This is a genomic window from Mycobacterium sp. 1245499.0, assembly GCF_001673615.1.
In the GTDB taxonomy this organism is placed as follows: domain Bacteria; phylum Actinomycetota; class Actinomycetes; order Mycobacteriales; family Mycobacteriaceae; genus Mycobacterium; species Mycobacterium europaeum_A.
In genome coordinates, this window is sequence record NZ_LZMG01000149.1 from 1 (window position 1) to 54,130 (window position 54,130).

The 54,130-nt window shown below is 68.2% G+C and carries 47 protein-coding genes, 1 tRNA gene and 1 pseudogene; 26 read left to right on the forward strand and 23 right to left on the reverse strand.

All coding sequences use genetic code 11. The features are described 5' to 3' along the window. Positions 1-94 (reverse strand): annotated as a pseudogene (locus A5646_RS28825) (TetR/AcrR family transcriptional regulator); the annotation flags it as partial. Between the two features lie 148 nt (positions 95-242). Between A5646_RS28825 and A5646_RS07465 the strand changes: the two are divergent. After that, positions 243-959: an aldo/keto reductase gene (locus A5646_RS07465; protein ID WP_082984665.1), complete on the forward strand. Its 717-nt coding sequence runs from the start codon at positions 243-245 to the stop codon at positions 957-959. Positions 960-1,042: 83 nt separating this feature from the next. Here the strand turns inward: A5646_RS07465 and fadD8 are convergent, their stop codons facing one another. After that, the gene (fadD8, locus tag A5646_RS07470; RefSeq protein ID WP_369806917.1) at positions 1,043-2,662 is read right to left on the reverse strand and encodes a fatty-acid--CoA ligase FadD8; all 1,620 of its coding nucleotides are present in this window, start codon (positions 2,660-2,662) and stop codon (positions 1,043-1,045) included. A gap of 111 nt (positions 2,663-2,773) precedes the next feature. On the opposite strand from fadD8, the gene A5646_RS07475 reads away from it, so the two are divergent. The 6 genes from A5646_RS07475 to A5646_RS07500 all read left to right on the forward strand — a co-directional run bounded on the left by A5646_RS07475 (position 2,774) and on the right by A5646_RS07500 (position 9,663). Continuing rightward, on the forward strand, positions 2,774-4,378 hold the full coding sequence (locus A5646_RS07475; protein ID WP_066877744.1) for an amidohydrolase: 1,605 nt from the start codon (positions 2,774-2,776) through the stop codon (positions 4,376-4,378). A gap of 50 nt (positions 4,379-4,428) precedes the next feature. After that, positions 4,429-5,346 carry an o-succinylbenzoate synthase gene (locus A5646_RS07480; RefSeq protein ID WP_231998263.1) on the forward strand — a complete coding sequence of 306 codons (918 nt, stop codon included), beginning with the start codon at positions 4,429-4,431 and terminating at the stop codon, positions 5,344-5,346. Further along, positions 5,343-6,128, forward strand: a complete 786-nt coding sequence (locus A5646_RS07485; protein WP_067020931.1) for an alpha/beta fold hydrolase — start codon at positions 5,343-5,345, stop codon at positions 6,126-6,128. The genes A5646_RS07480 and A5646_RS07485 overlap by 4 nt, the downstream gene beginning before the upstream one ends. Before the next feature lie 104 nt (positions 6,129-6,232). Further along, a complete protein-coding gene (gene menD / locus A5646_RS07490) occupies positions 6,233-7,888 on the forward strand; it encodes a 2-succinyl-5-enolpyruvyl-6-hydroxy-3-cyclohexene-1-carboxylic-acid synthase (protein ID WP_067020934.1) in 1,656 nt (551 codons plus the stop codon). 11 nt (positions 7,889-7,899) lie between these two features. Then, the gene (locus A5646_RS07495; RefSeq protein ID WP_231998261.1) at positions 7,900-8,457 is read left to right on the forward strand and encodes a DUF3592 domain-containing protein; all 558 of its coding nucleotides are present in this window, start codon (positions 7,900-7,902) and stop codon (positions 8,455-8,457) included. Positions 8,458-8,508: 51 nt separating this feature from the next. After that, positions 8,509-9,663, forward strand: coding sequence for a glycosyltransferase family 1 protein (locus tag A5646_RS07500; RefSeq protein ID WP_067020943.1), 1,155 nt, complete (start codon positions 8,509-8,511; stop codon positions 9,661-9,663). 13 nt (positions 9,664-9,676) lie between these two features. On the opposite strand, the gene A5646_RS07505 is transcribed toward A5646_RS07500, so the two are convergent. Then, the gene (locus A5646_RS07505) at positions 9,677-10,915 is read right to left on the reverse strand and encodes a cytochrome P450 (protein WP_067020946.1); all 1,239 of its coding nucleotides are present in this window, start codon (positions 10,913-10,915) and stop codon (positions 9,677-9,679) included. 194 nt (positions 10,916-11,109) lie between these two features. Here A5646_RS07505 and A5646_RS07510 point away from each other — a divergent pair, with 194 nt between their 5' ends. Beyond that, positions 11,110-14,283 carry an adenylate/guanylate cyclase domain-containing protein gene (locus A5646_RS07510; RefSeq protein WP_067020949.1) on the forward strand — a complete coding sequence of 1,058 codons (3,174 nt, stop codon included), beginning with the start codon at positions 11,110-11,112 and terminating at the stop codon, positions 14,281-14,283. 7 nt (positions 14,284-14,290) lie between these two features. Here the strand turns inward: A5646_RS07510 and A5646_RS07515 are convergent, their stop codons facing one another. From A5646_RS07515 to A5646_RS07525, 3 genes are all read right to left on the reverse strand, one after another. Beyond that, positions 14,291-15,778 carry an FAD-dependent oxidoreductase gene (locus A5646_RS07515; RefSeq protein WP_067020952.1) on the reverse strand — a complete coding sequence of 496 codons (1,488 nt, stop codon included), beginning with the start codon at positions 15,776-15,778 and terminating at the stop codon, positions 14,291-14,293. A gap of 83 nt (positions 15,779-15,861) precedes the next feature. Then, positions 15,862-16,053: a CsbD family protein gene (locus tag A5646_RS07520; protein ID WP_066866423.1), complete on the reverse strand. Its 192-nt coding sequence runs from the start codon at positions 16,051-16,053 to the stop codon at positions 15,862-15,864. Positions 16,054-16,212: 159 nt separating this feature from the next. Next, positions 16,213-17,037 (reverse strand): SDR family oxidoreductase, encoded by an 825-nt coding sequence (locus tag A5646_RS07525; RefSeq protein WP_066877580.1) that lies wholly within the window; start codon positions 17,035-17,037, stop codon positions 16,213-16,215. Between the two features lie 57 nt (positions 17,038-17,094). Here A5646_RS07525 and A5646_RS07530 point away from each other — a divergent pair, with 57 nt between their 5' ends. Continuing rightward, positions 17,095-17,787, forward strand: a complete 693-nt coding sequence (locus A5646_RS07530; RefSeq protein ID WP_066877582.1) for a demethylmenaquinone methyltransferase — start codon at positions 17,095-17,097, stop codon at positions 17,785-17,787. A gap of 7 nt (positions 17,788-17,794) precedes the next feature. On the opposite strand, the gene A5646_RS07535 is transcribed toward A5646_RS07530, so the two are convergent. Then, complete coding sequence (locus tag A5646_RS07535; protein ID WP_066866417.1) at positions 17,795-18,211, reverse strand: DUF732 domain-containing protein; 417 nt, start codon at positions 18,209-18,211, stop codon at positions 17,795-17,797. A 112-nt stretch (positions 18,212-18,323) separates the two neighbouring features. Beyond that, positions 18,324-19,562 (reverse strand): menaquinone reductase, encoded by a 1,239-nt coding sequence (gene menJ / locus A5646_RS07540; RefSeq protein ID WP_066877584.1) that lies wholly within the window; start codon positions 19,560-19,562, stop codon positions 18,324-18,326. A gap of 22 nt (positions 19,563-19,584) precedes the next feature. Here menJ and grcC1 point away from each other — a divergent pair, with 22 nt between their 5' ends. The 3 genes from grcC1 to A5646_RS07555 all read left to right on the forward strand — a co-directional run bounded on the left by grcC1 (position 19,585) and on the right by A5646_RS07555 (position 21,895). Then, a complete protein-coding gene (gene grcC1 / locus A5646_RS07545; RefSeq protein ID WP_066877586.1) occupies positions 19,585-20,592 on the forward strand; it encodes a nonaprenyl/(2E,6E)-farnesyl/geranylgeranyl diphosphat synthase in 1,008 nt (335 codons plus the stop codon). Positions 20,593-20,749: 157 nt separating this feature from the next. Beyond that, positions 20,750-21,613, forward strand: a complete 864-nt coding sequence (htpX, locus tag A5646_RS07550) for a zinc metalloprotease HtpX (protein WP_066866411.1) — start codon at positions 20,750-20,752, stop codon at positions 21,611-21,613. Positions 21,614-21,670: 57 nt separating this feature from the next. Next, entirely contained in the window at positions 21,671-21,895 is a 225-nt protein-coding gene (locus A5646_RS07555) for a helix-turn-helix transcriptional regulator (protein ID WP_067020956.1), read from the forward strand. 54 nt (positions 21,896-21,949) lie between these two features. Here A5646_RS07555 and A5646_RS07560 read toward each other — a convergent pair whose 3' ends face one another. From A5646_RS07560 to A5646_RS07575, 4 genes are all read right to left on the reverse strand, one after another. Further along, entirely contained in the window at positions 21,950-23,503 is a 1,554-nt protein-coding gene (locus tag A5646_RS07560) for a SulP family inorganic anion transporter (protein WP_067020959.1), read from the reverse strand. A gap of 242 nt (positions 23,504-23,745) precedes the next feature. Then, positions 23,746-24,771 (reverse strand): NAD(P)H-dependent glycerol-3-phosphate dehydrogenase, encoded by a 1,026-nt coding sequence (locus tag A5646_RS07565; protein WP_066866407.1) that lies wholly within the window; start codon positions 24,769-24,771, stop codon positions 23,746-23,748. A gap of 61 nt (positions 24,772-24,832) precedes the next feature. Further along, positions 24,833-26,344 carry an NAD(P)/FAD-dependent oxidoreductase gene (locus tag A5646_RS07570; protein WP_067020962.1) on the reverse strand — a complete coding sequence of 504 codons (1,512 nt, stop codon included), beginning with the start codon at positions 26,342-26,344 and terminating at the stop codon, positions 24,833-24,835. Between the two features lie 90 nt (positions 26,345-26,434). Continuing rightward, positions 26,435-26,926 carry a YajQ family cyclic di-GMP-binding protein gene (locus tag A5646_RS07575; protein WP_066866403.1) on the reverse strand — a complete coding sequence of 164 codons (492 nt, stop codon included), beginning with the start codon at positions 26,924-26,926 and terminating at the stop codon, positions 26,435-26,437. A 69-nt stretch (positions 26,927-26,995) separates the two neighbouring features. Here A5646_RS07575 and A5646_RS07580 point away from each other — a divergent pair. From A5646_RS07580 to A5646_RS07595, 4 genes are all read left to right on the forward strand, one after another. Next, positions 26,996-27,079, forward strand: a tRNA-Tyr gene (locus A5646_RS07580). Between the two features lie 165 nt (positions 27,080-27,244). Continuing rightward, positions 27,245-27,451 carry a hypothetical protein gene (locus A5646_RS28830; protein ID WP_066866401.1) on the forward strand — a complete coding sequence of 69 codons (207 nt, stop codon included), beginning with the start codon at positions 27,245-27,247 and terminating at the stop codon, positions 27,449-27,451. Positions 27,452-27,706: 255 nt separating this feature from the next. Further along, entirely contained in the window at positions 27,707-29,548 is a 1,842-nt protein-coding gene (locus A5646_RS07590) for an alpha/beta hydrolase (protein WP_067020965.1), read from the forward strand. 8 nt (positions 29,549-29,556) lie between these two features. After that, positions 29,557-30,102 carry a hypothetical protein gene (locus tag A5646_RS07595; protein WP_231997768.1) on the forward strand — a complete coding sequence of 182 codons (546 nt, stop codon included), beginning with the start codon at positions 29,557-29,559 and terminating at the stop codon, positions 30,100-30,102. Here the strand turns inward: A5646_RS07595 and A5646_RS07600 are convergent. Beyond that, positions 30,090-31,055 carry a DMT family transporter gene (locus A5646_RS07600; RefSeq protein ID WP_067020968.1) on the reverse strand — a complete coding sequence of 322 codons (966 nt, stop codon included), beginning with the start codon at positions 31,053-31,055 and terminating at the stop codon, positions 30,090-30,092. The two genes, A5646_RS07595 and A5646_RS07600, sit on opposite strands and share 13 nt — an antisense overlap. 120 nt (positions 31,056-31,175) lie before the next feature. On the opposite strand from A5646_RS07600, the gene A5646_RS07605 reads away from it, so the two are divergent. Continuing rightward, positions 31,176-31,676 carry a hypothetical protein gene (locus tag A5646_RS07605; protein ID WP_231997767.1) on the forward strand — a complete coding sequence of 167 codons (501 nt, stop codon included), beginning with the start codon at positions 31,176-31,178 and terminating at the stop codon, positions 31,674-31,676. 45 nt (positions 31,677-31,721) lie between these two features. On the opposite strand, the gene A5646_RS07610 is transcribed toward A5646_RS07605, so the two are convergent. Next, positions 31,722-32,729, reverse strand: a complete 1,008-nt coding sequence (locus tag A5646_RS07610) for an Lrp/AsnC family transcriptional regulator (RefSeq protein WP_066877598.1) — start codon at positions 32,727-32,729, stop codon at positions 31,722-31,724. A 99-nt stretch (positions 32,730-32,828) separates the two neighbouring features. On the opposite strand from A5646_RS07610, the gene A5646_RS07615 reads away from it, so the two are divergent. Together A5646_RS07615 and A5646_RS07620 are read left to right on the forward strand one after the other, a co-directional pair. After that, positions 32,829-33,569 (forward strand): SDR family oxidoreductase, encoded by a 741-nt coding sequence (locus tag A5646_RS07615; protein ID WP_066877600.1) that lies wholly within the window; start codon positions 32,829-32,831, stop codon positions 33,567-33,569. A 14-nt stretch (positions 33,570-33,583) separates the two neighbouring features. Further along, entirely contained in the window at positions 33,584-34,441 is an 858-nt protein-coding gene (locus A5646_RS07620; protein WP_066866392.1) for an LLM class flavin-dependent oxidoreductase, read from the forward strand. Positions 34,442-34,645: 204 nt separating this feature from the next. On the opposite strand, the gene A5646_RS07625 is transcribed toward A5646_RS07620, so the two are convergent. Together A5646_RS07625 and A5646_RS07630 are read right to left on the reverse strand one after the other, a co-directional pair. Beyond that, the gene (locus tag A5646_RS07625) at positions 34,646-34,999 is read right to left on the reverse strand and encodes a hypothetical protein (protein WP_156765546.1); all 354 of its coding nucleotides are present in this window, start codon (positions 34,997-34,999) and stop codon (positions 34,646-34,648) included. A 144-nt stretch (positions 35,000-35,143) separates the two neighbouring features. Then, a complete protein-coding gene (locus A5646_RS07630; protein ID WP_067020975.1) occupies positions 35,144-37,129 on the reverse strand; it encodes a molybdopterin-dependent oxidoreductase in 1,986 nt (661 codons plus the stop codon). 128 nt (positions 37,130-37,257) lie between these two features. Here A5646_RS07630 and A5646_RS07635 point away from each other — a divergent pair, with 128 nt between their 5' ends. After that, positions 37,258-38,565 carry an NRAMP family divalent metal transporter gene (locus tag A5646_RS07635; protein WP_066866386.1) on the forward strand — a complete coding sequence of 436 codons (1,308 nt, stop codon included), beginning with the start codon at positions 37,258-37,260 and terminating at the stop codon, positions 38,563-38,565. A gap of 14 nt (positions 38,566-38,579) precedes the next feature. Here the strand turns inward: A5646_RS07635 and A5646_RS07640 are convergent, their stop codons facing one another. The 3 genes from A5646_RS07640 to A5646_RS07650 all read right to left on the reverse strand — a co-directional run bounded on the left by A5646_RS07640 (position 38,580) and on the right by A5646_RS07650 (position 42,325). Then, a complete protein-coding gene (locus tag A5646_RS07640; protein ID WP_066866384.1) occupies positions 38,580-39,941 on the reverse strand; it encodes a hypothetical protein in 1,362 nt (453 codons plus the stop codon). Between the two features lie 116 nt (positions 39,942-40,057). Beyond that, positions 40,058-41,287 carry a cytochrome P450 gene (locus tag A5646_RS07645; protein ID WP_066866440.1) on the reverse strand — a complete coding sequence of 410 codons (1,230 nt, stop codon included), beginning with the start codon at positions 41,285-41,287 and terminating at the stop codon, positions 40,058-40,060. Between the two features lie 150 nt (positions 41,288-41,437). Then, entirely contained in the window at positions 41,438-42,325 is an 888-nt protein-coding gene (locus tag A5646_RS07650; protein ID WP_066866382.1) for an NYN domain-containing protein, read from the reverse strand. A 47-nt stretch (positions 42,326-42,372) separates the two neighbouring features. On the opposite strand from A5646_RS07650, the gene A5646_RS07655 reads away from it, so the two are divergent. Then, positions 42,373-43,251 (forward strand): alpha/beta fold hydrolase, encoded by an 879-nt coding sequence (locus A5646_RS07655; RefSeq protein WP_066877610.1) that lies wholly within the window; start codon positions 42,373-42,375, stop codon positions 43,249-43,251. Here A5646_RS07655 and A5646_RS07660 read toward each other — a convergent pair. Both A5646_RS07660 and A5646_RS07665 read right to left on the reverse strand, forming a co-directional pair. Next, the gene (locus A5646_RS07660; RefSeq protein ID WP_066877612.1) at positions 43,248-44,507 is read right to left on the reverse strand and encodes a cytochrome P450; all 1,260 of its coding nucleotides are present in this window, start codon (positions 44,505-44,507) and stop codon (positions 43,248-43,250) included. The two genes, A5646_RS07655 and A5646_RS07660, sit on opposite strands and share 4 nt — an antisense overlap. Positions 44,508-44,601: 94 nt before the next feature. Next, on the reverse strand, positions 44,602-46,824 hold the full coding sequence (locus A5646_RS07665) for an FUSC family protein (RefSeq protein ID WP_066877614.1): 2,223 nt from the start codon (positions 46,822-46,824) through the stop codon (positions 44,602-44,604). A 111-nt stretch (positions 46,825-46,935) separates the two neighbouring features. Between A5646_RS07665 and galT the strand changes: the two genes are divergently transcribed. The 4 genes from galT to A5646_RS07685 all read left to right on the forward strand — a co-directional run bounded on the left by galT (position 46,936) and on the right by A5646_RS07685 (position 50,756). After that, positions 46,936-48,042, forward strand: coding sequence for a galactose-1-phosphate uridylyltransferase (gene galT / locus A5646_RS07670; protein WP_066866373.1), 1,107 nt, complete (start codon positions 46,936-46,938; stop codon positions 48,040-48,042). Beyond that, positions 48,039-49,133, forward strand: coding sequence for a galactokinase (locus A5646_RS07675; protein WP_066866371.1), 1,095 nt, complete (start codon positions 48,039-48,041; stop codon positions 49,131-49,133). Before galT ends, A5646_RS07675 begins: the two co-directional genes overlap by 4 nt. Then, positions 49,130-49,885 (forward strand): Mut7-C RNAse domain-containing protein, encoded by a 756-nt coding sequence (locus A5646_RS07680; protein ID WP_066877616.1) that lies wholly within the window; start codon positions 49,130-49,132, stop codon positions 49,883-49,885. The genes A5646_RS07675 and A5646_RS07680 overlap by 4 nt, the downstream gene beginning before the upstream one ends. 184 nt (positions 49,886-50,069) lie before the next feature. Further along, on the forward strand, positions 50,070-50,756 hold the full coding sequence (locus tag A5646_RS07685) for a PAS and ANTAR domain-containing protein (RefSeq protein WP_066866367.1): 687 nt from the start codon (positions 50,070-50,072) through the stop codon (positions 50,754-50,756). Positions 50,757-50,768: 12 nt separating this feature from the next. Here the strand turns inward: A5646_RS07685 and A5646_RS07690 are convergent, their stop codons facing one another. Both A5646_RS07690 and A5646_RS07695 read right to left on the reverse strand, forming a co-directional pair. Next, a complete protein-coding gene (locus A5646_RS07690; RefSeq protein WP_067020979.1) occupies positions 50,769-51,254 on the reverse strand; it encodes a hypothetical protein in 486 nt (161 codons plus the stop codon). A gap of 40 nt (positions 51,255-51,294) precedes the next feature. Continuing rightward, complete coding sequence (locus tag A5646_RS07695) at positions 51,295-51,972, reverse strand: LpqN/LpqT family lipoprotein (protein ID WP_066866365.1); 678 nt, start codon at positions 51,970-51,972, stop codon at positions 51,295-51,297. 202 nt (positions 51,973-52,174) lie between these two features. Between A5646_RS07695 and A5646_RS07700 the strand changes: the two genes are divergently transcribed. Continuing rightward, on the forward strand, positions 52,175-54,130 hold a 1,956-nt coding region (locus A5646_RS07700; RefSeq protein WP_067020983.1), incomplete at its 3' end, for a GH92 family glycosyl hydrolase.

Consider the following 54,130-nt stretch of genomic DNA (forward strand, 5'->3'; position numbering starts at 1 on the left):
CGAGCGAGACCGCCGCGCCGTGCGCGGTGAACGCCGCGGTGGCCGCCGCCAGCAGCCGTTCGCGATTGCGGCGCGCGTCCGACCTTCCCACCAAAGCGGAGGCTCCTCCGGTTCTGTTACGCTATGAATGCGGAGGCCCCTCCGCTTTCACCAGTGTGTCACCCGATCTCTTCAGGAGCACCATGACAGACCAACCCCGGCCCGGCGGCATCGGCACTCTGGGCGTGACCCCCGTCGCCCGCATGGGCTACGGCGCCATGCAACTGTTCGAGGCGACGACCGCCGACGACGCGGCCGCGGTGCTGCGTCGCGCGATCGAACTGGGCGTCAACCACATCGACACCGCGTCGTTCTACGGACCCGGCGAGGTGAACCGCCGGATCCACGCGGCACTGGCCCCCTACCCCGACGACCTCGTCATCGTCAGCAAGGTCGGCGCGCGCCGCAATCGCGAACGGCTGCTGGCGGCGGCCACCGCGGCGTTCACCGCGCACGGCGCGGCGGTCTCGCTCGAGTCGATCGCCCGCGACGCGGGGGTGGGGATCGGCACGTTGTACCGCCATTTCCCCAACCGGGAGGCGCTCGTCGAGGCCATTTACCGCGCCGAGCTCGCCGAGGTGGCCGCGGCCGCCGAGCACCTGCTCGAGCGCCATCCGCCCAAGACGGCGCTGCGCCGCTGGATGGACCGCTACGCGAGCTTCGTCGCCGCCAAGCGCGGCATGGCCGAGTCCCTGCAGGCGATCTTCGACTCGGGTGCGCTTGCGCCCAGCCAGACTCGCGACAGCATCGTGGGTGCCGTCGAGTCGCTGTTGCGGGCCGGCGCCGACGACGCGAGCCTGCGCGCCGACGTGCAGGCCGACGACGTGGTGTCCAGCCTGATCGGCATCTTCTTGGTCAGCGGTTCACCGGAGCAGACCGGGCGCATGCTCGACCTGCTGGTCGCGGGGGTGAGTCGCTGACTCGTTACGTTTGGACGCGAGCGTGAAGCTACTTGCACGTTCGGACGCGAGTGTGAAGTTAGTTTCACGCTCGCCGCTATCGCCTAGCCCACCGAGCGGGCCGCGCCCTCCCAGAACTGCGCGCGTACGGCCTTCTTGTCCGGCTTGCCCAGCCCGGTCAGCGGCAGCGAGTCGGCGAGCACCACCCGCTTGGGCGACTGCACCGAGCCCTTGCGGTCCTTGACCGCGGCCTGGATCTCGGCGGTCATCTTCTCGATCGACGCGTCGTCGCGGGGCGCGTCGGAACGCAACACCACCACCGCGGTGACGGCCTCGCCCCACTTCTCGTCGGGCGCGCCGACCACGCACACCTGGGCGATGGCCGGGTGCTCGGCGACGACATCCTCGACCTCGCGCGGGAACACGTTGAAGCCGCCGGTGACGATCATGTCCTTGACCCGGTCGACGATGAAGTAGAAGCCGTCCTCGTCCTCGCGGGCCATGTCGCCGGTGTGCAGCCAGCCGTCCTTGAACGTCTCGGCCGTCGCCTCGGGCAGATTCCAGTACCCGCCCGCCAAAAGCGGCCCGCTGACACAGATTTCGCCCGGCTCGCCCTGCGGGACCGGCTTGCCGTCCTCGCCCAGCAGCGCGACGCGGGCGAAAAGCGTTGGGCGCCCACAGGAGGTGAGCCGCTTCTCGTCGTGCTCGTTCTTGGCCAGGTAGGTGATGGCCATCGGCGCCTCGGACTGCCCGTAGTTCTGGGCGAAGATCTTGCCGAACCGGCGAATCGCCTCGGCCAGGCGCACCGGGTTGATCGCCGAGGCGCCGTAGTAGACGGTCTGCAGCGACGACAGGTCGCGGGTGTGCGAGTCCGGGTGGTCCATCAGCGCATACAGCATCGACGGCACCAGGAACGTGGCCGTAATGCGTTTCTCCTCAATGGTTTTCAGCACATCGGCCGGGTCGAACTTGGGCAGCACGTGCATCTCGCCGCCCTTGATCAGCGTGGGCAGGAAATACGCCGCGCCGGCGTGCGACAGCGGGGTGATCATCAGGAACCGCGGCTCCTCCGGCCACTCCCATTCCGAGAGCTGGATCTGGGTCATCGAGGAGATCGACTGCGCGGTGCCCATCACGCCCTTGGGCTTGCCGGTGGTGCCACCGGTGTAGGTCAGGCCGATGACCTGATCCGGCGGCAGGTCCGCGGCCACCAGCGGCTGCGGGTCGTACTTGGCCGCCTCGGCCGCCAGGTCGACCGCCACCCCACTGAGCGCCTCGGGCACCGGCCCGATGGTCAGGATCTGCTTGAGCCCGGGCACCTTCTCCAGCAGGGCCAGCGCCCGCTCGACGAACATCGGGTTGGGGTCGATGATCAGCGAGCTGATGCCGGCGTCGTTCAGCACGTAGGCGTGGTCGTCCAGCGAGCCCAGCGGGTGCAGCGCGGTGCGCCGGTAGCCGCGGGTCTGGCCGGCGCCGATGATCAGCAGCACCTCGGGCCGGTTGAGCGAGAGCAGGCCGACGGCGACGCCGGTGCCCGCGCCCAACGCCTCGAACGCCTGGATGTACTGGCTGATCCGCTCGGCCATCTGACCACCGGTCAGCGTGGTGTCGCCGAGGAACAGCACCGGCTTGGTCTTGTGGCGCTTTAGCGCGCCCACGAGCAGGTGGCCGTTGTGGGTCGGGTTGCGCAACAGGTCGGCTGTCATGGCGCCGCTCCTCCTCATCACATCGCTGAAGCATCGTCGCCGACGCGACTCATGAGCAAGACTAGAACGTGTTGCAATTTGGGTCAGCCGCGCCCTGTTGGACGCCGGCAGCCACTACGATCCCTCCCCATGGGGCAGGCAGATCTCGTCGTCACCGGAACCATCCTGACCGTCGACGAGCAGCGGCCCACCGCCGAGGCGCTCGCGATCGCCGACGGCAGGATCATCGCCGTCGGAACCCGGGCCGAGGTCGCCGACCTCGCCGGCCCCGGCACCCGGACCGTCGATTCCGGTGACGGCTGCGTCATGCCGGGTTTCGTTGAGGCACACGGACATCCGTTGATGGAGGCGGTCGCGCTGTCGGACCGCATCGTCGACATCCGCCCGGTCACCATGCGCGACGCCGACGACGTCGTCGCGGCGATCCACTCCGAGGTCGCCCGCCGCGGGTCCGACGGCGCCTTCCTCAACGGCTGGGATCCGCTGCTGCAGAACGGCCTTCCGGAACCCACGCTCGGCTGGCTCGACGAGATCGCGCCGGACAGCCCGCTGGTGATCATGCACAACTCCGGGCACAAGGCCTTTTTCAACTCGCATGCCGCCAAGCTGCACGGGCTGACCCGCGACACCCCCGACCCCAAGGGCGCGAAATACGGCCGCGACGCCGACGGCGAGCTCGACGGCACCGCCGAAGAAACCGGCGCGGTGTTCCCGCTGCTGGGCGGGGCCATCGACTTCGCCGACTATCCGCGGATGCTGCTCGCCGAGTGCGCCCGGCTCAACCGCGCCGGCCTGACCACCTGTTCGGAGATGGCGTTCGACCCGAACTTCCGCCCGGTGCTCGACCAGCTGCGCGAGCGGCTGACGGTGCGGTTGCGCACCTACGAGATCTCCAACCCACAGATGTCGACGGCCGCCACCCCCGGGCAGGGCGACGACATGGCCCGCCAGGTCGGCATCAAGATCTGGGTGGACGGCTCGCCCTGGATCGGCAACATCGACCTGTCCTTTCCCTACCTGGACACCGAAGCCACCCGGATCATCGGCGTCGTGCCGGGGTCGTGCGGCTGCGCCAACTACACCAAAGAGCAGCTGCACGAGATCGTCGGCTCCTACTTCCCGCTCGGCTGGCCGATGGCCTGCCACGTGCAGGGCGACGCCGGTGTGGACACCATCCTCGACGTCTACGAGGAGGCCCTGAAACGCCACCCGCGCGACGACCACCGGCTGCGCCTCGAGCACGTCGGCGCCATCCGGCCCGAGCAGCTGCAGCGCGCCCACGACCTCGGCGTCACCTGCAGCATCTTCGTCGACCAGATCCACTACTGGGGCGACGTGATCGTCGACGGCCTGTTCGGCGAGGAGCGCGGAAGTCGTTGGATGCCCGCGGGATCCGCGGTCGCCACCGGGATGCGCATCTCGCTGCACAACGATCCGCCCGTTACGCCCGAGGAGCCGCTGCGCAACATCAGCGTCGCGGTGACCCGCACGGCGCCGAGCGGCCGGGTGCTCGGGCCCGAGGAACGCCTGACGGTCGAGCAGGCGATCCGCGCGCAGACCATCGACGCGGCCTGGCAGCTGTTCTCCGACGACGTGATCGGCTCGCTGGAGGTCGGCAAGTACGCCGACCTGGTGGTGCTCTCGGCCGATCCGCGCGCCGTCGCGCCCGAGCGGATCGCCGACCTCGAGGTGCGGGCGACATATCTGGCGGGCCGCCGGGTCTACAGCGCGTGACGCCGACGCTGGAGGATCTGCTCGACCGCCTGCACGTGGTGGCGCTTCCGATGCGGGTCCGGTTCCGGGGCATCATGACCCGCGAGGTCGCGCTGATCGACGGCCCGGCCGGGTGGGGCGAATTCGGGGCCTTCGTCGAATACGAGCCGCGCGAGGCCGCGCACTGGCTGGCCGCGGGTATCGAAGCCGCCTACCGAACGCCGCCGCCCACCCGCCGCGAGCGCGTGCCGATCAACGCGACCGTGCCGGCCGTGGCCGCCGCCGACGTGCCGGAGGTGCTGGCCCGCTTCCCGGGGGCCGGCACGGCCAAGGTCAAGGTCGCCGAGCCGGGACAGACCCTGGCCGACGACGTCGCCCGGGTCAACGCCGTGCGTGAACTGGTGCCGACCGTGCGGGTCGACGCCAACGGCGGCTGGAGCGTCGAGGAGGCGCAGGCCGCCGCGGCCGCGCTGACCGCCGACGGCCCGCTGGAATACCTCGAACAGCCCTGCGCGACGGTCGCCGAGCTCGCGGCGCTGCGCCGCCGCGTCGAGGTGCCGATCGCCGCCGACGAAAGCATCCGCAAGGCCGACGACCCGCTGGCCGTGGTCCGCGCCGGCGCCGCCGACATCGCGGTGCTCAAAGTCGCTCCGCTGGGCGGGATTTCGGCCATGCTGGCGATCGCCGCGCAGATCGACATCCCGGTGGTGGTGTCCAGCGCGCTGGATTCGGCGGTGGGCATCGCCGCGGGCCTGACCGCCGCCGCGGCCCTGCCGCAGCTTCGGCACGCCTGCGGGCTGGGCACCGGCGGGCTGTTTCTGCAAGACGTCGCCGACGCCCTCGAGCCCGTCGACGGGACCCTGCCGGTGGGGCCGGTCAGGCCCGATCCGGAGCGGCTGCGCGCGCTGCGGGCGGCGCCGGAGCGGCGGCAGTGGTGGATCGACCGGGTCAAGGCCTGCCATCAGTTGCTTGTACCGTCGTCCGGGTGATCAACCTGGCTTACGACGACCGCGGCTCCGGTGAGCCCGTGGTCTTTATCGCCGGCCACGGCGGCGCCGGACGCACCTGGCACCCCTATCAAGTCCCCGCGTTCCTGGCGGCCGGCTACCGCGTCATCACCTTCGACAATCGCGGGATCGGCGCCACCGAGAACGCGGAGGGCTTCTCGACGCAGACCATGGTCGACGACACCGCGGCGCTGATCGAAGGCCTGAACGCGGCCCCGGCTCGCGTCGTCGGGATGTCGATGGGCGCGTTCATCACCCAGGAGCTCATGCTGGCCCGGCCCGAGCTGGTCAGCTCGGCGGTGCTGATGGGCACCCGCGGCCGCATGGACCGGGCCCGGCAGTTCTTCCGCGACGCCGAGGCCGAGCTGTCCGACGCCGGCGTCGCGTTGCCGGCCGCTTACGAGGCGAAAATTCGCCTGCTGGAGAACTTTTCCCGCAAGACGCTCAACGACGACACCGCCGTCGCCGACTGGATCGCGATGTTCTCCACCTGGCCCGTCAAGCCCACCCCGGGCATGCGCGCCCAGCTCGACGTCGCGCCGTACACCAGCCGGCTGACCGCCTACCGCAGCATCGCGACGCCGGTGCTGGTGATCGGCTTCTCCGATGACGTGCTCACGCCGCCGTACCTGGGCCGCGAGGTCGCCGACGCCCTGCCCAACGGCCGCTACGTGCAGATCCCCGACACCGGCCATCTGGGCTTCTTCGAGCGGCCCGACGCCGTCAACGCCGCCATGCTCAAGTTCTTCGCCGAGCACAACTAGGCGCCTCGCGCTGGGCGCATGACACAGGGCCTATGTTGATCGCCCGCTTCCTCCTCCCGCCCAGCGCGGCGGGCATCGTCAGCGGGCTATGACACCCTGTAGGAGTGAACCCCTCGACGACACAGGCTCGCGTCGTCGTTGACGAGCTGATTCGCGGCGGCGTCCGCGACGTGGTGCTCTGCCCCGGTTCGCGCAACGCCCCGCTGGCCTTCGCGCTGCAGGACGCCGACCGGGCCGGCCGGGTCCGCCTGCACGTCCGCATCGACGAGCGCACCGCCGGCTACCTGGCCATCGGCCTGGCCATCGCCGCCGGCGCGCCGGTGTGCGTCGCCATGACGTCCGGCACCGCCGTCGCCAACCTCGGCCCGGCGGTGATCGAGGCCAACTACGCCCGGGTGCCGCTGATCGTGCTGTCGGCCAACCGGCCCTACGAACTGCTGGGCACCGGGGCCAACCAGACCATGGAGCAGCTGGGCTACTTCGGCACCCAGGTGCGGGCCACCATCAGCCTGGGGCTGGCCGAGGACGCCCCCGAGCGGCTGGATGCGCTCAATGCCACCTGGCGATCGGCCACCTGCCGGGTGCTGACGGCCGCCACCGGATCCCGCACCGCCAACGCCGGGCCCGTGCAGTTCGACATCCCGCTGCGCGAACCCCTGGTCCCCGGTCCCGAGCCCCAGGCGGTGACCCCGCCGGGCCGCCCGGGCGGGCGGCCGTGGACCTACACCCCGCCGGTCACCTTCGACCAACCGCTGGACATCGACCTGACACCCGACACGGTCGTCATCGCCGGGCACGGCGCGGGCGCACAGCCCAACCTGGCCCAGCTGCCGACGGTCGCGGAGCCGACTTCATTTTCTGGCCAGCCCGTGCCTAACCCGCTGCACCCGCTCGCGCTGCCGTTGCTGCGGCCCAAGCAGGTGATCATGCTCGGCCGTCCCACCCTGCACCGGCCGGTGTCGGCGCTGCTGGCCGACCCGCAGGTACCGGTGTTCGCGCTGACCACCGGGCCGCGCTGGCCGGACGTCTCGGGCAACTCGCAGGCCACCGGGACGCGGGCGGTCACCACCGGCTCGCCCAACCCGGCCTGGTTGGACCGCTGCGCGCAGACCAACCGGCACGCCCTGGCCGCCGTCCGCGGCCAGCTCGCGGCGCACCCGCTGACCACCGGCCTGCACGTCGCGGCGGCGGTGGCCGACGCGCTGGTGCCCGGCGACCAACTGGTGCTCGGGGCGTCCAACCCGGTCCGCGACGCCGCGCTGGTCGGCCTGGACACCCACGGCATCCGGGTGCGGTCCAACCGCGGCGTCGCCGGCATCGACGGCACGGTATCGACCGCGATCGGCGCAGCCCTCGCCCACGAACGCCACGGCGGGCCGGACACCCCGGCACGCACGGTCGCGCTGATCGGCGACCTGACCTTCGTGCACGACAGCTCTGGGTTGCTGATCGGGCCCACCGAGCCCACGCCGCGCCGGCTGACGATCGTGGTCTCCAACGACAACGGCGGCGGCATCTTCGAACTGCTCGAGCAGGGCGACCCGCGGTTCTCCGACGTGTCGTCACGGGTTTTCGGCACCCCGCACGACGTCTACGTGGGCGCGCTGTGCCGCGCCTACCACGTGGAGAGCCGCCAGATCGAGGTCGGCGAACTGGCGGCGGCCCTCGACGAACCCGGGGCCGGGATGCGGGTGCTGGAGGTCAAGGCCGACCGGTCGTCGCTGCGCCAACTGCACGCGGCCATCAAGGCCGCGCTATGAGGCGCGCCTAGATGGCAATATCGCCAAAGGTGCTGCTGCACATACTGATTCATGGTCGCAGTGACGCGCCGCCGAAAACTCGCGTTCGGATCGTGTTGCGGTGGGCCCGAATTGCGGTGCTGATCGTCATCGGCCTGGTCACCTTGCAGTCGCTGTTGCTGGTGGCCGGCGCCTGGCGCGACGACATCGCGATCACCCACAACATGGGCGTCGCGCAGGCCGAGGTGCTCAGCGCCGGGCCGCGCCGCTCCACCATCGAATTCGTCACCCCCGAACGGGTCACCTATCGTCCCGAGCTCGGTGTGCTCTATCCGTCCCATCTGGCCACCGGGATGCGGATTTACGTCGAGTACAACAAGAACGATCCGAACCTGGTTCGCGTGCAACACCGCAACGCCGGGTTGGCGATCATCCCGGCCGGCTCGATCGCGGTGGTGGGCTGGCTGGGCGCGGCGGCGATCCTGATCGTGCTGGCGCTGCTGGACAAGTGGCTGGACCGCCGCGACGCGCCCCGAGACGGACCGCCGAGCTCGGCCGCAGACGGTGCCCGACCTGCAAATTTCGCGTGACGTATGCCAGCAGGAAACCTTGTCGACAGTCGATGCTGACACGGTAGTGATGTGCGCGTTGCCATCGTCGCGGAATCCTTCCTCCCCGAAGTCAACGGTGTCAGCAACTCGGTGATCCGGGTGCTCGAGCATCTGCGCCGGACGGGTCACGAAGCCCTCGTCATCGCCCCCGACACGCCCCCGGGCCAGCCTCGGGCGGACCGCATCTACGACGGCATTCGCGTGCACCGGGTGCCGTCGCGGATGTTCCCGAAGGTGACCAGCCTGCCGCTCGGGGTGCCCACCCCCCGGCTGGTGAAGGTGTTGCGTGGATTTGATCCCCATGTGGTGCACCTGGCCTCGCCGGCGCTGTTGGGCTACGGCGGGCTGCGCGCGGCGCGGTGGTTGGGGGTGCCGACGGTGGCGGTGTATCAGACCGACGTCCCGGGCTTCGCGGCGAGCTACGGCATCCCGATGACGGCGCGGGCCGCCTGGGCCTGGTTCCGTCACCTGCACGGGCTCGCGGACCGTACCCTGGCACCGTCCAGCGTCACGATGGAAGCTCTTGTCGCGCACCGCTTTCCGCGCGTGCACCGGTGGGCGCGCGGTGTCGACGTGCTGCGGTTCGCGCCGTCGGCGCGCAGCGAGGCGCTCCGGCGGCAGTGGTCGCCGTTGGGCAAGCCCATCGTCGGATTTGTGGGCCGGCTCGCGCCCGAGAAGCACGTCGAGCGCCTGGCCGGCCTGGCCGCCAGCGACGCGGTCCAGCTCGTCATCGTGGGTGACGGCGTCGACCGCGCCAAGCTGCAATCGGCAATGCCGGCAGCGGTTTTCACGGGCGCACTCTACGGCGACGAACTCGCCGCGGCGTACGCCAGCATGGACGTGTTCGTGCATCCCGGTGAGCACGAGACGTTTTGTCAGGTCGTGCAAGAAGCGCTGGCGTCAGGGCTGCCGGTGATCGCCCCCGACGCCGGCGGCCCACGTGACCTCGTCACCCCGTGGCGTACCGGTCTGTTGTTGGCCGTCAACGAGTTCGAACCCCGGCTGTCCGACGCGGTCGCACACCTGATCGCCGAACGGCCGCGCTACGCGCTGGCCGCCCGGCGCAGCGTGGTCGGGCGCAGCTGGCCGGTCATCTGCGACGAGCTGCTCGGCCACTACGAGGCGGTGCTCTCGCCGTTTGCCCGGCGACAACTCAGCGCGACGCGTCACGCCCAAGGCGAATGAGCTAGGGCCCCGTTCACCCAACGGGGCCGAATTCGATTGGGAGCGTAAGTGGTCCGCTCAGTCCGGTGAGGGGCTTCCATGGGGCGGGGCCGGTGCGGTGAGCGTTGGGCATGCGTTGTGCCATCACCGTCAGGGCCTCGGCGAGCTCGAGCCGAGCCAGATTGGCACCCAGGCAGTAGTGCATGCCGGCGCCGAACGTCTGCATCGGCGCCGCCGCCGCGCGGGTGATGTCCAGCCGGTCGGGGTCGTCGTAGGCGGCGGGGTCACGGTTGGCCGCAGCGGTGTTGGCGATCACCAGCGTGCCGGCCGGGATCGTGAACCCCGCTATCTCGACGTCCTCGAGGGCAGTGCGCAGGGTGGCGCCCGCAATCGGCGAATGCCGCATCGTCTCCTCGACCGCGTTGGCCGCCAGCTCGGGATGCTCGGCCAGCATCGTCCACTGGTCGGGGTGGTCGCACAGCACCTGCACCGAGGCGGCCAGCTGGTTGCGGGTGGTGTCGGTGCCGGCCACCAGCAGGCCCGCCGCCAGCATCCGCAGCTCGTCGATGCTGAGGCGGTCCCCGTCGTCCTCGGCCCGGATCAGTTCGGAGATCAGGTCGTCGGTCAGCCGGTCGCGGCGCTGGGCGACCATGTCGTCGATGTAGGCGTCGAGTTCGTCCCAGGCCGCCAAGATCGTCTCTTGGTGGCCGGCGACCTGCCAGCTGAAGGCCTTGAAGATGTCGTCGGTCCATTCCGAGAACAGCCTCCAATCCTCGGCCGGGGCGCCCAACAGCGCGCAGATGATCGGGATCGGATACTGCCGGGCGATGTCTGCGACCACCTCGCAGCGCCCGGCTGCGGTGTGGCGGTCAACGAGTTGGTTGATCACCTCGACGATGGTCGTGCCCAGCCGCGCGGTGGCTCGCGGCGTGAAAGCATGGGAGACCAGTCGGCGTAGCCGGTGATGCTCGGGCCCGTCGAGACTGATCAGGTTCGTCGCGACGCGGTCCCACAGCGGTCCGCTGGTAATCCCTTGGGAGGCAAGGAACATGCCTTGCGGTATACGGAATCGCGGGTCGCGCAGCACGGCGCGCACCAGTTCATAGGTCAGGAACTCCGGCCCGTGCGGGCCGATGGCGATCGGCGCCCGGCGGCGCGCCTCGCTGATGATCGCGTGGGCCTCCTCGAGGCTTCCGCAGAGCTCATAATCGATCGCCGGCAGGCCGGCATCGAAGACATTGGGGCAAACCGGCGGGTCAATCGTGGTGGTCATGGTGAGGCCTCAGTCGTCGGCGATGTGCTTCCATACCGAGTCTCGGCCGCACCCCCGCGCGGCACATGCGTAGCCGACTACCTGTCTTGCCCTGTCTTGCCGGCCTGGAATCAACACTCCCAAGCGGGGTGTTCAGCGGCCTATCCTTTCGGAGAACCACTGCAGACGTGGGGGCCGGATCAGCGGAGGGGCGGATGACGGCCATAGCAGCGTGCCGGACATGTGGCACCGAAACTCTTGATAACGCCCGGTTTTGTCATCACTGCGGCGCACCGGTACGCGACGATGCTAGCCGCGCCGAGTACAAACAGGTCACGGTCCTGTTTGCCGACGTGGTCCGCTCGATGGACATCGCCGCAACCGTCGGGACGGAGCGGTTGCGCGAGATCATGGTCGACCTGGCCAACCGCTGCGCGGCCGTCGTCCGGCGGTACGGCGGCACGGTGGACAAGTTCACCGGCGACGGCATCATGGCGGTGTTCGGCGCGCCGGCGGCAATGGAGGACCACGCCCTGCGCGCATGCCTCGCGGCGCTGAGCATTCAGGAAGAAGCCAAGGCGCTGGGCAACGAGGTGCAGGGCCGAGACGGTGCGACGTTGCTCGTGCGGGTGGGGCTGAACTCCGGTCAGGTGATCGCCGGTGAGCTCGGTTCTGGATCCTTCGGCTACACCGCGATGGGTGATCAGGTGGGCCTGGCCCAGCGGATGGAATCGGTCGCACCGCCGGGCGGGGTGATGCTCAGCGTCTCCACCGCGCGACTGGTTGACGAGGCGGCGGCGCTAAGCGAACCGGCGTTGGTCCGCATCAAGGGCGTCAACGAACCAGTCACCGCCCACCGGTTACTGGGCATCGGAGACCGGCACCGCGCCGCCGGTCGCGCCGACTCGAATCTGGTTGGTCGTCGGTGGGAGATGTCCGCCGTCGAGGGCTTGTTGGAGCGCGCCCTCGCCGGTCACGGCGCTGTGGTTGTGGTGGTGGGCGAACCCGGCATCGGCAAGAGCCGCCTGGCGCGCGAGGTGGCCGCGATGGCAGCGGTTCGGGGTGCGGAGGTGTTGACCGCCTGTTGTGAGTCACACACCAGCCAGGTCCCATTCCATGCCGTGGCGCGGCTGCTGCGGGCGGTCACGGGCATCGAAGGTCTTGGGGGACAGGCGGCCCGCGCGCGAGTACGGGACCGATTTCCGGACGCAGATCCCGAGGACGTGCTGCTGCTCGACGACCTGCTGGGCATCGCCGACCCGACCACCGCCGTGCCCGCGGTTGATCCCAATGCGCGTCGCAGGCGGTTGACCGCGTTGGTGCACGCCGCCAGACTGGCCCGCCAGCGCCCGGCGGTCTTTGTCGTCGAGGACGCCCACTGGATCGACGAGATCAGCGAGTCGATGCTGACCGATTTCCTCGAGGTGGTCCCGCGAACGCCCACGCTGGTGTTGGTCACCCACCGGCCGGAGTACCGGGGTGCGTTGACCCGGGTGTCCGATGCGCGCGCCATAGCCCTTGCACCGCTGAGTAATTCAGAAACGGCAGCACTGGTCACACATCTGCTCGGGCCGGACCCGTCGGTCGGTGCCCTGGGTCGCAGAGTCGCCGAGCGCGCCGCCGGTAATCCATTCTTCGCCGAGGAGTTGGTGCGTGAACTGGCCGATCGCGGTGTGCTACGAGGCGAGCCCGGTGCTTACACGTCGGCAACGGAGGTCGGCGAAGTGAGCGTGCCGGCCACATTGCAGGCGACCATCGCCGCGCGCATCGACCGCCTCTATCCGAAAGCCAAGCGCACGCTAGGCGCGGCGGCGGTCATCGGCTCGCGGTTCGGGCTGGACCTACTCACCGTGTTGGATGTTGAGCCCGAGATCGACGAACTACTGGCGGCCCAGCTCATCGATGTCGTCGGCCTCACTCGGCGCCCGGAGTATGTGTTCCACCATCCGCTCATTCACTCGGTGGCCTATGGCGCACAACTCAGATCGGATCGCTCGGAGCTGCATCGGCGGGTGGCCGCCGCAATCGAAGCCCGCGATCCGCAATCGGGGGACGAAAACGCGGCGTTGATCGCCGAACATGTGCAGGCCGCCGGTGATCTGCCCGCCGCCTACGACTGGCACATGCGCGCCGCCACCTGGGCGACCAACCGGGACATCAGCGCCGCGCGAGCGAGCTGGGGGCGCGCGGCAGACATCGCCGACACCCTGCCCGCCGATCACCCGCGCCGGCCGGCCATGCGCATAGCGCCACGCACCATGTTGTGCGGGACGGGCTGGCGAGTCCACGCCAGCCTTGCCGGTGACCGCTTCGATGAATTGCGGGAGTTGTGCAGCGCCGCGGGAGATAAGGCGTCACTTGGGATCGCAACGGCGGGGATGGTGGTTGGCTACGCGCATCAGGATCGGGTGCGCGAGGCGTCGCAGCTGGCCTCGGCTGCCTGGGCCCTGGCTGAGTCGGTCGCAGACCCGAACCTGACGGTGGGTCTGTCCTTCCCGGTGATCTACGGCAAGATCGAAAACGCCGAATGGTGTGACGTGCTGCAATGGTCACAAGCCACTATCGACCTGGCCGACGGTGATCCATCCAAAGGCAACTTCCTAGTGGGATGCCCGTTGGCGCTCGCCTTTGTGTCGCGGGGTATGGCGCGATATTCGCTGGGTCGTCGCGGATGGTCAGCAGACCTGCGCCACGGCTTGGCTATGGCCCGCCGCGCTGACGCCGCGTCCTACGCCGGGGTGGTCGGCTACATCTATCTGCTGGGAATACCGTTCGGCGTGCGCAGGCCCGATGACGTTGCGCTGCACGAGATCAAGAACGCGCTACGAGTCGCCGAGCGATCCAGCGATGACGTGGTGGTGGGATTCATCAAGGCGACGCTGGGCGTTGCGCTGGTGCACCGCGACAGCCATGACGAGCGCAGTCGGGGCCGGCAGGTGTTGGTTGAGACCGGGGAAGTGTTCTCGGGCCAAGGACACAATCTGAGCGATTTGCCGATTGTCGAGGTCTACGCGGCCCGTGAGTCGGCGAGGCAGGGAGATCACGACGCTTGCCTACCGGCGATTCGCGCCGCCGTCGACCATCTATTTCGTTGCGAACGCCTTCTGCTATGGGGCATTCCGGCCACGGCGGTTCTGGTGGAGACGCTGCTGGCTCGCGCGACCGACCATGATGTGGCTGAAGCCGAGGTCGCGATCGACCGGTTGGCGACCGCTCCGGCCGATGAGGGTTTGGCGATGCGTGACATCTGGACGTCGCGGATGCGGGCGCTGCTGGCCCGCGCCCAGGGTGACGCCTTTGCTTACACGCGATTTCGGGATGAGTATCGCGATATGGCCAAAACAGTCGGCTACGAAGGGCATATCGGCTGGGCCGAGATGCTGCCATGACGGGGTACTACGTTGTCGCGCCGGACACGCGTTGCGGACTCAATGGGCCGCAACGGATTCCGAATCGCTCCCGGACCGTGTCGAGGACGCGGCGCTGGCGCTCCCGTTCGCGGCGGTGTGTGAGCATGAACCGCGCCACAGCCGGCAGGCGGCGCGCCAGCGGATACCACTTGTCGAAATCGAGGCCGTTCTCGGCGAACACGCGGCTGGGGACGTTGTCGTAGATGAGGCTGAGGTTGTGGCCGACGAGTGCGAAGAGCACGTACGGGAACGCCAGCGGCGCCTTTTGCCGCAGATGCATCCAGTCGATTTCGTAGAGCGGGATCTCTCCGAGCTTGCCCAAGAACATCAGGTGGCCCAGGAAATACCCCATGAACGCGGGCAAGTGCAGCGTGGCCGACCGCACGTTGATGGAAACCACTGCGCCACTGGGTGATACGTAGGGCTCGTATGGGTATTCGTCGGGGAATTTGACGTAGCCCGTGCAGTTGACGATCCAACTGCCCGGTTCGATCGTCTTCGTCGATCCGCTCCGCAACACCAGATCGGTGCTGCCATTGCGGTCGACCGCATCCTCGAAATAGTCCATGACGAGATCGTTCAGGCCGGCGGAGATCGTGCGGTTCTCGGCCTGCGACAAGACGCCCAACACAAAGTTGTCCGACTGTGGGGTCAGGAACGTGCCATGGGTGGCGCGGTACCAGTCTTGGACTTCCGATTCGTTCGTGCCGTCGTACCGACGACTCAGCTGGGTCGCGACGGCGCTCGGCGGTGTGCCCGTCCACCAGCGGCGGGCGCCGCTCGGCAACAGGGTGTCGCGGCAGGAGAAGAACGTTCCGCGGCCGGCGACCATGTTGACCTGTCGACCGGGGTAGGTCGTGATCAGTGCGTGTGCGGTGTCCATCGCGGTTTTTCCGCCGCCGATGATCCACACCGGTGCATCGCTTTGCCGGATGTCGCCCGTCCGGACGTCGCAGTAGTCGGGCGACACCGAATGGACGCGCGCGCTGGAGATCTCGAGCGGTTCGTTCGGCGTGATCCCCAGGCCATACGCCTTGATCAACCGCTTGGCCTCGACCACGAGCCTGCGGCCGTCGGCGGCGCTACAGGTGGCCCGCACGATTCCGTTCTGCTCTACCTCGGACCCCAAATTCCAGCCGAAGTACTCGTCGACCTGCACTCGCTGCCGTATGACCTCGACGCAGTGTTCGAAATGGTCGAGCACCTCGCCTTTGGTCGCCAGGTAGCTGCGGTCCTTGCCGAGCGTCCACGCGATGTTGCCCGCCGTGAACATCGGGTGCGGTTGGTGCAGGCGGACGTAGGGGTAGACGTCGACCCACATGCCCCCGACGCGTGGCCGCCGGTCGATGAGGATCACCTTTTGCTCGCGGGACAGGTTTCGGCTGGCCGCGAACAGGGCGTTCAACCCGGCGATGCCGGCTCCGACGATGCAAACGTCGCAGCTCTCCACGGGCGGGAACTGGGGTGCGGACATCGGACCGCCTTTCCTCGCAGACGTCCACAATTATCTGTCCGCTGCGTGGTGGCGGGGTGAGTAATCGACTACTCCATTGCTGGCTAGACCTGTCGGCGCCGACGAGGCCGGAATGCGTCTTTGACCTTTTCACCGGCGTCCCTCAAATGGGCCGCCCGCTGGTCCGCTCTGCCCTCAGCTGCCAACGTCGGATCGTTGGTGGCGCGGCCGGTTGCCGCCTTGAGCTTGCCCGTGATCAGCCGCACCTTGTTTCGGGCCTTATCCGCGCCGCTCATAACGTGTCCCTCGATTCCGTTCCAGGTGGTACCACAGCGCTTACCCGTTTTCGGGTTCGCCGCAACTCTCTTCTCGCGTGCTATTTGTCCGCAATCGAGGACCAAATCGAGCAGGCGAGCCGACCTGGACAGGCCGTTACGACACGAATCGACGGCCGATCAGCCCTGCGCGAGCTCAGCGACGGGCTGCCATTCCTCCCAGTTGCGCAGCCGGCTCTCGTAGTCGGCCTTGGCGGTTTCCAGCGGGGAAGCGCCGAAAAACACTCGCAGCGGCGGCTTTTCGGCGTCGACCACCTTGAGCAAGGCGGCCGCGGACGCCGACGGGTCACCCGGGCTGGCCCACCGGCGGCTGCGCTCGGCCTGCACGGCGGCGCGAACGTCGTCGTAGGCCGGCAGCGGATCGGCGTGCTTGGCCGAGTCGCCGGCCCAGTCGGTGTCGAAACCGCCCGGCTCGATCAGCGTGACGTGCACCCCGAACGGAGCGACCTCCTGGGCCAGCGCCTGCGAGAAGCCCTCCAGCGCCCACTTCGACGCGTGGTAGATGCCGACCAACGGGAACGCGGTGATGCCCCCGATCGAGGACACCTGGATGATGTGGCCGCTGCCCTGCTCGCGCAGGTACGGCAGCGCGGCCTGGGTGATCCACAGTGCCCCAAAGACATTGGTCTCGATCTGATCGCGTGCGTCCCGCTCGGAGAGTTCCTCGACGAACCCGAATTGGCCGTAGCCGGCATTGTTCACCACGATGTCGAGCCGGCCGAAGTGGTCGTGCGCTTCCTTGACCGCCGCGAAGTCGGCCGCCCGGTCGGTCACGTCCAGTCGGATCGGCAGCAGCGTGTCGCCGTACTTGCCCACGAGGTCGTCCAGCGCGGCGGTGTTGCGCGCCGTGGCCGCGACCTTGTCGCCGCGCTCCAGCGCCGCGATCGTCCACGCCCGTCCAAAACCTCGCGATGTCCCGGTGATAAACCAAACTTTTTCCGTCACGCCCCCATACAACGCCGACCGCGCCACCTCATTCCCCGAACAGGTAGCGTTTGCCTGGTGAGTCGCGCGGAGCTGGACAAGGATCCCCGGGACGTCGCGTCGATGTTCGACGGCGTCGCCCGCCGCTACGACCTGACCAACACCGTGCTGTCGATGGGTCAGGACCGGTACTGGCGCAAGGCGACCCGGACGGCGCTGGCCATCGGTGCCGGCCAGAAGGTGCTGGACCTCGCCGCGGGCACCGCGGTGTCCACCGTGGAACTGAGGAAATCCGGGGCGTGGTGTGTGGCCGCCGATTTCTCGGTCGGCATGCTGGCGGCCGGTGCCGCGCGCAATGTTCCCAAGGTCGCCGGCGACGCCACCAGGCTGCCGTTCGGTGACGACGTATTCGACGCCGTGACAATCAGTTTCGGGCTGCGCAACGTCGTCGACACCCAGGCCGCGCTGCGCGAGATGGCCCGCGTCACGCGGCCGGGTGGCCGGCTGGTGGTGTGCGAGTTCTCCACGCCCACCAACACGCTATTCGCGACCGTGTACAAGGAGTACTTGATGCGGGCGCTGCCGCGGGTCGCCCGGGCGGTGTCCAGCAACCCGGACGCGTACGTGTACCTCGCGGAATCGATTCGGGCGTGGCCCGATCAGGCGGGCTTAGCGCAGCAGATCACCCGGGCCGGTTGGTCGGGGGTGCGCTGGCGCAACCTGACCGGCGGCATCGTCGCCTTACACGCCGGGTACAAACCGTTGCGCTGAGAAAGCTTTAGTGATTGCCGGCGGCCTGCACGAAGCCGACCTTGTCGGGGCAGTAATGGTCCACCGCCGCGCCGAGGAACTGGAACGCCTGGCCCTGAGTGGTGCCGCGCGGCAGGTTGCGCTGGATGAATGTGGCCGACTTGTACGCGTCGCCGTCCACGCCCCTACCGATCCGCTCGCAGGTGATCTTGCCCAGCCACGCCAGCTGGTCCTGCGGCTGGTAGATGCCGAAGCCGTTGACGGTGTTCTTGAATGGGGCGTCGTAGTCGCTCGGGGGCGACGGGGTGCGCGGCGTCGGGTATGGCGCCGTCGGTGGCGGGTCGGCCTGCGCGGGCGCGGAAAGCTGCGCCGGCCCGGCCAGCGCGATAGCAGCAGCAGCGGCGGCGGCAGCGGCTCCGATAGTAGCCAGCCTCGTTCCCTTCATTAGCTGGACTATACACGCCTCGCCGCGGGTGCGCGGACGAAAGTAGATCGACGAGCGCCGGCCCCGTGGGACCGTGACCGGCCCGCCGACCAGCGGTGATACGCACGCTCGGTCAGCTGAACGGCGTGCGGCGGTCGAGCAGCCGCGACAGCCGCCCGCCGCCGCGCCAGGCGCGGGCCACCCAGTCCGCGTCGTCGTCGGTGACCAGGTTGGCCATCACCCGCACGGCGATGGTCATCAGCGCCGTCGAGCGCATGGCGATCGGTCCGGTCGACGGCAAGAACCGCTGAAAAGTCAGCAGCAACGCCAGCCGCCGGGCGACCGAGAAGCCCCGACCGTAGTGCTCCTGCAACAGCGACGGCCACACCTGCGACAGGTCGGGGTGGTCCAGCAGCGCCGCCGCCAGCCGCCCGGTCTCGAGCCCGTAGTCGATGCCTTCGCCGTTGAGCGGGTTGACGCAGGCCGCGGCGTCACCGACGAGCATCCAGTTGGCACCGGCCACCCCCGACACCGCGCCGCCCATCGGCAGCAGCGCCGAGGCCACCGCGCGGGGCCGGCCGGAGAATCCCCACTCGTCGCGGCGCAGGTCGGCGTAGTAGTCGATCAACGGCCGCAGCGCCAAATCGGCGGGCCGCTTGGACGTCGACAACGCCCCGACGCCGATGTTCACCTCGCCGTTGCCGAGCGGGAAGATCCAGCCATACCCCGGCAACACGGCCCCCTCGGGTCCGCGCAGCTCCAGATGCGACGTCAGCCAGGGGTCGTCGGCGCGCGCGGTGGCCAGATAGCCGCGGGCGGCGACGCCGTACACCGTTTCCTGGTGCCAGCGCCGGCCCAGCTTGCGGCCCAGCGTCGACCGGGCCCCGTCGGCGACGATCAGCTGGGCGCAACTCACCTCGGTGCCGTCGGCCAACGCCACCGACCTCACCCGGCCCGACGAATCATGTTGTGCCGCAACAGCCTTGGTCCCCAGCAACATCCGTGCCCCGGAATCTTCGGCGACCTTGCGAATCCGGTCGTCCAGCTCGAAGCGGGCCACCGCGCTGCCGGTGGACGGGAACGAGGGGCCCGGCCAGTCGACCTCCACCTCGCCGCCGAACCCGCTCATCCGCAGCCCCCGATGCCGGATGCGGGTGTCCAGCCAGTCCCGCAGCCCCAGGCGCTCCAGCTCGGCGACCGCGCGGGGAGTCAGCCCGTCGCCGCAGGCCTTGTCGCGGGGAAAGCTCGCCGAGTCGACGACCAGCACCTCATAGCCCGCGCGGGCGGCCCAGGCCGCCGCCGCCGAACCGGCGGGTCCGGCGCCCACGACCACCACTTGGGCCTCGAGGGCTCGGGTCGCTCCCGTCTTCATGCACACCAGTATGTTTGGTCCCGTGAGTACTCCGGCGACGGTGGTGGCGGGCGTTGACTTCGGCGACCCGGCTTTCGCGGCGACCGTACGCGACGGCGTCGGACGGATCGAGCAGCTCATGGACACCGAACTGCGCAGCGCCGACGACATCATGACCGAGTCGCTGACCCACCTGTTCAAGGCCGGCGGCAAGCGGTTCCGGCCGCTGTTCACCGTGTTGTCGGCGCAGATCGGGCCCAACCCGGACAGCGCGGACGTGACCATCGCCGGCGCCGTCATCGAGCTGGTGCACCTGGCCACGCTGTACCACGACGACGTGATGGACGAGGCGGAAGTTCGCCGCGGCACCCCCACCGCCAACGTGCGCTGGGGCAACAACGTGGCGATCCTGGCCGGCGACTACCTGTTCGCGACGGCATCCCGGTTGGTGTCGCGGCTGGGCCCGGAGGCGGTGCGGCTGATCGCCGAGACGTTCGCCCAACTGGTGACGGGCCAGATGCGTGAGACCCGCGGGTTCGTCGAGGGATCCGACCCGATCGAGCACTACCTGAAGGTGGTGTACGAGAAGACCGCCTGCCTGATCGCCGCGGCGGGCCGGTTCGGGGCGATGTTCTCCGGCGCCGACCCCGATCAGGTGGAGCGGCTGAGCCGCCTCGGCGGCATCGTGGGCACCGCGTTCCAGATCTCCGACGACATCATCGACATCGACAGCGACTCCCACGAGTCCGGCAAGCTTCCCGGCACCGACGTGCGCGAGGGCGTGCACACCCTGCCGATGGTCTACGCGCTGCGCGAACCCGGGCCCGAAGCTGCGCGGCTGCGCGAGCTGCTGGTCGGGCCCATCGACGACGACGAGGCGGTGGCCGAGGCGCTGGGATTGTTGCGGGCATCACCGGGCATGGCCAAGGCCAAGCAGTCGCTGCAGGAATACGCGGACCAGGCGCGCCAGGAGCTGTCCCTGCTGCCCGACGTCCCGGGCCGGCATGCGCTGCAGACGCTGGTCGACTACACCATCAGCCGGCACGGCTAGTGGTGATCGCGAGCGCGGCGCAGCCGCGTGAAGCGGGTCGCCACCATTCGGCTAGCGGTGATCGCGAGCGCCCTGTGGAACCAACGGGGCCGTCTCGGGCGTTCTATGAGCTGTAATCGGCAGTAACGCGCGACCCGAGTGTTCCGAGGAGACACCGATGACCTGGCATCCGCATCACAACACGTTCAAGACGTTCGCGTTGTTGGTTGGCATGTCCGCGTTGATCGTGTTCGTCGGCTCGCTCTTCGGCAAGACCGCGATGTTCCTCGCGGTGCTGTTCGCCATCGGGATGAACGTCTACACGTACTACAACAGCGACAAGCTGGCGCTGCGGGCGATGCACGCGCAGCCGGTGTCGGAGGTGCAGGCGCCGGCCATGTACCGGATCGTGCGTGAGCTGGCCACCGCCGCGCACCAGCCGATGCCCCGGCTGTACATCAGCGACACCAACGCGCCCAACGCATTCGCGACCGGGCGCAACCCCCGCAACGCGGCGGTGTGCTGCACCACCGGCATTCTGGGCATCCTCACCGAGCGCGAGCTGCGTGCCGTACTGGGACACGAGCTTTCGCACGTCTACAACCGCGACATCCTGATCTCGTGCATCGCCGGGGCGCTGGCGTCGGTGATCACCGCGCTGGCCAACATGGCCATGTTCGCCGGCATGTTCGGCGGTAACGACCGCGACGGCGAGAATCCCTTTGCGCTGCTGCTGGTTTCGTTGCTGGGCCCGATCGCGGCGACGGTGGTCCGGTTGGCGGTGTCGCGATCACGCGAATACCAGGCGGACGAATCGGGCGCGGTGCTGACCGGTGACCCGCTGGCCCTGGCGTCGGCCCTGCGCAAGATCTCCGGCGGGGTGCAGGCGGCCCCGTTGCCGCCCGAGCCCCAGCTGGCCAGCCAGGCGCACCTGATGATCGCCAATCCGTTCCGCGCGGGCGAGCGGATCGGGTCGCTGTTTTCGACGCACCCGCCGATCGAGGACCGCATCCGCCGGCTGGAACAAATGGCCGGGCGCTAGCCCTGACCCACGTACATCGGAGTTGGACGGTGATTGGCGGTGACTGAACCCAACTCGATGGACATTCACGAAGCCGGGCTGGCATTGGATCTGCTCGACTTGATCTTCGAAACGCGCGCCGGTGCGGGGATGAACCAGGCCCAGCTGGCCGAGGCGCTGGGCACCACCCAGGCCGAGGTCGCCGCCTGGGAGGACGGGACCGAGGTGCCCCGGGGCGACGTGCTGCAACGGCTGGCGCAGGTGTGCGGCAAGCGGCTACACGTCCGCATCGACGTGGACTGACCGGCCGGGCACCCGCGGCGCCTCGTCCCCGAACCGGCTCAACCCGAGCGCCAATTATGCTGCGGCACCCGGGCTTTGGGCCTCGACCAGCGGTTGGTGCACGTCGCGGCGGCCCGTGTCGGTCCCGCCCCGGATGTGCACCGTCCCGCCCGTCGCCTCGTGCTGTTGCTGCCAGTCGGTGATCGTCTGATGGGCGGCGTGATCGAGGTAGTGGACCGCAAGGGTCACCGTCGCCGTCGCGCCCTGCGGAATCGACGCCAGCAGCCGCGTCAGCCTCGGCAGTGCCAGGAAGGTGCATGCCGCGCCCTCGATGCTCACCCGCCACTCGTCGTCGCCCACCGGCGTTGCCTCGATCTTGGCCCGGATCACCCGCCATCCGGTCAGGGCGATGGCCAGCGCGAGCCCGATCATTACGCCGTGCAGCAGGTTGAGGAAGATGACGCTGACGGCGGTCACGACGTACACCGCCAGATCGCCGTGCTTCATTGCGGTTTCGATGTGGGCCGGCTTGAGCAGCTGAATGCCGATGACGATGAGTAGTCCGGCCAACGCGGCGGTGGGGATCTCTTCGACCAGCCCGGCGAACGGGATGGTGAACAACAGGATCCAGACGCCGTGCATGATCGCCGAGGCGCGAGACTTGGCGCCCGCGTTGACATTTGTCGAGCTACGGACGATAACCCCGGTCACCGGCAGCCCACCGATGCTGCCCGACACGATGTTGGCGGCTCCCTGCCCCACCAACTCGCGGTTGAAATCGGTGCGCGGACCGTTGTGCATCCGATCGACCGACACCGCCGACAGCAGGCTCTCGACGCTGGCAATGAGCGCCACCGTGATCACCCCGATCGCGACCGCACCGAAGTTGCCGTGGGGAAGATCCGGCAATCGCAGCGCGTCCAGCGGGGAGCCCTCGAGGTTGATCCGTCGCACGTGGAACGGGAAGACCACCGAGATCACCGTCACCGCGACTATGGCGACCAGGGGACCCGGAATGCGGCGCAGTTTGGCGGGAACCCAGCGCCAGCCCACCAGGATGACGATCACCAGCACGCCTAGGATGACCCCCGGCCGGTGCGCGCCGATGATCTGGCCCGGAAGCCCGATGAGGTTGTGCCACGCCGTACTCTTGGACTTCCCGCCGAGCAACACGTGCGCCTGCTGCAGGGCGATCGTGATGCCGATGCCGGCCAGCATCGCGTGTACGACGACCGGTGAGATCGCCAGGGCCGCACGGGCGACCCGGCTCAGGCCCAGCAGCACCTGCACCACTCCGGCGGCAACGGTGATCAAACACGTTATGCCCCAACCAAAATCGGAAACCAGGTCGGCGACCACGACTGTCAGCCCGGCCGCGGGACCGCTGACCTGCAGCGGCGATCCGCCCAGCGAGCCGACGATGATGCCGCCGACGATCGCGGCGATCAGGCCGGCGAGCACCGGGGCGCCCGAAGCGATCGCGATCCCCAGCGACAGCGGGAGCGCCACCAGGAACACCACCAGCGATGACGGTAGGTCGTGCCGGATGATGCCGCGCAACCGATTGATGCGCGGTTCGCTCAGCCGACGTGCACGGGTTTTTTCGCCCGACTGTTCAACGTTGTGCATCGGTCGCGTCCCTCGATAGGAGTTAGCGGGGGATGTTCCGATATCCGCCCATAGTGCGCTCATTACTTCTTCGTAACGCGCTGGCGTACAAACGATTACGCCGGGGTGACCCGCAGGATCGCGCCCGGATACCGCTGGCCGCCTGGATTGACGGTATTTTGCTGGCAAAGACCGGTCAAGCTGGCGGGCCGTGCCCATAGAGAACGCAAAGATTTGAATTTGGCCAGCTCGGAACGACCAGTTCAGAAGCCGGAACCGTGCACCTCGTGGCCGGGTACCTCGGCGATCAGGCCCCGGTAGGCCTGCTCGACGGACGAGCCGTGGTTGATCACGGCGTCGACCTCGCGGGCGATCGGCATGGTCAGCCCGAATTCGTTGGCAAACTCCATGATCACGCTGGCGGCCTTGACGCCCTCGGCGACCTGGTTCATCGAGGCGATGATCTCGTCGATCGGCTTGCCCGCCCCCAGTTGTTCACCGACATGGCGGTTGCGGCTGCGCTGGCTGGTACAGGTGACGATGAGGTCACCCAGGCCGGCCAGGCCCGGGAAGGTATCGGGATTGCCGCCGAGGGCGACGCCCAACTTGGTCATCTCCCGCAGCGCGCGGGCGATCACCAGCGCGCGGGTGTTCTCGCCGATGCCCAGCGAGTAGCCCATCCCGACCGAGATGGCATAGACGTTCTTCAGCGCCCCGGCCATCTCCACCCCAACGACGTCGTCGGTGGTGTACACGCGGAAGCGCCGGGTGCGGAACAGGCCCGACAGCCGGGTCGCCAGGTGTTGGTCGGGCATCGCCAGCACCGCCGCGGCGGCGTAGCCCTCGCCGACCTCGCGCGCGATGTTCGGCCCGGCCAGAATGCCGGCGGGGTGGCCGGGCAGCGTCTCCTCGATGATCTGCGACATCCGCATGTTGGTGCCCTGCTCGAGCCCCTTGACCAGCGACACCACCGGCACCCACGGCCGCAGCTCCTTGGCCAGCTCGCTCAGCACCCCCCGAAAGCCGTGCGAGGGAACGCCCATCACGACGACGTCGGCGGAGTTGGCCGCCTCGGCGAAGTCGGTCGTGGCGCGCAGGGTGTCACTGAGCACGACGTCGTTGCCGAGGTAGCGGCTGTTGCGGTGGTTGTCGTTGATGTCGCTGGCGGTCGCCTCGGAGCGCACCCACTGCAGCGTCGGACCGCGACGCGCGCAGATTGATGCCACGGTGGTGCCCCAGGAACCGCCACCGAGCACAACGACTTTGGGTTCGCGCTTCTCAGATGCCATGGCGATCAGCGTATTGCGGACACCTGCGATTTAGTAGCAGTTCACGAACACTCAGACCGGGCTAGCCGGCCAGCGGCGCGCGGTCATCGACCCGGCCGAACACCATCGCCTCCTCGATCCGGTCGAAGCGGTAGTCCAGCGCGTCGGCCAGGTAGTTCTGCCGCACGTTCCACGGCCGCTTGGTGCCCGACTTCGGCAGCATGTGCACCGAGCGCAACACGTAGCCGGCGTTGATGTCCCACGACGGCTTCTCGGTCATCGGCTCGTTGCCGCGATGCGGGGCGGCGCGGGTATAGCCGTGAGAGGCCATGTGCTCCATGAGCTTTGCGGTCGCCCGGGCGGTGATGTCGGCCCGCAGCGTCCACGACGCGTTGGTGTAGCCCACACACCAGAACAGGTTGGGCACGTCTTCGAGCATGTGCGCCTTGTAGACGAAGCGGTCGCTGGTCTTGATCTCGGTGCCGTCCAGGCTGATCGTGGTCCCACCGAGCGCCTGCAGCTGCAGGCCGGTGGCGGTGACGATGATGTCGGCGTCGAGATGGCCGCCGGACTTCAGCGCGATGCCGGTCGCGTCGAAGTGGTCGATGTGGTCGGTGACCACCTCGGCCGAGCCCGCGGTGATCGCGTTGTACAGATCGGCGTCAGGGATCAGGCACATCCGCTGATCCCACGGGTTGTAGCGCGGCTTGAAGTGGGTGTCGACGTCGTAGCCGGCGGGCAGGCTGTTGATCGCCTTGCGCCGCAACAGCCAGCGCACGAACCCCGGCGCCTTGCGCGACAACGCGAAGAACACCGCCTCGGTCAGAGCGCTGTACATGCGAACAACGAGATGGGCGGGCTTGCGGGGCAACAGCTTTCGGGAGACGGCGGCGACAGTGCCGTACTTGGACGCCGAGATGAGATAGGTCGGCGAGCGCTGCAGCATGGTGACCTTGGCGGCCCGGTCCGACAACGACGGCAGCAGCGTGACCGCGGTCGCCCCGCTGCCGATCACCACCACCTTCTTGCCCGTGTAGTCGAGGTCTTCTGGCCAGTGCTGGGGGTGCACCACGGTGCCCTGGAAGTCTTCGATGCCCGGGAAGTCGGGCGTGTAGCCCTCGTCGTAGTTGTAGTAGCCGCTGCCGAAGAACAGGAAGCGCCCGCGGTATAGCTTGCGCGCCCCGTCCTGTTCGACGGTGACCGTCCAGGTGTCGGTCGCCGAGTCCCAGTCGGCCGACCGCACATAGCTGTTGAACCGGATGTGCCGATCGATGCCGTACTTGCGCGCGGTGGCGGCCAGGTACTCGCGGATGTGCACGCCGTCGGCCACGCCCTCTTTGCGGGTCCACGGCTCGAACGGGAAGGACAGCGTGAAGATGCTGCTGTCCGAGCGCACCCCGGGATAGCGGAACAGGTCCCACGTCCCGCCGATCTGCGCGCGCCGCTCCAGGACGGTGTAGGTCAGGTGCGGATTGCGCTCGGTGATCCGATAGGCCGCGTCGATGCCGGAGATGCCGGCACCGACGATGATCACGTCGGTGTACCCGGCCTCTGTCGCACCACCGTCGGCGGCTTGCTGGGGAGTCACGGTCATCGCGAACCTCGCTCAAATTGTGGGACTCGTCACTAGCCTAGAGACCCACCGGTTGGTCGGGCTAGGAACCGGGAAACCGCGCCGGGCCGGTCAGCGGTAGTTGACGAACTGCAGCGCCACGTCCAGGTCGGCCTGCTTGAGCAGCGCCTGGACGGCCTGCAGGTCGTCACGCTTTTTGCTGGTGACCCGGATTTCCTCGCCCTGGATCTGCGTCTTGACGGACTTGGGGCCGTCGTCACGGATCAGCTTGGTGATCTTCTTGGCGTTCTCGCTGCTGATGCCCTGCTTGAGGGAGCCGTTGATCTTGTAGGTCTTGCCCGAGGCCTGCGGTTCGCCGGCGTCGAAGGCCTTCATCGAGATGTCCCGGCGGATCAGCTTCTCCTTGAAGACGTCCACGGCCGCCTTGACGCGTTCCTCGGTGGACGAGGTCAGCTCAATAGCCTCGTCGCCCTTCCAGGCGATTGTGGTGTCGGTGCCGCGGAAGTCGAAGCGGGTGGCCAGCTCCTTGGCGGCCTGGTTGAGCGCGTTGTCGACCTCCTGGCGATCCACTTTGCTGACGATGTCGAACGATGAGTCCGCCATGCATTCCGTCCCTTCATCCGGTGATAGGCGTTTGTGCTTTGTCTACTCGCTCGTTGTAACCTGTCTGGCGGCAGGTTGCCCGAGCGGCCAATGGGAGCGGACTGTAAATCCGTCGCGAAAGCTTCACAGGTTCGAATCCTGTACCTGCCACCAAGCCTGTTTCGGCCGGCGCCGTGGGTCGTCCACGCTCGCCGCCGGCGCCCGCTGTGCGACACGTGCGCAATTAATACAAGACAAGTTGTAACAATTCGGTCAAGCCGGTGTCGCCGGGCGTGCTGGGGGGAATTCATCCAGCACAGCATCACCCAGGGGGCGATCATGGCTGGTTCTCCCGACGCTCTCGGCGCGTTACGCCAATGCCGTACCGCCATCCTCGCCGCCCGTGAGTCGGCCGTGTCCGCGCACGATCGCCTGGCCGGGGTCCGGCAGGCTCGCGCCGCGGAGCTGATCGAAAAGCTGGCCGACGATCTCGCCTTCGTCGATCGGCTCTTATTCGTCGTGGAGGGCGACTCACGCGCCAGGTGACCACCGTCGACAAAAGCCAGGCACCCTCCCGGTACTTCCTCCAACTCCAAGTCCACCGGGAGGGTGTCCTGCTGCTGTGCTCCTGACCTGGATTGCCTTGTCGCGCTCGCGTTTTCGAGTCCTTTTGATCGTCGGGTTCACGAATCGTCTCATGGCGAAATCCCTTGGCATCCAAAGTGACGCTCGCAGCCGAAGGTGAATTGATCGACAACCTGGCGGCGGTAATCTTTCTCCCGTGCGCGGTACGGACATGCGATGCAGTTGAAGCATCTCACCATCGCGGAGCTGATCGCGGGGGCCGGCGGCGACCCGTGGGCGATCAACCGAACCCTGCAGGCCGGTAACCCGGCCCAGATCGCGCGTCTGGCGGAAGCCTTCCATGGGGCGGGCCGCCACACGGCCGAGGCCGACCACGCATTCGCGCAGGCGCAGCAACGCTTCAACGCCGCCTGGAACCATCAGGACGGCGGCAGCCCGATCAACGACTCCGCTGAAGTGCAGCGCACCGTCAAATCGCTTGGCGCGCAATCCGAACAGTTGCCCAAAATCGGCGCAGACCTGGAGAACATCGCCGCCTCGTTGGCCGGCGCGCAACAGGCGGGAGCCCGCGAGATCGCCCAATTGGAAGGGCAATTGGAGCAGCTCGACCATTTGATCGATCTGGCGGAGCAGGATCTGCGGGACCACCCTGACGCGCAGACCCAGCGGGAACTGCACGCCATCATCGATGCCATCAAAACGTCCGCCGTCAACGACACCAAAGTCGCTCTCAACCAGCTGAACTCGATACGCAACGACTATTCGGCCACGCTGCAGAACTCGCTGGGAAATCTGCGTGCTGACGGGTATGACCCCAAGCCGCTTGCGCCGGCGGACGCCCAGGACAAACCCGAACAGATTCACATCCCGCCACCGAACACCAAACCCGAAGACGTCAAGCGGTGGTGGAATTCCCTCAGTCAGGAACAGCGCGATCAGTTGCTCGCGCAGCATCCGCCGGAGTTGGGCAACCTCAACGGCATTGAGACCGTGAGCCGGGACACGGTCAACCAGGCGGTGATGAACGACGACATCGCCCGCGTGCAAAGCGCCGCTGACCGAGCCCATGTCGGTGTTGACCAGGTGACCCAGCATCCGGAGCTGTACGGCCTGTCGCCGTCGGCCATCACCCGTTACAACAACGCGCTCAAGACACGCGACGGCCTCAACACGAACGGGACGAACCCCGATGGCAGCAAGAACCCGGTGTTCCTGCAGACCTACGATCCCGAAGCGTTCGACGGTCGCGGCAGGGAAGCCATCGCCATCGGCAACCCCGACAAGGCCGACAACACCACCGTGCTCGTACCGGGAACGGGCAGCAGCGTGCGCGACGGCTATCTGAGTCACACGGACGGACGAAACATCTACAACGAAGCGCAACGGGCCGATCCGAACAAATCGAATTCGGTTCTGGTGTGGATGGGGTATCACGCCCCAGACAGCGCATTAGATCCCCAGATCGGGCAGACGACGCTCGCCAGAAACGGAGGAAGCCTACTGGCCGGGGATGTCAACGCGCTCGGCGTAACTCACCAACCGGGCAACTCACACGTGACCGTGGTGGGTCATTCCTACGGCTCCACTACGGTGGCCGACGCCGCGGCGGGATCCGGGATGCACGCCAATGACGTTGTCCTGGTGGGCTGTCCAGGAACCGACCTTGCCCACAATGCCGGCGACTTCCACCTTCCCGAAGGCGGACACGTCTATGTCGGCGCCGCATCCACCGACCCGATCACCCACCTCGGCGGCATCCAGGGACACCTGCCCGGAACCGGAGTCACGGTCGGGCTCGGTAGCGACCCGGCCGTCGAAGGCTGGGGTTCGACACGGTTCAAGGCCGAAGCGCCGGGGCTGACCTTCCCGCTGAAGGACCACAGCTCCTACTTCACGCCCGGGAACGAATCGTTGTTCAGCATCGCCGACATCGCATCCGGTCACGGTGACGCACTCGAACACGACAATATGACCGCACAGCACCGCGGCAGTTACTGGCTCCCCGATGAATTCGACCCGGAGGCACTTCGACGCCCGACAGGAGGCCACTACCATTGAGAACAGCCATGAACACCTTAAGGGGAATCAGCAGCGCCACCTGGCGGTGGTTGCTTGCCCTCGCCGCGGCGGGGGTGCTGACCCTCGCGCTTCAATCCTGCAGCAGCGTAAGGAATCTGAGCGAAGGGGTGCCCAACCCGATGACTCCCGAACAATCCAGGGCCCAAGTGGTCAATGCGGCGCGAGAGATCGCCACCACGCTGGGACTCAAAGGCGTGTCGGCGCATTTCAGCCGCGACTCCTGTAACGACCAGGCTGTGGCGCCCTTCCGGGGAATCGTCGGCATCGCCTACGACCACGCGCCCACCCTGGAAGCATCCCGAGCCGAGATCGAGCAGATGGTCGCGACCCTGAAACAACACGGCTGGGGCGGGCCGGGAGACTTCCGCACGCATGGCTCCGCGGTCAGCAAACAAGGGGTTACGGCGGTCTTCGATCCCTACTCGCCGGTGCAGAATTCCGGCGGGTCGATCACCATCTACGGCGAATGCAAAGACATGACCACCAAAGCGAACACGCTGCCCGAACCGATACCCCAGGATCAGTTGGCGTAACGCCCGCCGCGCGGGCTTACCCCGACCGCCGTCAGCGCGGCCTCGTCACGCTCCGGCGCTGCGGTGGGCGCCTCGCCCGCGACGCCGCCGTTTTCGATGGCCTGGCTGCGGCCGAGCGCGACGGTGGCCGCCCCCATGGCCACCACCGCGAGGACGAGGACGAGCGCGCTCGCGCCGCCCACCGCCAGGTGCTCGCCGAGCACCACCACGCCGAGCAGGACGGCGACCACCGGTTCGCCCACCAGCATGATCGGCACCGACGCCTGCAGCGCGCCGGCGTGAAACGCGGAGTTCTGCACTACCGTGACCGTCACCGCGAGCCCGACCAGCACGTACGGGGCCGGGACGGTCAAGAGCGCATGCCAACCGCCCATCGCGAAGCGGTGGGTGCAGACCTTGGTCACCACGGCGATCATGCCGAGCAGGACCGCCACGGCGACACCCAGCAGTGACGCTCGCATCCGGCCCGCGGCGCGGTGCGCGGCGACGACGCAGGCGATCACCGCGGGGACCGTGATCGCCAACGCCAGCGTCCACGCCGGTATCGGGGGGCGGCTATGCCCTTCCCGGGGCTCGCCCACCAGCAGGAAAACCGCCAGCGCCGCCGTCAGCAGCATCGCCCACCCCCACTGGGGCGCGCTGATGCGCTGGTGGCACAGCGCCGCGCTCAGCGGCAGCGCGAACAGCAGTGACGACACCAACAACGGCTGGACCAACAGCAGCGAGCCGTGGGCCAGCGCCACGGCCTGAAACGCGTAGCCCGCAACCGCGGCAAACGTCCCGGCCCACCACAGCGGCTGGCGAACCAGCGTCGTCGCCATCGCCGCGGACATGGCCTCATCACCCGGAACCCGGTGGGTCGCGCGCTGCCGAACGACGATTCCCACCGCAGCCCAGAACGCCGAAAGCAAAGCCGAGAAGATCGCGACCGCGTGCTCGGTTACCCACCTCATGCCCGGTGGGGTACCCCTGACCTCGGGGGTTAACTCGCCCGTTGCGTGACGGGCCATCCCGCCTACCCTGAGTGGCCGGCGCGAAATTCGTCCCGGCCGGCCGGCCGATCGAAAGGAAACATGCTGCGTACCAAGGTGATCACCGTGGTGGCCGTCGCGGCGGCCATCGCATCAGCCGCATTGACACTGCTGCCCTGGGTCGACGTCAGCCGGCTGGGATTGCCCATTCGGTGGAATGGCCTGGGCGTCTACGTCGGCGAGGACAGGCAGGAATATGGCCATCTGCTCGCCGGCATGGTGGACAGCGTGCCGGGATGGGTCGTGTTGATCGCCTCCCTGGCGGCCGGCGCCGCGGTCCTGGGCGCGGCCCGAGTGCGCGTGCTCGGGCTCGTCGCCTGTGGATGCGCGGTCGTCGCGTTCGTCACCGCCGTCGTGTGCCTGGTCTATCCGGCGGTACTGGCCGGCGACGCCAAGAACGAGATGGGCATTTCCCTGGTGCCGGACCGGCAAGTGCTGAACTCCGGCTCGTTGATCGCCGAAGCCGCGGCCACCGGCGTGCTGGTGATCTGCACCGCGCTCGTCGCCTTCGGAGCGAAAAGAGTTGTCCGCGAGCAGGGCTGAAGATGCAGCCGTGCTTCATTCGACGGCGCGCCGCGCCGGGGCGGCTCAGCGCCCAGTGCGGAAGGGGCGGGAGTTGATCAGCCTTCCTTGCGCCACCAGCGATCCGTGCTGCTTGAGGCGTTGAGTGCGGATGTTGACCTCGTAACTGAGAATTTCCGCGATCTGTCCGAGTTGCTCACTGAGGTACCGGTACAGATCATCGATGTCCCGGCAGATCGCAATCGCCACAAGGTTTTTGGTCCCACTAATGGCGCCGGCGAAGGCGATGTGGTGGTGCGCAGCGATGCGCTCGCCCACGGATTGGATGTCGCGGGGCGCTACTGTCAGCCACAGCATCGCGCTGAGCTGGTGGCCGAGTCGTTCCGGTAACACGTCGACGTCGAAGAGCAGGGCGCCGCCGGCTTCGAGCGCCCCGAGTCGCCGGCCCACTCTGGCCACCGACCAGCCGGCGCGTGCGGCGAGTTTCGGTTGCGACGTCCGGCCGTCCTCGGCGAGCGCCTCGAAGATCGGGCGGTCCGCGGCAGTGGGCGAGCACCGCTGAGCGCCGGGCATCCGACCGGTTCGCTCCGCCAGGATCGCTGCGGCCTGCCGGTCGGTGAGGGTGCGGCCGTAACCGGTCCACGGTGCACTGTGAGGCTGCCCGAACGAATGCAGCAGCAGGTCGATGGTGATGTCGGTGACCGAGGCTGTTCGCGGGAGTAGCTTCAGGAGATCCTCCCGGGTGTCACCCACCGGCGCACGGATGACGCAAACCAGGTCGGTCCATCCCGCCAGCACGTTGGCATGAGACACGTCTGGCCGGCGCACCAAGGCGTCGGCCAGCTGCTGGATGCGTTCGGGTGCGGCGCGCATCCGGCACACCCAACTCCCTTCCCCATCGGTCCACCGGTTCTCCAGCCCGACAACGCGCACCACGCCGTCGCGGCGCAGCCGATGGTAGCGACGCGCGACCGTTTGCTCAGTGGCTTCGACGACGGTGGCGATCCGGCGAAACGACACCCGAGGAGCCAGCTGCAGGGCATGCAGAATCTGCGCGTCTAAGTCGTCAAGCACAACGAAAAGTATGCGTCGATCGCGGTCTGGGTGAGGACTTCTGCACAATTTCGCCGCAACGATCGCAAGTTCACCGCCGTCGCTGCGAGCCTGAAGTCCATGAAGCCGACAGGAAACACCATTTTGGTCACCGGTGGCGGCACCGGAATCGGTCGCTGCCTGGCCGAAACCCTGCACCGAGCCGGCAACCAGGTCGTGATCGCCGGACGCCGTCGCGGCGTGCTGCAGGCCGTCGCCGATGCCAACCCGGGCATCGAATACCGCCACTTGGACCTGGCGGAGCCGGACAGCATCAACCGGTTGGCCGCTGAGCTGACCGGCAGCCACCCCGGTCTGAACATCCTGATCAACAACGCGGGGGTGATGCGCTCCGAGGACCTGCTAACCACCTCGGCGGACATCGCCGAGCAGACGGTCGCGGTCAACCTGCTGGGCCCGATACGGCTCACGGCGGCACTGCTACCCACGCTGCTCTCCCAGCAGCACGCCGCAATCGCCAACATCACCTCCGCTTTAGCGTTCGTCCCCAGAGCGGACGCGCCGAGCTACTCAGCGACCAAAGCGGGCTTGCACGCCTACACCCAGTCGTTGCGCCACCAATTGCGTCACACCCGGGTCCAGGTCATTGAGATCATCCCGCCGCGGGTCCAGACCGACATGCTTGCCGAACGGGGCGATGGCGCGGCCACGATGTCGGTCAACGCCTTTGTCGCCGAGGCATTTTCGCTGTTGCACGGCCGGCCTGACGCCGCAGAGATCGTGGTCGATGCCGCCAAACACGTGCGATTCGCCGCCCGCGACGGCAACTACGACGACGTCTTTGCGGCAATCAACTCATAAGGAGCGATATCGCCATGCACATTGGAATCGGACTGCCCAGCCATATCGCACACGTGCCCGGGCCGTTGACCGCCGAGTGGGCGCGTCGAGCCGAACGGCGCGGTTTCGCGGCACTAGCCGCCATAGACCGGCTGGTCTACGAAAGCCTCGACTCGCTGGTCGCGATGTCTGTAGCCGCGGGCGCGACCACAAACATCGGCCTGACGACCAACGTGCTGCTGGCTCCGCTGTACCCCGCGGTGCCGCTGGCCAAGCAAGTCGCCACCCTTGCCGCCGCATCCGGTGGGCGGCTCACCCTCGGCCTGGGCATCGGCAGCCGACCCGATGACTACACCGCTGTCGGCGTGGACTATCGCCGGCGCGGGCGCATCCTCGACGAGACCGTGGCCGTGGTGCGCGCAACGTGTGACGCCCACACCGTGACGGGCGATAAGCCGCTGACCCCTGCGCCCGTGCGGATTCCGATCCTGTTCGGCGGGCGAGCGGACGCGACGATCAGCCGCGCGGCCGCGATCGGTGACGGCTGGACCGCAGGAGCGTTGCGTGACTACGCCAACCAGTCTGCGCTGGCCGATCGGGTGCGGGTGGCATGGGCGGAGGCGGGCCGCGCGGGACGCCCGTGGCTTGCGGCCAGCGTCAACTTCGCTTTCGGCGATGCCGACACCATCGCTATGGGTCGCTCCCATCTGCAGCGCTACTACGGCTTCAAGCCTGACTTCGCCGCCCTCAACGTCGCCGACATGCTCAGCTCGGCGGACGAGGCGATCGAGACCGTGCGCGCCTACCGCGACCTAGGTTTCGACGGAGTCATCTTCCATCCGTGTGTCGCCGAGATCGACCAGGTCGACCGCTTAGCCGACGCGGTCTTCTGATGGCGTTCACCGAGAGCCGTTGCGGCCACGTTGTCGGTACGGCCGGGCGACACTGACATCTCACCGCGCAGCATCGACATGATCGCGGCCCACGACACCCTGTCACGACTGGGCACACCGGACAGCCGACGCGGTGATCTGTGGTGCAGATGACTTCCTCGCCTCCCGATTCATCGAACGGTGCAAGACCTGACCGGAGCCAGTTCAAGCTCCCGCGGCAGACGCTGCAGTGCGAATTTGGTCCGCGACCTTCGCTGCCCCGAAGCAGCGAATTTTGGTCGCCCGGTCACCGGTGTGTATGGCGACGATTTTGGTGAGAACACCCGGCAGCAGTTCCACGGCTTCGACCGAACCGAGGTCGACGACGATGTCCAGTTGTCCCGACTGGATCGCGCGGTTGAGGGCGTTGGCGTGGAACTGAACATCGGTCTCGGTAACGGTGAGCCGGCCGCCGACCCACAGACCACCGTGGCGGCGGCGGTAACGGTCCAGGACCCGTCTATTGATCGACGTCGTCGGTACCGTGACGTCGACATCGGCGATCAGCGCGTTGGCCACGCGGGAAATGATCACCGTCACCGATTGCCCGCCTATCTAATCGACTGAACCCTCGATCTTGATTATCCGCAAGCTGTTGCGTCACAAACTGTCTGCCTGCGCCGACTGCCCGACGTCACCAAGCAGAGTCAGGGATCTGTCCGCCTAGGCGGGGTGCAGGCTCACGGGAATGCCGGAGTAGCGCACCATGCCGGTCACCACGTCGATATCGTCCTTGTTGGTCAGGCGGTTGACGTTGGCGACGTGGTGGCCGTGCGGGATCGACACCGCTCCGCGCCGGATGGAGTCGTCGACCTTTGCGATGCCGGTCAGTTCTCCGCTCGTGCTGCGGACGGTCACCCTCTGGCCGGTTATGACCCCGGCCGCTGCGCCATCGTCGGGATGGATGAGGATCTCGGGCGCCTCACCGAGAAAGTCCAGCTGCCCGTTGAGCTTTCGGCGCTGCCGGCGCGGCACCATCACCAGGGGTGCGGGCGGTTCCAGCGCGGCGAGCTGGTCGACCAGCAGCGGCGGCGCCAGCCGCCAGCCCCCCATCCGCGCGACATGTTCGTCGACCCAGGCCGCCGGTAACTCGCGCGGAGCCTCGGCCCAACCCGCCGCCGCTACCTCGTCGAAACCCGTTCGCGCGCCTGCCAATAGGACGGCCAGCACGTCGTCGTCGGTGCTGGTGTCGGGGTTCCCGAGATTGCCGAGGTCATAGCCGAGCCGCCGGCCGAGCTCGGCGAACACCCACCACATCGAGCGCCGCTCGCCGACCGGGGCCACGACGGCCGGGCTGTACTGGACCGACACATGCGAACTCAGGATGTCGTGGATGGTGATGTCGGGCCGCTCCAGCGGATCCTTGGTGGGCAGGACGTGGGTGGCCAGTTCGGTGGTCTCGTTGTTGATGATCTCGGTGGTGGCGAACACCTCGAGGTTCTGCAGGGCCGGAATCAGCTTGCCCGTCTCGGGGAACGAGGTGACCAGACTGCCGCCGACGTTGATCAGCGCGCGGATGTTGCCGGCGGCGATTTCGTCGGGCAACACCGCGCACGGCCACTCGTTGATGAAGGCCTGCGCCTCGGGGCGGCTGCGCGGACCGGGACCGAAGACACCCTCGATCGGCGTGACGGGCAGGAACTCGCCGAAAGTCTCTAGCTGGTAGGCGAATCCGGGATGAAACCACGTCCCGCCGGGCCGGTTCATCGCACCGGTGAGGATCATCAGCACCCACGCGAGCCACTGCGTGACGTTCGCGCGTTCGGCCGTCATGGTGACACCGGTGCCGGTTTCCACCGCGACGCACTCGGCGGCGCGCACCGCCTCGCACAGCCGGAGCAGGTCGGCTTTCGCGACATCGGCCAGCGCTGCGGTGTGCTCGAGCGTGAACGGCGCCACCGCGGCGGACAGCGCGTCGATGCCCTGCACCGGTACATCGGATTTCATTCCGTCGCACAGGATTTCGCGTACCAGATAGGCCAGCACCGCGTGGTCGGTGCTGGGCCGCGGCGCCAGATGGGCGGTGGCCAGCCGGGCGGTCTCGGTGCGGCGCGGGTCGATCACCCACACCTGACCGCGCCGGGCGATTTCGCGCACCGTGCCGGTCGGGTTGGGCATCGAGATCGCATGGCCATGCGACACAACGGGATTGACGCCAACCAGCAAAAGGAAGTCGGCGTTGTCCAGGTCGGTGCGGCCGGACAGCCCCATGAACCCGCCGACTAGATCCGAGACCAGCGGCTTGGCGGTGCCGTCGATGGTCAGCGGGCTGAACTTGGCCGGCGTGCCGATCGCGGCGTGCAGGGCCTCGGCCATCCGGAAGCCGGCGCTTTCCATGGTGGAGAAGTAGAACGCGACCGACGCCGGTCCGTGCCGATCGATGATCTGCTTCAGCCGGGTGCCCAGGTCGTCCAGGCAGGCGTCCCAGGTGGCGTCCTGCAACCGCCCGTCCACCCGCATCCGCGGACGCTCGAGCCGATCGGGGTGGTGGTGCAGCTGCGGCAGCGCGCGGCCCTTGGGGCAGGTGTAGCCGTGCGAGAAGGGATGGTCCTGGTCGCCGCGGACGCGGACCACCTCGTCGCCGTCGACGTCGACGAGGATGCCGCAGACCGAGGTGCAGACGCGGCAGAAGCTACGCACCGTTTGCATACCTGGGTAACGTACTCTCGCTTTTCGAGAAGACCTATCGCATTTTCGAGAATGGTTGTGCGTTTTTGGTCAATGGCGCTCTCCGGGATAACGCCCGCGGTTAGGCGACCCTTAGTTATCATCGCCGGGTGACCGAGACAACCACGCAGCCGGTGGCCGACGGATTCGGCGACCGGCCGCCGGTATCGCTGCGAACCCGTGGCCGGTGGCTACGGTGGGGACTGCTCTCGGTGTGGGGGCCCGGCCTGGTGGTGATGCTCGCCGACACCGACGCGGGCTCGCTCATCACCGCGTCGCAGTCCGGGGCCCAGTGGGGCTACCGGATGGTGCTGCCGCAGCTGATCCTGATGCCAGTCCTCTACGTCGTGCAGGAGATGACCGTGCGGCTCGGCATCGTCACCGGACGCGGCCACGGCTCGCTGATCCGGGAGCGGTTCGGCCGCGGCTGGGCGTGGCTGTCGGCCTTCACGCTGTTCGCCTCCGCGATCGGGGCGCTGCTGACCGAATTCGCCGGCGTCGCCGGGGTCGGGGAACTGTTCGGCGTCTCGCGCTGGGTGAGCATTCCGGTCGCCACCGCCGCCCTGCTGGGGCTGGCGCTGACCGGCAGCTACCGGCGCGTCGAACGCATCGGCCTCGTCGTCGGCGCGGCCGAGCTGGCGTTTCTGGTGGCCATGGTGATGGCCCGGCCCGATCCGAGGGCGCTGGTGGACGGTCTGTCGTCGATGCCGCTGGGCAACTCGTCGTACCTGCTGTTGGTCGCGGCCAACGTCGGCGCGGTCATCATGCCGTGGATGATCTTCTACCAGCAGGGCGCGGTCGTCGATAAGCGCTTGTCGGAGAGCACGATTCGGCAGGCTCGCTACGACACCGCGTTCGGCGCGGTGCTGACCCAGCTGATCATGATCGCGGTGGTGATCACGATGGCGTCCACTATTGGGACCATCGGAAAACACGGCGGCGGGGCGGAGCTGGAAACCGTCGGCCAGATCGCCCAATCGCTGACGCCCTATCTGGGCCACGTCGGCGGGACGGTGCTGTTCGGCCTGGGCATGCTGGGCGCGGCGCTGGTGGCCGCCATCGTGGCCTCGCTGGCCGGGGCCTGGGGGCTCGCGGAGGTGTTCGGCTGGAAGCACACGCTCAACGAGCGGCCCAACCGTGCGACCGCCAAGTTCTACGTCACCTACGCGCTCGCCCACATCGTGGGCGCGGTGCTGGTGTTGGCCAGTGTCGACCTGGTCAACCTGGCGGTCGACGTCGAGGTCATGAACGCGCTGTTGCTGCCGATCGTGCTGGGCCTGCTGCTGGCGCTGGAGGCCAGGGCGTTGCCCGAGCGGTGGCGCATGCGGGGGCTGCACAAATACGTCACCCGCGCACTGTGTTTCGTGACCATCGGCTTCGGTCTGTACATGGTGCCGCAGGCCCTCGGCCTGTTCTAGTGCGCGACCGAACGTCAGAACCAGGGCCCGGGGTAGTGGCCGTCCTGGTCTTGCACCATGACGATTTCCTTGCACTCGCCGTTGGCGCCCGGCGCCGTCTCACCGCGACACACCAGCGTCCATCCGGAGATCCGCTCGAACGGGCGTAGCGCCCAGTTGGGTGCGACGGGATCGGTTGCGGGCAAGGCGATCACGGAATTCGTCCCGCCGGTGCCGGTGATGTAGAGGTGGTCTTCGAAGAACGCCAGCTTGGAGACCGACAGCTTCTTGGCGTCGTCGCGGCTCTTTTGGAAGTCCCATTGTTGGGTGCGCAGATTCCAGACGCCGAAGCCGAATTGCGAAGTGTCCGAACCGTGGCCGTCGACGAACAGCTTCCCGTCGGACAGCGCCGCGCTCAGCCCACCGCCGGAAATCCGGTCCGAATCACCGATCTTGATGATGGACTTGGCGTTGAGGTCGTAGAACATCGTCGACAGCGCCGGGGGGTTATACGAATCCCAGTGCGTGAGCTTCACCAGTTTGTTCGGCCCGTCGGTCAATTCGGCGTCGACGGACTGCACGTCGTTGTCCTGAAAGATCGCCTCCCCGCTGGGCCGGCGCAACTCGGCGCCGGATGTCTTGCCGGGTTCGGTGTTGCGCTGGAACGCGAGCACGTCCTGCCAGACCCGGCCGGGCTGCGGATCGGTCCAGATCGTCGACAGGTCACCGCCGGACAGCACGACGGTGCGCGGCGGCGACGCGGCGCCGTGGCCGTCGGTGAAGGCGTTCAGCCACGCCACGCCGGAGGCGGTCGATCCCAGTCCCCAGTCCTTGGGTGCGGTCGGCTTCAGGTCGAGCGACGGCGGCTGCAGCTCCTTGGTGGCGACCTGCTGGCCCGATTTGGAGTCGTAGACGTACGCGGTGGTTTTGGTGGCTGCGGGCGCGGGTGGCTGCGCCGGCCCGGTGGTGGCGACGAGATAGACGACCTTCATGTCGTCGGCCGTGCCGGTCAGCGCGCACATGCCGCCGATGAGGCTCTCCCCGGCCGGCACGGTGGGGATGGCGGGCGCGACGTATTGCCCGGTCTTCGGGTCGAAGATTTTCGGCCGGATGTCCTCGAGCGCCGATTTGCCGGCCGAGAATTTCTCCGGGCAGCCGAAATAGGCCGTGCCGCCGTAACTTTTCCAGTCCTTTTCCAGCGGCCCGGTGATCGGTGCGGGCGGGGCCGCCGCGCGGGTGCTGGTCTTGGAGACGGATGTGGAGGTGGTGGCGGTGAGCGGGGGCGGCGCCGCGGTTTCCGAACAGGAGGCCAACGCCAGGCAGGCCGCCGACGCGACCGCGGCGCGCCGGTAGCGCGACCGGCGCCGCCACCGGGCACGCGCCCAGGCTGCACGCATCGAAAACCCCCATTACGTTCGTGTAACCAAGCAGCGTAAAGCCGCCCCGATGCGGCCGCGACTCGGGCGTATGGCGCGCTTTGTCACAACCTGCGCCCGGCGGAAGGGGCCGATGGTTACCGGTCGAACTCGATGGGCAGGCTCTTGGGACCGCTCAGGCTCACCATCGGCTTCCACGGTGCCGGTCCGGCGATGCGCGGGTGGCGCAGCCCGTTCGCCAGGACGTTCAGCGCTTCGGCGATCTCGCGCCTGGCCAGGTTCGCGCCCAGGCAGTAGTGCACCCCGCCGCCGAACGTCAGGATGGGCGGCGGCGCCGCGCGGGTGATGTCGACCCGGTCGGGGTCGTCGTACACCACCGGATCACGGTTGGCGGCAAAGGTATTCACCAGTACGGCGGTGCCGGCGGGAAACGAGTAGCCGTCGAGCTCGGCGTCCTCGACCACCAGCCGCAGCGTGCCGCAGGCGATCGGCGAGTGCCGCATGGTCTCCTCGACGGCACGCATCGCCAGCTCGGGACGCTGCTGCAGCAGCTCCCACTGGTCAGGATGTTCACACAGGACCTGCACCGAGGCAGCCACCTGGTTGCGGGTGGTGTCCGTCCCCGCCAGCAGCAGTCCGCCCGCCAACATGCGCAGCTCGGCGGCGTCGAGGCGGTCGCCCTCGTCCTCGGCGCGGATCAGGTCGGAGAGCAGGTCATCGGTCAAGCTGTGCCGCCGCCGGGCGACCATCTCGTCGACGTAGTCGTCGAGCTGGCGCCACGCGCGCATCACGACCGGCTCGACCGCGCGCAGGTCGACGGTGAAGCTGAAGGCCTTGAACACGTCGTCGGCCCACAACGAAAACTGTTCCCAGTCCTCGCGGGGCGCGCCGAGCAGCGCGCAGATGATCGGAACGGGGTACGGGCGGGCGATATCGGTGACGACGTCGCAGCGGCCCGCGGCCGCCACCCGGGCGACCAGCTCGTTGAGCACCCCGACCATGGTGTCGTGCAGGCGCGCGACCGTGCGCGGGGTGAAGGCCTTGGAGCACAGGCTGCGCAGCCGATGGTGCGCGTCACCCTCGAGGCACAGCAGGCTGTTGGCCACCTTGTCCCACAGCGGCCCCGAGTCGATGCCCTGGGCGAGCAGGTTGATGCCGGGCGGGATCTGGAATCGGGGATCGCGAAGCACGGAACGGACCAGGTGATAGGAGAGCACCTCGGGCCCGTGCGGTCCCAGCGCGACGGGGGCCCGCCGCTGCGCCTCGCGCAGTCGCGGGTAGACCTGGGCGGGCGTTTCCTCGGGGTCGTAGGACAGCGTCGGCAGGTCGGCCTCGAAAACGCTTGGGGGAGCGGCACCGACGGTCATGACGGTCTCCTTGGTTCCGCACAACGTGCGGACGACTTTCGAATAATGTATGGCCGGTGCCCAGGGGTGTCAACGATATCGGCGCACTGATGGACGAAGCGCCATACATCCAACGGGAAATGCATGGCGGCATCGCGCGGGTCGCGATCCTCAATCCTGCGCGCGCAGCCGCACCGTCCGCGTCGTCGAGGTCTCGTCCAGCTCGACGACGTCGGACCGCGACCGCAGGAAATCGCTGAACGAGCGGAATCCCAGGGATCTTTCGCTGAACGACGGGTCCATCCGCTTCATCTGGGCCTTCACCGCGGAGTTGTGCAGCCACTCGACGTCGTCTTTCTCCAGGCCGATCCGCAGCGCGCGGGTGAGCAGCGCGGTCGCGGCGGCCTGCGGGTCGGGCTGCTCCTCGGGCTCGTCGGCTTCCTCGGGCTGGGCCGACTTGCCGCGGCCGGCCGCTTTCTTCGGCTTGGCCGATCCCGCGTCGGCGGGCACCGGAACGCCGGGCAGCGCGTCGTAGATGACGAACTCGTCGCAGGCCGCCGCAAGCGCCCGGCTCGACGCGCCGGCCACCCCGATGCCCACCACGTACCGGCCCAGCCTCTTGCAGCGCTGGGCCAACGGAATGTAGTCGGAGTCACCGGCGACGATCACCACGTGGGTCAGGTCGGGCAGCCGGAACATGTCCTCGACTGCGTCGACCGCCAACCGGATGTCGGCGCCGTTCTTGCCGTACGCCGCCGCCGGGAACAGCTGCACCAGGTCGACCGCGCGGCCCACCAACTGTCCGCGGTACCCGGCGTTGATATCCGCCGACCAGTCCGCGTAGGCCCGGGTGAGCACCAGGGTCCCGAAGGACGACGCGAAGTCGAGGATCGCGCCGACGTCCACGGTCGCCCGGTCCAGCCGCTCAGATTGCTGCTCGAGGCCCTTGGCCTTGTCCCGCTGAAACGAGTTCCGACCGTGAATCTGGTCATATCGGGAGATCACGATGTTGTCGAAGTCGAGGTAGACGGCCACGCGGGTCGCAACCGGTTCGGTCATGCACTAGATCATCGCTGTAGGCAGCCCAAAGCGGGTACCCAGGGCGGATGAGTGAGGTGAAGGTTCTCGACCTGCACGGCGATCGCATCGCGTACCGCGACGAGGGTGACGGCGAGGTGTTGCTGCTCATCCACGGCATGGCGGGCAGCGCGGAGACTTGGCGGTCGGTGATACCGCCGTTGTCGAAGAAGTTCCGGGTCATCGCCCCGGACCTGCTCGGCCACGGCGAGTCGGCGAAGCCCCGCACGGACTATTCGCTGGGCGCGTTCGCGGTCTGGCTGCGGGATTTCCTGGACGAGCTCGGCGTCAGCCAGGCGACCCTCGTCGGTCACTCCCTCGGTGGCGGGGTGGCGATGCAGTTCGTCTATCAGCACCCCGACTACGCCAAGGGGTTGATCCTGATCAGCAGCGGCGGCCTGGGCCCGGACGTGGGATGGGTGCTGCGGCTGCTCTCTGCACCCGGGGCGGAGCTGGTCTTGCCGATCATCGCGCCGCACCCCGTCCTGTCCGTCGGCAACAAGCTGCGGTCCTGGCTGCGCAGCGCCGGCATCCAGTCGCCGCGCGGTGCCGAGCTGTGGAGCGCCTACTCGTCGCTGTCGGATGGCGAGACGCGACAATCGTTCCTCAAGACGCTGCGATCGGTCGTCGACTACCGCGGACAGGCCGTCAGCGCGCTCAACCGGCTGCGGCTGCGCGAGGAGCTACCGGTCATGGCCATCTGGGGGGAGCGCGACGGCATCATTCCCGTCGCGCACGCCTACGCCGCACACGAGGCGCGCACCGACGCCCGGCTCGAGGTGCTGCCCGACGTGGGCCACTTCGCACAGGTGGAGGCGCCCAACCGGGTGGTCGAGCTGATCGAAGACTTCATCGCCGCGGGGGAGCGCCAGGAAACCGAGCGAGAGCAGCCTTTCCAGCCCAGCTAGCGCCCCGCCGGGCAGGTCCCGCGGTAGTCGACCTGCCAATGCTTGATCCCGTTGATGAACGACGACCGCAACCGTTCGGGATCGCCGGCCGAGCTCAGATCGGGCATGCGGTCGGCGATCGCGTTGAACATCAGATCGATCGTCATGCGCGCCAGGTTGGCGCCGATGCAGTAATGCGCTCCGGTGCCGCCGAATCCGACGTGCGGGTTGGGGCTGCGCATGATGTCGAAGGTGAACGGCTCGTCGAAGACCTCGTCGTCGAAGTTCGCCGACCGGTAGAACAGCACCACCCGCTGGCCCTGCTTGATGGCCACGCCGCCGAGTTCGGTGTCCGTCAACGCGGTGCGCTGGAACGCTGTGATCGGGGTAGCCCAGCGGATGATCTCGTCGGCCGCCGTCTGCGGCCGCTGTGCCTTGAACAACTCCCACTGGTCCGGGTGGTCGGTGAAGGCCATCATCCCCTGGGTGATCGAGTTGCGGGTCGTCTCGTTGCCGGCCACGGCCAGGGTGACCACGAACATGCCGAACTCGGCCTCGGAGAGTCGCTGCTCCTCGGAATCGGCCTCGATCAGCGTGGTGACGATGTCGCGATCCTTCGGGCCGGGTTCCTCGGCCTTGCGCGCCGCCAATTGCATGGCGTACCACATCAATTCACCCGCCGACGTCAGCGCGTCATTGCCGGCGAACTCCGGGTCGTCGCTGCCGATCATGTTGTTGGTCCAGTCGAACAGCTTGTCGTAGTCCTCCGTCGGCACACCGAGCAGTCCCGAAATGGCCTGCAGCGGCAGCTCGCACGCCACCTGCCGGACGAAATCGCCCGAGCCGTGCGCGGCGGCGTCGGCGGTGATGCGTCGCGCGCGTTCGGTGAGTTCGGCGCGCAGCCGCTCGACCGCCCGAGGCGTGAAGCCCCGCGAGACGATCTTGCGCAACCGGCTGTGCTCGGGGTCGTCCATCATGATCATCGACGCCCGCCCCGCCTCGATCTGCCCCTGCGCCAAGTCTTCCCGGTAGCGCGGCACGATCGACTTGGTGGCCGACGAGAAGACATCGCTGCGCAGCGACACCTCGCGCACGTCGCGGTGCTTGGTCACCACCCAGTAACCGCCGTCGCCGAAGCCCCCTTGATCCAGCGGCTGCTCGTTCCACCAGATGGGTTGCGTGGCACGCAGTTCGGCGAACTCCTGCACCGGAAGCCGACGGGCGTAGATGTCGGGGTCGGTGAAATCGAAGCCCGGCGGAAGGTTCGGTGTCGCCATCGGATTTCTCCTCGACTGCTGCCCTGGCGGTGGCGGTTAGCACGATGCTAGCCGCGTGCGTGCGGATCGCCTAGCAAATCTGCGAGGCACCGGATCAGCGCGACGCGGGACTGGCGGTCTTGACGCTCTCGCGCCCACCGAGATTGGTGGCCGCGGTGATGATGGCGCGCTCGATCTGGCGCAGGGCGTGCACGGCGGTGAGGAACCGCCGGGTGTCGGGGCTCATGGCATCGCGGCCGTCGCCGTCCTGTTGCCGGGCCACCGTCTCGGCGGCGTCGAGTTCGTCGGCCGCCGAGATCAGCGTCGGTGCGTGGCCCCCTTCGATGGCTTCCTGCAACGCTTCGATGTTGCGCCGCGTCTGGTCCGCGGCCGCCGAAAACGCTTGCGCCAGTTCCGAGGCCAGCGAGGGTGACCCGACCGGATCGCGATACTGCTCGGCGCTGCGCGCCAGGCTTCGACCGTACCGGTCGCAGGCGGTGAAGATGCGCAGCGCGCGGCGGATGCTGCGCCGGCCGGCCAGCCCGGCGACCCCGGCCAGCAACGGCTTGGCGGTGACCCGGAACTGCTGTAGATCGCGACCGACCTGACGCGCCTGCTCCGAGGGGCTGGCGCTGTCCGCCTCGCCGAACATCGTCGCGGCCGACACCTCGATCAGGGCGGACAGGCTCGTCAAGAAGGCCCGGGTGTCGATGCGGATCGCGGTTCTGGTGTTGGTCGGCAGCACCAGGACCGCCACCGTCGCCCCGATGACGGCACCGATCGCCGTCTCTTCGATGCGCAGCATCAGCACGCCGAACGAGAACTGGCCGAGCAGGCCGTACAGCAGCGCCAGCATCGTGGTGATCCAGAACGTCATCAAGCTGTAGGTGACCGTCATGAAGTAGAAGGCGCAGAACAGGCACACGAAGATGCCGGCCAGCGCGGCGGTCTTGTGGCCGGTCAGCAACGTGGCCACCAGCACGCCGCAGGGCACGCCGAGCAGCGTGCCGAGCAGCCGTTGCCAGCCCTTGGTCAAGGTTTCGCCCCAGGAGTTGGTGCCGGCGAAGATGACGAACGCGGCGATCACCGCCCAATACCAGCGCGCGGGCGACACCAGCTCGCCGACGACGATGGCCAACGATGCGGCGACCGACACCTGGATGGCCTGCCGGGTGGTCGGCGGCAGCCCGGTGGACGGCTCTTCCTCGGTGGCCTCGTCGGGTTCGTCACCCTCGGGCGCCGCCGGGGAGGTGGCGGCGTCGTCGAGGGGGCGGCCGGTGGTGGCCCGGTCGACGATCGCCCGCACATCGGAAGTCGCTGTGGCGGCGTTGATTATCGCCAGGGCCAGGCGCCGCACGGCGGTGGCGCCCGAGTCATCGCCGGCCGGGTCCGAGGCGGGGCCGCGCTGCTCGTCCAGCAGTCGCTGCGCGCGGTCGGCGGCCCGGCGCAGCCCGTCGGGTTCGGGGAGCCGGATCGCTCGCGCCAGCTCGGTCAGCGCGTCGACGAGCGCGGCCCGGGTGGGTGCGGGGATGGCGTCCGGGGCCTCGCAGGCAAGGACGGCGGCCCGTCGACCGGCGGTGGCCACCCATTCGATGGCCAGCTCGGCATCCAGCAGCCAGGGGGCCAGTTGCTCGGTGGTGACGCCGGGCCACAGGGTGGCGGGGTCGGCCTTGTCTTCGATCTGGCTCTGCACCAACAGGGCGGTCTCGTTGAGCCGGATGGTGCGGGCCCGCATGCGGCGGCGCCGCCGCTCATCGAGGCGGCCCGTCCGCACCGCTTCGGCGGTGGTGTCGATGACGATCGCCATCCGGGCGCGCAGGGCCCGAACGGTGTCGCGCAACACCCGCTCCGGTCGATCGGGCATCACGTAGGTGCTCATCACGAACGTGCACACGGTGCCCACCGCGACCGCCCCGATCATCCAGGGCAGCTCCGCGAGGCGGGCGTGCAGATACAGCGTGAAGAAGTAGGACATGAACGCGACCATGCCCAGCGCCCTGCCCCGCGCCCCGAAGCGGCGGATGTACGCCGCGGTGAAGACCACGGCCACGAACACGACGTCACTGGCCACCAGGTGCGGGGCCAGCACCGCGGCGGCGGTGATGGACACCGCGGCCGGCAACGGCAACAGCGCCATGGTGATTCGCTGCTGGCGCGGGTCGGGTTCGTTGACGGAGCGTGACGCGACCATGGTGATGACGACGCCCAGCAGGGCGACGGTCAGGGGTTGTCCCGTCGCCTTGGTCAGGATGAAGAGCGCCAGCAGGGAGAGGCCGAGCGCGGCCGTCGTCCGGGTCGCCATGCGCAACCGAAGCAAGCCAGGATCGGAGCCGATCACCCAATTGCGGGCGCGTTCGTAAAGAACAGTTATTCCGATGACCCCTCTCGTGCGCTTACCCCCCATGGTTACCCGAACCGCGCCACGGCGACCAAAGTAGTCTTCGACATCGTGACCGAGCCGACGCGCGCGCAGCTGGCTGACGGTCGTGAGCTGCTGTTCTTCGCGCTGCCGGGGCATCACCCGGCGCCGGTCGAAGATCGCCGGCCGCTGCCGTCGCGTGCCGCTGAGCCCTCCGCGCAGTCGCAGCTGCGGTTCGACCGGTCCACCGGGCAGTGGGTGATCATCGCGGCGCTGCGCCAGGACCGCACCTACAAGCCGCCACCCGAGGCGTGCCCGCTGTGCCCGGGCCCGACCGGGCTGACCAGTGAGGTGCCCGCGCCCGATTACGACGTCGTCGTCTTCGAGAACCGCTTCCCCAGCCTGTCCGGCGCGCTGCCGTCGTCGCCGGTCTCGCCGCCCGTGCCCGCCGACGACGGCTTTGCGGCCGCGCCTGGGCACGGCCGCTGCGAAGTGATCTGCTTTTCGGCCGACCACACCGGATCCGTCGCCCAGCTCGAGCCGGCGCACGCACGGCTGGTCGTCGAGGCGTGGCGGCATCGCACCGCCGACCTGATGGCCAGGCCGGGCATCGAGCAGGTGTTCTGCTTCGAGAACCGCGGCGAGGAAATCGGGGTGACGTTGACCCACCCGCACGGTCAGATCTACGGCTACCCCTATCTGACGCCGCGCACCGCCGCCATGCTGGAGCAGGCCCGTCTGCATCGAGAACGCCACGGCGGCAACCTGTTCGCCGACCTGCTGGCCCGCGAGGTCGAGGCCGGCAGCCGCGTCATCGCGCGCAACGAGTTGTTCACCGCGTTCGTGCCGTTCGCGGCGCGCTGGCCGGTGGAGGTGCACATCTACCCGAACCGGTTCGTGCGCAACCTGACCGAACTCGGCGAGGACGAATCCTGCGCATTCGTCGACGTGTACCTCGACGTGCTCAGGCGCTTCGACCGGCTGTATTCCGCGCCGCTGCCCTACATTTCGGCGCTGCATCAGTACGCCGACACCGCCGCCCAGGCCGAGGGTTACTTCCACGTCGAATTGATGTCCATCCGGCGCAGCGCCACCAAGCTCAAGTACCTGGCGGCCTCCGAATCGGCGATGGATGCCTTCATCGGTGACGTCACGCCGGAAAGCGTGGCCCAGCTGTTGCGGGGCCTCGCGCAATGACCACGCCGATCCGCTACGCCGCCCCGGGGCGGATCAACCTGATCGGCGAACACACCGACTACAACCTGGGTTTCGCGCTGCCCATCGCGCTACCGCAGCGCACCGTGGCGACGTTCACGCCCACCGACGACGACGCGATCACCGTCGTCAGCGACCGCGCCGATGCCCCGGTGCGCGTTCGGATCGGCACCGTTCCCGGCGAGGTGGCCGGCTGGGCGGCCTACGTGGCCGGGGTGATCTGGGCGCTGCGCCAGGGCGGCCACCCGGTGCCGGGCGGCGCCATGTCGATCACCAGCGACCTGCACATGGGCTCGGGTCTGTCGTCGTCGGCGGCGCTGGAATGCGCGGCGCTGGGCGCGATCACCACGGCCGCGGGTGTCCGCATCGACCCCAAGGAACAGGCCCGGCTGGCCCAGCGCGCCGAAAACGAATACGTCGGGGCGCCAACGGGTTTGCTCGATCAGCTGGCCGCGCTCTGCGGCCGCGACGCGACGGCGGTGCTGATCGACTTCGCCGACCTCACCGTCACGCCGGTGGTTTTCGACCCGGCCGCCGCGGGTGTCACGCTGTTGCTGATCGACTCGCGGCAGCGCCACAGCCACGCCGGCGGCGACTACGCGGCGCGGCGCGCGTCGTGCGAGCGGGCGGCGGCCGAACTGTCGGCGTCCTCGCTGCGTGAGGCCGCCGATCGTGGGCCCGTCGACCTGACGGCCGTGCGCGATCCCGCCGACGCCCGGCGCGCCCGACACGTGCTGACCGAAAACCAGAGGGTCATCGATTGCGTTGCGGCGCTGCGTAATTCGGACTATTCCGAAGCCGGGAGGATCTTCACCGCCTCGCACGCCTCCATGCGTGACGACTTCGGCATCACCACCGAACGCATCGACCTGATCGCTGAGACCGCGGTGCGCGCGGGCGCGCTGGGCGCGCGGATGACCGGCGGCGGCTTCGGCGGCTGTGTGATCGCGCTGGTGCCGCACGAGCGCGCGAATGCGGTCGGCGAGGCGGTGCAACGGGCCGTGGCCGACGCCGGGTTCGAGCAGCCCGTCGTCACCCGAACCCGCGCGGCCGCGGGCGCGGGACCGGCGTGAGCGAGCCGACCGGCTACATCGAAGTTCGGGCATACGCCGAACTCAATGACTTCGTCGCGGCGCCGTTGCGCGGGCACACCGTGCGCCGGCCCTTCAAACCCCACCAGAGCGTCAAAGATGTGTTGGAGGCGATGGGAATTCCGCACACCGAGGTCGACCTCATCCTGGTGAACGATGCGGCCCGGGGGTTCGATTACCGCCCGGTCTCCGGGGACCGCGTCGCCGCCTATCCGGTGTTCGAGGCGCTCGACATCGGCCCGACCGGCAGGCTTCGGCCCGTGCCGTTGCGCGACCCGCGCTTCGTCGTCGACGTCAACCTCGGCCGGCTCGCGTGGTTGCTGCGGCTGTTCGGGTTCGACGTGTGGTGGTCGAACGACGCCGATGACCAGACCCTGGCCGAGATCAGCGGCGCGCAGCGGCGCATCCTGCTGACCCGCGACCGCGGCCTGTTGAAGCGCCGCGCCGTCACCCATGGCCTGTTTGTTCGCTCGGACGATCCGGAGGAGCAGGCGGTCGCCGTGCTCCGCCGGCTCGATTTGGAGCGACGGCTGGCGCCGCTGAGCCGGTGTGTGCGCTGCAACGGCATGTTGGCTCCGGTCGCCAAGGAGGACGTGATCGATGAGCTGGAGCCGCTGACCCGCGAGCACTACGACGACTTCAGCCGGTGCACGCAATGCGGCCGCATCTATTGGGCCGGGTCGCACCACGCGAAGCTGGTCGCCCTCGTCGAACGCCTGCGGCGCCGGATCTGAACGCCAAACTTACTCGCCCGGCAATTTTGAGATTCCGGGCATGACCAGTGGTCAGAAAATGTAACCTAACCCCCATGGGGGTATCCCACTCCTGCATGTGCAGTACCGGTTTTCCCGCCCGGGCGGTAGCGATCCAGCTGCGATCGCTACCAAATTCTGCCGCCCACTACGCGAAACGTCAGCCGTGGCTTGGAATCTAGACAGCCAAGCCGCAGCGATCGAGCGGGGGCTGGCCGGCGCCACCCCACAATCCGTGGGCTGGTTCCGCTTCTACTTCGAAGGCCACCGCTGGGTATGGTCCGACCAGGTCCAGCGCATGCACGGGTACCAACCCGGCACGGTGACACCCACCACGGAACTGGTGCTGTCGCACAAGCATCCGGCCGATCGTCCTCAGGTGACCGACGGCATCAACGACATGATCAGGCGTCGTCAGGCATTCAGCACACGGCATCGCATCGTGGACACCGGCGGCATGATCCATCACGTCCTGGTGGTGGGCGACCAATTCTGCGATGACGACGGCAACGTCGTCGGGACGCACGGCTTCTACATCGAAGTCACGCCGACGCCCGCGCGCAGCCGCGAGGAATCCATCAGCGCGAAGGTCGCCGAAATCGCCGGGCGCCGCGGCGTGATCGAGCGGACCAAGGGCATGCTGATGCTGATCTACGGCATCGACGAAGACGCCGCGTTCAACATGCTCAAAACGCTGTCCCAGTCGGGAAACACCAAGCTCGGACTGCTCGCCCAACGGATCGCCGAGGACTTCTCGGCGCTGGGCAAAGAGGTCATCACCGCGCGCTCGCGATTCGACCAGCGCCTGCGGGGCGCCCACCTGCGCGCGCCCGAGAGCGGCGACACCACCTGAGCGGGTGCGGTGCTAGGACGCCGGACTCAGCCGCACCGCACCCAGATGCAGCCGGTCGACCGCCTCGGCGAACTCGTCGCGGGTCGGGATGCGCTGGTCGCGAAACTTCAACCCGATCATGCGCTGCGCGCGCTGGACCCCGTAGGACTCGGCGCAGCGCACCAGCAGGTCGGAGACGACGGCCCGGTCGCGGATGAGCTCGCCGCGCATCGCCGTCGTCTTGCCGTCGTAAACGACCTGGACCGGTCCGCCGTCGCGGAAGTTCTGCTTCCACGGATTTCCGGTCAGCGCGTACAGCTCGCCGTCAATCACATGGGCGCTCAACGGAATTGAATAAGCGCGTCCCGTCTTTCGCCCGGTGAAACTCAGCACCATGAACTGCTTGCGGGCCAGCCCGGCCAGCGGGCTGCGCAGCAAGAACCCCATCACCGGATTGACCAGACGCATCAGCGCCGACGGTGGATGACCGGCGTCCACCGCATACGACTGCTCTGTCATGCGTTCACCGTAGAGGCAACCGCGCCCCGCGGCCCGCCATTCAGCCCGTGATGGTGGTCTGGTCGTCGATGATGTTGGTGGCGTCCATCAGCGGGCCCTGGTCGCTTTCCAGCCCGTCGGCGTTGAGCTGCAGCACGTAGACCGCGCCCTGGCTGGGGATCACCACGGTTTTCTGCGCGATGACCCGGGTCTGGCCGCCCCGCTGGTACGTGCCGCCCACCTGCCAGGCCTGGAAGCCGCCGAGCGTGGACGCCGAGCCGTTGCCGGTGCCCTGGTATCCGGGCAGATTCTGCACCTCGCCCGGAGCGAATTGGATGAGCTTCGCGGGATCGACATTGCCGCTCAGCTTGGAGTACAGCGCCGAGACGGTCGGCGGATCGGCGGGATTGGCGGGCTGGCTCTGCACGATGCCGCCATACGAGGTGCCGGAGTTCTGGTTGAGCTGCCAGCCCGCGGGCACCGGCAGGTCGACGTTCGGGCCGGGGTCGCCGTGGTGCACGGGTGTCTCGGCGATGTTGTTGTCCTTGACGTAGTCGGCGATGGTGTACTTGGCCTTCGCCGCGGGTGGCGCGCCGGTCTGCGACGACGTCGACGTGGCAGACGACGTCGTCGTCGAAGTGGAAGTCGACGCTTTATCGCCGGATTTGTGGTCGTGGCCGCAACCGACGAGCGCCAGACTGAGCGCCACGGAAATGGTTGCTAGCGTCAAATGTTTCATCGATCCAATCTCCCGAAAATTGGGCCGGTACCAGCGCCAGCCGTGCTGGGCATGACAGTAACGGAAAAACCTCGACGGTTTGCCGGTATCTTTTGGAGTTTTTGCCCGCGACTCGGTGCGGCCCCAATAGTTGTCCAATTCGCCGGCCGAAACGCCCCACGAATACGGCGTTTTCGGTTCGTTAGCGGAGTATTAGACAGGTATGCGGTCGCGGCGGGCCCTCATTGCGGTCATCGCGGCGTCGGCTGTCTTCATGGTCTTCATCGCGGCGGCCCCACCCAGGGGATACGACGGTCCGCCGGTGTTCGTGGCGAATCCGGTCGACCACGTCGCCACGCTCATCGGCACCGGGACGGGCGGCGAGACGGTCGGGGAGATCAACAATTTCCCCGGTGCCACGGTGCCCTTCGGGATGGTGCAGTACTCGCCGGACACCGTCGGCAACTACGCTGGCTACAACTACGACAACCCGCGCGCCACTGGCTTCAGCATGACCCACGCGTCGGTGGGATGCGCTGCGTTCGGCGACATCTCGATGCTGCCGGTCACCGGCGGGATCGGTCGGCAACCCTGGAATGCCACCGAAGGCATCGCCCACGACGACAGCGAGCAGGGCGTCCCCGGTTATTACGCGGTGCGGTTCCCCGGCACCGGCGTGAAGGCGGAACTCACCGCCACCGCGCACACGGGCGTCGGCCGTTTCAGTTATCCGCGCAACGGCCGGCCCGCGCTGCTGCAGGTGCGCTCCGGCTCGTCGTTGGCGGGCAACTCGCGCGCGACCATCCAGATCGGGGAGGACAACACCACGATCACCGGTTGGGCCACCAGCGGGGGATTCTGCGACAAACCGAACGCCTACACGGTGTACTTCGCGATGAAGTTCAGCCAGCCCTTCACCGGCTACGGGTCCTGGGACGGCACCGCCGTCTACCCCGGCGCCCGCAGCGCCAACGCGCCGTATGCCGGCGGATACGTCGAATTCCCGGCCGGCTCGACGCTCGAGGTGCGCACCGCGGTCTCCTACGTCGGGATCGAGGGGGCCCGGGCGAACCTGGCGGCCGAGGGCTCGGCCGGCTTCGACGACGTTCGCGGCGCCGCGTCCCGCGACTGGAACGCCGCGCTGTCCCGCGTCTCGGTGGCCGGCCGCAACGTCGACGACCTGAGCACCTTCTACACCTCCCTGTATCGATCCCTGTTGCACCCCAACATGTTCAACGACGCCGACGGACGCTACGTCGGGTTCGACGGCTCCATCCACACGGTCGCCGCCGGGCACACGCAGTACGCCAACTTCTCCGACTGGGACACCTACCGGTGCCTGGCGGCGCTGCAGGCGTTGCTGTTTCCGGAGCGGGCCAGCGACATGGCCCAATCGTTGGTGAACGACGCCGAGCAGAGTGGAGCGCTGCCGCGCTGGGCGTTCGCCAACGCCGCGACCGGGGAGATGAGCGGGGACAGCGTGACCCCGCTGATCGTGAATTGGAATGCGTTCGGCGCCAATGACTTCGACACGCAAAAGGCGTTGCGCTACATGGTGGACGGGGCGACCAAAGGCGGCGTGGGCCTGGCCGGTTACGTCGAGCGTCGCGGCATCGGCACCTACCTGCGGTTCGGCTATGCGCCGTTCACGTTGGAGTTCGGCCGCAACGGCTGGATCGCCGACGCGTCGATCACCCTCGAGTGGTCGATCGACGACTTCGCGATCTCCCGATTCGCCGACTCGCTGGGTGACGCCGCGACCGCCACCGAATTCGCGAACCGGGCGCAGTATTGGCAGAACCTGTTCAACCCCACCACGCGATACGTCTTGCCGCGCAGCTGGACCGGCTTCTTCCGCCCCGGTCCCGGGTTCGTGGTGGCCCCGGAGAACTTCGGCCAGGTCGGCTACGACGAGGGCAATGCCGAACAGTACGTCTGGTCGGTCCCCCACAACGTGGCGGGACTGGTGACCGCGCTCGGCGGCCGCGCCGCCGTGGCCGACCGGCTCGACCGCTTCACCGACAAGCTCAATGTCGGTCCCAACCAGCCCTACCTGTGGGCCGGCAACGAACCGAGTTTCGGTGTGCCGTGGCTGTACAACTACATCGGTCAACCATGGAAGACCCAGCACGCCGTGGACCGGGTGCGCGGGCTGTTCGCCCCGACCGCCGACGGTGAG

Coding starts and splice junctions, on each gene's coding strand:
- A5646_RS07465 (WP_082984665.1), top strand. CDS start 243: ATGGGCTACGGCGCCATGCAACTGTTCGAGGCGACGACCGCCGACGAC.
- A5646_RS07640 (WP_066866384.1), bottom strand. CDS start 39,941: ATGCGTGCAGCCTGGGCGCGTGCCCGGTGGCGGCGCCGGTCGCGCTAC.
- A5646_RS07615 (WP_066877600.1), top strand. CDS start 32,829: ATGAAGCCGACAGGAAACACCATTTTGGTCACCGGTGGCGGCACCGGA.
- A5646_RS07595 (WP_231997768.1), top strand. CDS start 29,557: ATGAACACCTTAAGGGGAATCAGCAGCGCCACCTGGCGGTGGTTGCTT.
- A5646_RS07690 (WP_067020979.1), bottom strand. CDS start 51,254: ATGACAGAGCAGTCGTATGCGGTGGACGCCGGTCATCCACCGTCGGCG.
- A5646_RS07605 (WP_231997767.1), top strand. CDS start 31,176: ATGCTGCGTACCAAGGTGATCACCGTGGTGGCCGTCGCGGCGGCCATC.
- A5646_RS07650 (WP_066866382.1), bottom strand. CDS start 42,325: ATGACCGAACCGGTTGCGACCCGCGTGGCCGTCTACCTCGACTTCGAC.
- A5646_RS07495 (WP_231998261.1), top strand. CDS start 7,900: ATGGCAATATCGCCAAAGGTGCTGCTGCACATACTGATTCATGGTCGC.
- A5646_RS28830 (WP_066866401.1), top strand. CDS start 27,245: ATGGCTGGTTCTCCCGACGCTCTCGGCGCGTTACGCCAATGCCGTACC.
- A5646_RS07660 (WP_066877612.1), bottom strand. CDS start 44,507: ATGGCGACACCGAACCTTCCGCCGGGCTTCGATTTCACCGACCCCGAC.
- menJ (WP_066877584.1), bottom strand. CDS start 19,562: ATGAAGACGGGAGCGACCCGAGCCCTCGAGGCCCAAGTGGTGGTCGTG.
- A5646_RS07675 (WP_066866371.1), top strand. CDS start 48,039: ATGACCACGCCGATCCGCTACGCCGCCCCGGGGCGGATCAACCTGATC.
- A5646_RS07515 (WP_067020952.1), bottom strand. CDS start 15,778: ATGTCCGCACCCCAGTTCCCGCCCGTGGAGAGCTGCGACGTTTGCATC.
- A5646_RS07695 (WP_066866365.1), bottom strand. CDS start 51,972: ATGAAACATTTGACGCTAGCAACCATTTCCGTGGCGCTCAGTCTGGCG.
- A5646_RS07480 (WP_231998263.1), top strand. CDS start 4,429: ATGCGGGTCCGGTTCCGGGGCATCATGACCCGCGAGGTCGCGCTGATC.
- fadD8 (WP_369806917.1), bottom strand. CDS start 2,662: ATGAGGAGGAGCGGCGCCATGACAGCCGACCTGTTGCGCAACCCGACC.
- A5646_RS07655 (WP_066877610.1), top strand. CDS start 42,373: ATGAGTGAGGTGAAGGTTCTCGACCTGCACGGCGATCGCATCGCGTAC.
- A5646_RS07560 (WP_067020959.1), bottom strand. CDS start 23,503: ATGCACAACGTTGAACAGTCGGGCGAAAAAACCCGTGCACGTCGGCTG.
- A5646_RS07565 (WP_066866407.1), bottom strand. CDS start 24,771: ATGGCATCTGAGAAGCGCGAACCCAAAGTCGTTGTGCTCGGTGGCGGT.
- A5646_RS07555 (WP_067020956.1), top strand. CDS start 21,671: ATGGACATTCACGAAGCCGGGCTGGCATTGGATCTGCTCGACTTGATC.
- A5646_RS07575 (WP_066866403.1), bottom strand. CDS start 26,926: ATGGCGGACTCATCGTTCGACATCGTCAGCAAAGTGGATCGCCAGGAG.
- A5646_RS07475 (WP_066877744.1), top strand. CDS start 2,774: ATGGGGCAGGCAGATCTCGTCGTCACCGGAACCATCCTGACCGTCGAC.
- htpX (WP_066866411.1), top strand. CDS start 20,750: ATGACCTGGCATCCGCATCACAACACGTTCAAGACGTTCGCGTTGTTG.
- A5646_RS07535 (WP_066866417.1), bottom strand. CDS start 18,211: ATGAAGGGAACGAGGCTGGCTACTATCGGAGCCGCTGCCGCCGCCGCT.
- A5646_RS07620 (WP_066866392.1), top strand. CDS start 33,584: ATGCACATTGGAATCGGACTGCCCAGCCATATCGCACACGTGCCCGGG.
- A5646_RS07505 (WP_067020946.1), bottom strand. CDS start 10,915: ATGACCACCACGATTGACCCGCCGGTTTGCCCCAATGTCTTCGATGCC.
- A5646_RS07510 (WP_067020949.1), top strand. CDS start 11,110: ATGACGGCCATAGCAGCGTGCCGGACATGTGGCACCGAAACTCTTGAT.
- A5646_RS07600 (WP_067020968.1), bottom strand. CDS start 31,055: ATGAGGTGGGTAACCGAGCACGCGGTCGCGATCTTCTCGGCTTTGCTT.
- A5646_RS07570 (WP_067020962.1), bottom strand. CDS start 26,344: ATGACCGTGACTCCCCAGCAAGCCGCCGACGGTGGTGCGACAGAGGCC.
- A5646_RS07590 (WP_067020965.1), top strand. CDS start 27,707: ATGCAGTTGAAGCATCTCACCATCGCGGAGCTGATCGCGGGGGCCGGC.
- A5646_RS07520 (WP_066866423.1), bottom strand. CDS start 16,053: ATGAGCGGCGCGGATAAGGCCCGAAACAAGGTGCGGCTGATCACGGGC.
- A5646_RS07645 (WP_066866440.1), bottom strand. CDS start 41,287: ATGACCGTCGGTGCCGCTCCCCCAAGCGTTTTCGAGGCCGACCTGCCG.
- A5646_RS07630 (WP_067020975.1), bottom strand. CDS start 37,129: ATGCAAACGGTGCGTAGCTTCTGCCGCGTCTGCACCTCGGTCTGCGGC.